51 protein-coding genes and 1 pseudogene (1 of these 52 running past the window's edge) are annotated in these 57,671 nt (G+C 66.2%); 25 read left to right on the top strand and 27 right to left on the bottom strand.

The features are described 5' to 3' along the window. Positions 1–667: 667 nt before the first annotated feature. The 11 genes from FM104_RS13020 to FM104_RS16570 form a co-directional block, all read right to left on the bottom strand. Positions 668–1,108 (bottom strand): hypothetical protein, encoded by a 441-nt coding sequence (locus FM104_RS13020; RefSeq protein ID WP_087132672.1) that lies wholly within the window; start codon positions 1,106–1,108, stop codon positions 668–670. Positions 1,109–1,149: 41 nt separating this feature from the next. Continuing rightward, positions 1,150–1,353: an HNH endonuclease gene (locus FM104_RS16790; protein ID WP_256971657.1), complete on the bottom strand. Its 204-nt coding sequence runs from the start codon at positions 1,351–1,353 to the stop codon at positions 1,150–1,152. Between the two features lie 52 nt (positions 1,354–1,405). Then, the gene (locus FM104_RS16785) at positions 1,406–1,660 is read right to left on the bottom strand and encodes a hypothetical protein (RefSeq protein WP_256971656.1); all 255 of its coding nucleotides are present in this window, start codon (positions 1,658–1,660) and stop codon (positions 1,406–1,408) included. Positions 1,661–1,882: 222 nt separating this feature from the next. After that, positions 1,883–2,983 carry a hypothetical protein gene (locus FM104_RS13010; protein ID WP_218778581.1) on the bottom strand — a complete coding sequence of 367 codons (1,101 nt, stop codon included), beginning with the start codon at positions 2,981–2,983 and terminating at the stop codon, positions 1,883–1,885. Then, positions 2,976–4,610, bottom strand: a complete 1,635-nt coding sequence (locus tag FM104_RS13005) for an N-6 DNA methylase (protein WP_256971655.1) — start codon at positions 4,608–4,610, stop codon at positions 2,976–2,978. Before FM104_RS13005 ends, FM104_RS13010 begins: the two co-directional genes overlap by 8 nt. Before the next feature lie 55 nt (positions 4,611–4,665). Then, positions 4,666–5,355 carry a caspase family protein gene (locus tag FM104_RS13000; RefSeq protein ID WP_373407853.1) on the bottom strand — a complete coding sequence of 230 codons (690 nt, stop codon included), beginning with the start codon at positions 5,353–5,355 and terminating at the stop codon, positions 4,666–4,668. 32 nt (positions 5,356–5,387) lie between these two features. Next, a complete protein-coding gene (locus FM104_RS12995) occupies positions 5,388–7,022 on the bottom strand; it encodes an AIPR family protein (protein WP_143738406.1) in 1,635 nt (544 codons plus the stop codon). 466 nt (positions 7,023–7,488) lie between these two features. Further along, on the bottom strand, positions 7,489–7,836 hold the full coding sequence (locus FM104_RS12985; RefSeq protein WP_087132667.1) for a hypothetical protein: 348 nt from the start codon (positions 7,834–7,836) through the stop codon (positions 7,489–7,491). 389 nt (positions 7,837–8,225) lie between these two features. Continuing rightward, on the bottom strand, positions 8,226–8,573 hold the full coding sequence (locus FM104_RS12980) for a hypothetical protein (RefSeq protein WP_143738404.1): 348 nt from the start codon (positions 8,571–8,573) through the stop codon (positions 8,226–8,228). Between the two features lie 30 nt (positions 8,574–8,603). Then, positions 8,604–10,013 (bottom strand): hypothetical protein, encoded by a 1,410-nt coding sequence (locus tag FM104_RS12975; protein WP_087132722.1) that lies wholly within the window; start codon positions 10,011–10,013, stop codon positions 8,604–8,606. 34 nt (positions 10,014–10,047) lie between these two features. Further along, on the bottom strand, positions 10,048–10,197 hold the full coding sequence (locus tag FM104_RS16570) for a hypothetical protein (RefSeq protein ID WP_179206799.1): 150 nt from the start codon (positions 10,195–10,197) through the stop codon (positions 10,048–10,050). 442 nt (positions 10,198–10,639) lie between these two features. On the opposite strand from FM104_RS16570, the gene FM104_RS12970 reads away from it, so the two are divergent. The 14 genes from FM104_RS12970 (at position 10,640) to FM104_RS16560 (ending at position 23,054) form a co-directional block, all read left to right on the top strand. After that, positions 10,640–10,918: a hypothetical protein gene (locus tag FM104_RS12970; RefSeq protein WP_143738402.1), complete on the top strand. Its 279-nt coding sequence runs from the start codon at positions 10,640–10,642 to the stop codon at positions 10,916–10,918. Beyond that, positions 10,915–11,127: a hypothetical protein gene (locus FM104_RS12965; protein WP_021200880.1), complete on the top strand. Its 213-nt coding sequence runs from the start codon at positions 10,915–10,917 to the stop codon at positions 11,125–11,127. Before FM104_RS12970 ends, FM104_RS12965 begins: the two co-directional genes overlap by 4 nt. Further along, complete coding sequence (locus FM104_RS12960; RefSeq protein WP_087132664.1) at positions 11,124–11,465, top strand: hypothetical protein; 342 nt, start codon at positions 11,124–11,126, stop codon at positions 11,463–11,465. The genes FM104_RS12965 and FM104_RS12960 overlap by 4 nt, the downstream gene beginning before the upstream one ends. After that, positions 11,462–11,731 carry a hypothetical protein gene (locus FM104_RS12955; RefSeq protein ID WP_087132663.1) on the top strand — a complete coding sequence of 90 codons (270 nt, stop codon included), beginning with the start codon at positions 11,462–11,464 and terminating at the stop codon, positions 11,729–11,731. Before FM104_RS12960 ends, FM104_RS12955 begins: the two co-directional genes overlap by 4 nt. A gap of 17 nt (positions 11,732–11,748) precedes the next feature. Further along, a complete protein-coding gene (locus FM104_RS16565) occupies positions 11,749–11,901 on the top strand; it encodes a hypothetical protein (RefSeq protein ID WP_179206798.1) in 153 nt (50 codons plus the stop codon). 39 nt (positions 11,902–11,940) lie between these two features. Continuing rightward, positions 11,941–16,731: a helicase-related protein gene (locus tag FM104_RS12950; protein ID WP_087132721.1), complete on the top strand. Its 4,791-nt coding sequence runs from the start codon at positions 11,941–11,943 to the stop codon at positions 16,729–16,731. A 96-nt stretch (positions 16,732–16,827) separates the two neighbouring features. Next, positions 16,828–17,787, top strand: a complete 960-nt coding sequence (locus tag FM104_RS12945) for a hypothetical protein (protein WP_087132662.1) — start codon at positions 16,828–16,830, stop codon at positions 17,785–17,787. Between the two features lie 43 nt (positions 17,788–17,830). Next, positions 17,831–18,058, top strand: a complete 228-nt coding sequence (locus FM104_RS12940; RefSeq protein ID WP_087132661.1) for a hypothetical protein — start codon at positions 17,831–17,833, stop codon at positions 18,056–18,058. 30 nt (positions 18,059–18,088) lie between these two features. Continuing rightward, positions 18,089–19,405, top strand: coding sequence for a WGR domain-containing protein (locus FM104_RS12935; RefSeq protein WP_087132660.1), 1,317 nt, complete (start codon positions 18,089–18,091; stop codon positions 19,403–19,405). Between the two features lie 166 nt (positions 19,406–19,571). After that, positions 19,572–19,997 (top strand): GIY-YIG nuclease family protein, encoded by a 426-nt coding sequence (locus FM104_RS16900; protein ID WP_087132659.1) that lies wholly within the window; start codon positions 19,572–19,574, stop codon positions 19,995–19,997. 52 nt (positions 19,998–20,049) lie between these two features. Further along, entirely contained in the window at positions 20,050–22,038 is a 1,989-nt protein-coding gene (gene ligA, locus FM104_RS12925) for an NAD-dependent DNA ligase LigA (RefSeq protein WP_087132658.1), read from the top strand. A 32-nt stretch (positions 22,039–22,070) separates the two neighbouring features. Beyond that, positions 22,071–22,400 (top strand): hypothetical protein, encoded by a 330-nt coding sequence (locus FM104_RS12920; RefSeq protein WP_143738400.1) that lies wholly within the window; start codon positions 22,071–22,073, stop codon positions 22,398–22,400. 23 nt (positions 22,401–22,423) lie between these two features. Beyond that, on the top strand, positions 22,424–22,816 hold the full coding sequence (locus FM104_RS12915) for a hypothetical protein (protein ID WP_087132656.1): 393 nt from the start codon (positions 22,424–22,426) through the stop codon (positions 22,814–22,816). 61 nt (positions 22,817–22,877) lie between these two features. Then, positions 22,878–23,054 (top strand): hypothetical protein, encoded by a 177-nt coding sequence (locus tag FM104_RS16560; protein WP_179206797.1) that lies wholly within the window; start codon positions 22,878–22,880, stop codon positions 23,052–23,054. Between the two features lie 282 nt (positions 23,055–23,336). On the opposite strand, the gene FM104_RS12910 is transcribed toward FM104_RS16560, so the two are convergent. The 12 genes from FM104_RS12910 to FM104_RS12850 form a co-directional block, all read right to left on the bottom strand. Beyond that, positions 23,337–24,581, bottom strand: coding sequence for an ROK family protein (locus FM104_RS12910; protein WP_087132655.1), 1,245 nt, complete (start codon positions 24,579–24,581; stop codon positions 23,337–23,339). Further along, complete coding sequence (locus FM104_RS12905; protein WP_256971654.1) at positions 24,568–26,160, bottom strand: glycoside hydrolase family 5 protein; 1,593 nt, start codon at positions 26,158–26,160, stop codon at positions 24,568–24,570. Before FM104_RS12905 ends, FM104_RS12910 begins: the two co-directional genes overlap by 14 nt. A 28-nt stretch (positions 26,161–26,188) precedes the next feature. After that, a complete protein-coding gene (locus FM104_RS12900) occupies positions 26,189–27,100 on the bottom strand; it encodes a carbohydrate ABC transporter permease (protein ID WP_087132654.1) in 912 nt (303 codons plus the stop codon). Then, positions 27,087–27,980, bottom strand: coding sequence for a carbohydrate ABC transporter permease (locus FM104_RS12895; RefSeq protein WP_256971653.1), 894 nt, complete (start codon positions 27,978–27,980; stop codon positions 27,087–27,089). Before FM104_RS12895 ends, FM104_RS12900 begins: the two co-directional genes overlap by 14 nt. Before the next feature lie 73 nt (positions 27,981–28,053). Continuing rightward, positions 28,054–29,304 carry an extracellular solute-binding protein gene (locus FM104_RS12890; RefSeq protein ID WP_087132653.1) on the bottom strand — a complete coding sequence of 417 codons (1,251 nt, stop codon included), beginning with the start codon at positions 29,302–29,304 and terminating at the stop codon, positions 28,054–28,056. A 242-nt stretch (positions 29,305–29,546) separates the two neighbouring features. Beyond that, entirely contained in the window at positions 29,547–31,805 is a 2,259-nt protein-coding gene (locus tag FM104_RS12885; RefSeq protein WP_087132652.1) for an exo-beta-d-1,3/1,6-glucosidase, read from the bottom strand. A gap of 386 nt (positions 31,806–32,191) precedes the next feature. Further along, on the bottom strand, positions 32,192–34,108 hold the full coding sequence (locus FM104_RS12875; protein WP_179206796.1) for an RICIN domain-containing protein: 1,917 nt from the start codon (positions 34,106–34,108) through the stop codon (positions 32,192–32,194). A 38-nt stretch (positions 34,109–34,146) separates the two neighbouring features. Beyond that, positions 34,147–35,526 (bottom strand): glycoside hydrolase family 1 protein, encoded by a 1,380-nt coding sequence (locus FM104_RS12870; RefSeq protein WP_179206795.1) that lies wholly within the window; start codon positions 35,524–35,526, stop codon positions 34,147–34,149. A 57-nt stretch (positions 35,527–35,583) separates the two neighbouring features. Beyond that, positions 35,584–36,420 carry a carbohydrate ABC transporter permease gene (locus FM104_RS12865; protein WP_087132648.1) on the bottom strand — a complete coding sequence of 279 codons (837 nt, stop codon included), beginning with the start codon at positions 36,418–36,420 and terminating at the stop codon, positions 35,584–35,586. Then, positions 36,417–37,394, bottom strand: a complete 978-nt coding sequence (locus tag FM104_RS12860) for a carbohydrate ABC transporter permease (RefSeq protein ID WP_087132647.1) — start codon at positions 37,392–37,394, stop codon at positions 36,417–36,419. The genes FM104_RS12865 and FM104_RS12860 overlap by 4 nt, the downstream gene beginning before the upstream one ends. Next, positions 37,394–38,689 carry an ABC transporter substrate-binding protein gene (locus tag FM104_RS12855; protein ID WP_087132646.1) on the bottom strand — a complete coding sequence of 432 codons (1,296 nt, stop codon included), beginning with the start codon at positions 38,687–38,689 and terminating at the stop codon, positions 37,394–37,396. The genes FM104_RS12860 and FM104_RS12855 overlap by 1 nt, the downstream gene beginning before the upstream one ends. Positions 38,690–38,749: 60 nt before the next feature. Beyond that, a complete protein-coding gene (locus FM104_RS12850) occupies positions 38,750–39,901 on the bottom strand; it encodes an ROK family transcriptional regulator (protein ID WP_179206794.1) in 1,152 nt (383 codons plus the stop codon). 257 nt (positions 39,902–40,158) lie between these two features. Here FM104_RS12850 and FM104_RS12845 point away from each other — a divergent pair. The 4 genes and pseudogenes from FM104_RS12845 (at position 40,159) to FM104_RS12830 (ending at position 42,521) form a co-directional block, all read left to right on the top strand. Further along, positions 40,159–41,323 (top strand): annotated as a pseudogene (locus FM104_RS12845) (IS3 family transposase). A 39-nt stretch (positions 41,324–41,362) separates the two neighbouring features. Beyond that, positions 41,363–41,683 (top strand): hypothetical protein, encoded by a 321-nt coding sequence (locus FM104_RS12840; protein WP_143738398.1) that lies wholly within the window; start codon positions 41,363–41,365, stop codon positions 41,681–41,683. 2 nt (positions 41,684–41,685) lie between these two features. Then, a complete protein-coding gene (locus FM104_RS12835) occupies positions 41,686–42,015 on the top strand; it encodes a hypothetical protein (RefSeq protein ID WP_087132643.1) in 330 nt (109 codons plus the stop codon). Next, on the top strand, positions 42,012–42,521 hold the full coding sequence (locus tag FM104_RS12830; protein WP_087132642.1) for a hypothetical protein: 510 nt from the start codon (positions 42,012–42,014) through the stop codon (positions 42,519–42,521). The genes FM104_RS12835 and FM104_RS12830 overlap by 4 nt, the downstream gene beginning before the upstream one ends. A 19-nt stretch (positions 42,522–42,540) precedes the next feature. Here FM104_RS12830 and FM104_RS12825 read toward each other — a convergent pair whose 3' ends face one another. Continuing rightward, positions 42,541–43,149, bottom strand: a complete 609-nt coding sequence (locus FM104_RS12825; protein WP_143738396.1) for a hypothetical protein — start codon at positions 43,147–43,149, stop codon at positions 42,541–42,543. 1,076 nt (positions 43,150–44,225) lie between these two features. Between FM104_RS12825 and FM104_RS12820 the strand changes: the two genes are divergently transcribed. From FM104_RS12820 to FM104_RS12795, 6 genes are all read left to right on the top strand, one after another. Beyond that, the gene (locus FM104_RS12820) at positions 44,226–46,679 is read left to right on the top strand and encodes a hypothetical protein (protein WP_087132641.1); all 2,454 of its coding nucleotides are present in this window, start codon (positions 44,226–44,228) and stop codon (positions 46,677–46,679) included. Next, positions 46,676–48,037, top strand: coding sequence for a hypothetical protein (locus tag FM104_RS12815; protein ID WP_087132640.1), 1,362 nt, complete (start codon positions 46,676–46,678; stop codon positions 48,035–48,037). The genes FM104_RS12820 and FM104_RS12815 overlap by 4 nt, the downstream gene beginning before the upstream one ends. An 84-nt stretch (positions 48,038–48,121) precedes the next feature. Continuing rightward, the gene (locus FM104_RS12810; RefSeq protein WP_087132639.1) at positions 48,122–48,307 is read left to right on the top strand and encodes a hypothetical protein; all 186 of its coding nucleotides are present in this window, start codon (positions 48,122–48,124) and stop codon (positions 48,305–48,307) included. Further along, positions 48,304–48,900 (top strand): nuclease-related domain-containing protein, encoded by a 597-nt coding sequence (locus FM104_RS12805; protein ID WP_087132638.1) that lies wholly within the window; start codon positions 48,304–48,306, stop codon positions 48,898–48,900. The genes FM104_RS12810 and FM104_RS12805 overlap by 4 nt, the downstream gene beginning before the upstream one ends. Then, positions 48,900–52,634 carry a hypothetical protein gene (locus tag FM104_RS12800; protein ID WP_087132637.1) on the top strand — a complete coding sequence of 1,245 codons (3,735 nt, stop codon included), beginning with the start codon at positions 48,900–48,902 and terminating at the stop codon, positions 52,632–52,634. Before FM104_RS12805 ends, FM104_RS12800 begins: the two co-directional genes overlap by 1 nt. A 92-nt stretch (positions 52,635–52,726) precedes the next feature. After that, complete coding sequence (locus FM104_RS12795) at positions 52,727–53,494, top strand: metal-dependent hydrolase (protein WP_021200903.1); 768 nt, start codon at positions 52,727–52,729, stop codon at positions 53,492–53,494. Positions 53,495–53,517: 23 nt separating this feature from the next. Here FM104_RS12795 and FM104_RS16555 read toward each other — a convergent pair whose 3' ends face one another. The 3 genes from FM104_RS16555 to FM104_RS12780 form a co-directional block, all read right to left on the bottom strand. Then, the gene (locus FM104_RS16555) at positions 53,518–53,865 is read right to left on the bottom strand and encodes a hypothetical protein (protein WP_167540708.1); all 348 of its coding nucleotides are present in this window, start codon (positions 53,863–53,865) and stop codon (positions 53,518–53,520) included. A gap of 85 nt (positions 53,866–53,950) precedes the next feature. Then, on the bottom strand, positions 53,951–54,571 hold the full coding sequence (locus tag FM104_RS12785; RefSeq protein ID WP_021200905.1) for a hypothetical protein: 621 nt from the start codon (positions 54,569–54,571) through the stop codon (positions 53,951–53,953). Between the two features lie 13 nt (positions 54,572–54,584). Then, positions 54,585–56,528 (bottom strand): PD-(D/E)XK nuclease family protein, encoded by a 1,944-nt coding sequence (locus FM104_RS12780; protein ID WP_143738395.1) that lies wholly within the window; start codon positions 56,526–56,528, stop codon positions 54,585–54,587. A 670-nt stretch (positions 56,529–57,198) separates the two neighbouring features. Here FM104_RS12780 and FM104_RS12775 point away from each other — a divergent pair. Continuing rightward, positions 57,199–57,671 carry the 5' portion of a hypothetical protein gene (locus tag FM104_RS12775; protein ID WP_087132635.1) on the top strand. It continues 112 nt past the right edge of the window, so only the first 473 of its 585 coding nucleotides appear in the window; it begins with the start codon at positions 57,199–57,201; its stop codon lies off the right edge, out of view.

The raw sequence follows: 57,671 nt of genomic DNA, 5'->3' as shown, positions 1-57,671 counted from the left end.
AGACGACGAGCATTTGCGGCAGCTCCCCGCGTCCCTGCTACGGCGTCTCCCACGGTGCATGGAGGCCACGAGCTCGCCATCCTCCATGAAGTAGACGTCGTTGCAGACGTCGCACTCAAACCGCTCTCCGTCGCTGCTCCGAAGCGTCGTCGCACACACCGGGCAATCGGCGGTATCACCGCCCAACATTCGAAAAGCGAAGTCTCCAAGGAATCCCATAACTCAGACAGTATCGCCTCGAGCTCCACCAGCAGCGCCCGAAATCGACCTACAACCCGTTCGGAACGGACGCCAGGATGGCGTCGATGCCCTCCCCGGTGACGACCCACCCCGTGGAGACTTGTGCTGCCGGTTCTGCTCTCAGCTCCTCCGCGTCATCTCCGGTGATGGTGAGTTCCTGGGGGTGGACTGGATGATGCCGATGAGCATGGCTTCCAACTGGGGTTGTGAGCTCACGATGCGTCGATGCCACACAGCCGGCATCGGCGCATCGTCCCGGGGCTGTTCCATTCACACTGATCGTGGTTGCAGATCGCCTGCACGAGGTGGCAGACGCTGCACGTCACGAGCACGATAGACCCCTCGGGAAGCACGAGTTCCCGCGGGTACGGGGTGAAGCTGCCATGCGACCGATGAAGGTCGAGCGTCGGTGCCGGGTCGGACATGATCATCCACCGTCGCGGTCGCCTTCGCCGATGTAGTCGCGGATGCCTTCCGCCACCCACTCGCATGTCTCGTAGGGCTTGTCCTGGTGCTCGTCGTTGTCGTACAGCTCGACGAGCCGTCGCAGCTCGTCCGTGGCCCTGATCGGGTCTCCGTCGAAGACGCATCCGTCGTTCACGTAGATGTGGGTTCGCTCCTGCGCATCAGCTGTCGTGTCGATCTGCACGACGGTGTAGCTGATGCCCGCTGTCGTCGTGTGCTGGTAAGCGTGGAGGTCCTCGAATGGCCCTGCACGACGCGCACGGTCCGTCTCGATCGACCGTGCGAGGAGTTCACGGACCTGATCGCGTGCGAGGCTCTCGCCCTGCACGCCGACCATCACTTCATTCGCGAACTTCTCTGCCGAGCTGATGTCATCCTGTGACGTCGGTGTCGTGGTGGTCATGGCTGTCACATACCCGGTCCCGCCGGTGTGGCGGGACCGGGTCATGCCAGTCCGATGGCAGCGAGGTCGGCGCCGGTCTGAGCGATCGCCAAGATCATGGTGTCGCGGCGTGTGACTTCACGAGGCGCGAAGCGGAGCACCATGCGTGCCTCTTCGGGTGTGCGGTCGGCCTTGACGTTGTTGCATCGGCTGCACGCCGCGACCGTGTTCAGCCACTCATCCCGTACACCGCGCGACCGGGGCATGACGTGGTCTACCGTCGTCGCGTGCCGGCCGCAATAGGCGCACTCGTGGTCGTCACGGCGCAGCAGGCCTGCACGCGACCAGGGGGACGGTGCCGTACCGGTAGGGCACGCGCACCATCTCTCGGAACTGCACGACGCGAGGCATCGGGAACTCGGCCTCGGCGGATCGGACGATCCTGCTCGGGACCGCGTCGACGATCGTGGCGCGCTCACGTATCAGGAAGATCAGCGCGCGGTGCAGCGGCACGATTCCGAGCGGTTCCATGGACGCGTTCAGCACGACGACGCCGCTGGCGATCCTCACCATGGCGCTTTCCTCTCTGCTGAACGGTCCTGGAGCTGGCTCTTTCCGGTCCTCGGAGTCCACAGCGGAACACGAAGTGCGCTCGACCGGATTCGAACCGGCGACCGTCCGTTAGCAGATCGGCGAAGAACTTCGAATTTGCGCGGTGCGATCCTCTCGCGTGTTCCCGCGCATTCTCGACGGGGTCAGCGGTCCGTCGATGCCAGGAGAACCGACGAGTGCTTGTTACGCGCTTGCTCCGGAGCCGTCGTCAGCCGCCTTCTTGGTGGCGCGCTTCTTTCTCTCGGCTGGGTCTTCTCCGACAGGCCAGCCGTGGAGCACCCGGGCGTGGCGATGCATGGTGATCGGCGTTGCACGCAGCACGTGCTCAACAGTCTGCTTGAGGAACGCGGCGGCCCCGAGCGAGGCAGGCACATCGCGGTGCTCGATGACGCTCACCGACGGAAGCTCGTTGATGATCTCGTCGATGCCGTCGAGGAGGACATCCTCGACGACCTCTTCGTCGAGGATGTCCTCCTCGTCCACCTCGATCTCCGTGGTGAGCTCTGTGGCTGCGACGTCGTCCTCGTCCTCGTGTCCGCCCTCAGACCCCTCCGGAGCTGCGCCCTCGTAGTGGAGCATCAGGAGGCACACCGCGTCATAGGCATCGTCCTCTTGCGCAAGCTTGCCAAGCAGGTCGATGAGCCAGCGAGCCTTGTCGGGCTCAGACTCGAGAATCGTCGACCGGAGGCCGTAGACGAACCCGTGTGCAGCAAGAGGGTGGCGCGAACGCAGGTTCTTCGCGTCGCCGTACGCCTCTTCGATGCGGTTGGCGGCGTTCTTGCCGAAGGATGAGTCCATGCGCTTGGTCGAGATGAGGACCTCCGGTCCCGTCTCCCACGCGCTCATCACGACGTCGACCTGCTTGATGTAGTGCCGCCCGAGCACCTTCGCGTCCGTCGCGACGACGCCTTTCATGGGTGTGAGCCGGGCCATCTGCGCGCCGACCTTACCTCGCAACTCCTTCGTGGTGCTCGCGAGGTAGTTCGCGACCGGCGCCGGCATGACACGCGGATGCGCCGCGCGTGGCCAAACTGCATCGGCAGCGAACCCCGCACGCCGGAGCTCGTACGCGACCCAGACATCGAGTGCCAGCGCCGGCACCCCACTCTGAGAGTTCGCGTTCAGGTACCGAGGCACACCGAGCAGCTTCTGAAGGGTGGCGATGTCGGGGATGTATTCATCGCCGTTCCACGGCCCCATCTCGAACAGCGGGGACGCCACCGCATCCGCCACGATGCGGTCGAATAGCGGCCATGCCCGCTGCTTGAGGCTCGGTTCAGCCACTCTTACCCCTTGTTACTCGGCGTTGCATGAAGGCGGAGGCGTCCTCGCGCACCGCGTGAAGCTGGGCTTCGCTCAGGCCGCCGAGGATGACCCCGTCGACGAGCGCGACGGCGCCCAGCAGATTCTTGGCCTGAAGCAGGCGCTGTACACGCGGCTTCAGTTCGACGAGCGCGTCACGGTGCTCGGTCATCGTCGCGGCACTCGGCATCCACCAACGGTCCGCCTCGCGCGGCTCAACCTTGAGGACACCACCCCCGTAGCTGCGACCGACGAGCTCGGCGCCGAGGAGCGTGAACGAATTGAGCGACGCCACCGGGAGCAATTCACAGGCGAGGTCACGGATGTCTTCTTTGAGGTAGACGCCATGGACGCTGTTGAGGTGACGGGCACCGGCAGCGTTGGTAACCACGCGTGCGGTGTCTGCGTTCATGTAGGTCAGGAGCAAGTCGGCGGGAGCGAGCACCGGCACGCGCCACCAGGGCTTCCGGACGCGGCATTTGTACGCGGTGTCAACACCCGTCGCGTGGCCGCTCTCGATATACGCGAGGGTCTCCGGCGCAGGGTTCTTACTCGGGTAGAGGAGCCAAGTGGCTTGATCGTCCTGGCCGAGACGGGTCATCGCCGAGTCCGTCAGCGCGAGCCCGCGAAGGTGGGAGGAGCCGGGAGGAGATACGCGCAGGAGGTCGCGCTGTGGGATGCCTAGTTCTCTCACGCGCTGTGGAGACAGCGTAAAGAAGCGATTCGCACCCGTGACCATGCCGAGCGTGGTGTCACCCAGTTCCTGCAAAGGCACGAAGGCGCCCGAAGGGATGAGCTCGGTGATGGCCTCGACCGTCGCGTCCTGGATGTGAAGAGGGGTCCATCGCGCTGCGAGGTCGGTGGTCGCCCAGGTTGTTCCCTCATGAAGTGAGCCGAGCGTGGTCGCATCGCGGGTCTGCCGAAGGGTCGCGACGCTAGCGGGTTCACCGAGCCAACCGCTCGCCTTCACCAGCACTGTGTCGGCCTCGGCATCCGGGAAGATCTGAGTCTCGAATGTCACTAGCTCCACCGATTCAAAGCGCGAGAGCAGGAACTGCCTCACCGGCGCCGCATAATTGGTCGAAAGGAGCTCCGCCGGCAGGACCATCCCAAGCCGGCCACCAGGGCGCAGGTGCGCGGCGGCATGCACGACGAACGCCGCCCACGACGACGCGAGCCCGGTGAGCGCGACCCCCTGCGCCTGTGCGGCGAACCGAGCCCGGTCGCGCGCCTCACCACTGAAGTCCTGGTACCGGATGAAGGGCGGATTTCCGATCACCGCCGCGTACGTGCCGCGCGGTTCGGTGAGGAAGAAGTCGCTCACACGGATGCGCGCGATGCCTCCTGCCTCAGCAACGACCTTGCGTGCGACGCGAGCACTCGCATGGTGGAGTTCGACGCCGTGCACGACGGGTTCCCTTGCACCCAGTTCACGGAGGCGTCCAACCGCCGCCACAAGGAAAGCGGCCTCCCCTGCAGAAGGCTCGAGAACGGTGTCATCGGCGCTCTGGATCGCCCACTCGGCCAGGTGTCGCGTGACCCCTTCGGGGGTGAAGAATGCGCCGCGGGCCTTGCGTGCGGAAGCGGTGTCAGGGATTGCAGTCGACATCATGCACTATGTTATGGGCGCCTACCGACTTCGACGGTAGGCGCCCCGCGCTGCCTCAAACCATGTCCTCATTCGCCGTCGCCCTGTCAGCGGCGCGGAGGGCTGAGTGGCGCGAGCCGAACGTTCTCAGCACGGGTGTCTGCGCGGGAACCTGCTCTTTCGCCCACGAGTACACGTCGAGGATGGTGGTCCGCTTCACGTCCGCGTTCAGCCGCTCGATCACTGCGCCCGTGAAGTCACTCGGGCCCTCGGCATCTGCTCGGGACTCCTCCGTTCTCCCGGATGACGCGAGGATGGTGATGCCTTCCCGCAGGGTTGTGAAACGGTGTTGCAGGGCCTCGTTCGCTGCCCGTGCCGTGTCTCCTGCTTCCCCTGAGAAGCAGCAGTCGAGGATTACCGTGATCTCGGTGTCGGCTGGGGCGGTATTGAATCGGTGAAGGAGGACATCGAAGTAGATGCCGGAATCGAGGTTGTGTTCCTTCTCCGGGGTCACCAGTTCCAGACCGAATTGAGTGACGTGCCCATGTCCGCTGAAGTAGAACAGGAAGTGCTTGGCATCCTCTAGTTCCAGATCGATCGCACTCAAGAGGTCGCCGACTTGCCACGTCTCACTTTCGTCGACGATCATCGGACGCACCTCGAAGTTGGGTGTTCCATCGCCATGGCTTTCGAGCGCCACCGTAAGTCCCATTACGTCGTCCCGCGCACAGGAAAGAGGCTCGAAGGACGCCGACGTGCTGGTCACTCCGAGGAGCACCGCACGTCGTTCATTCAGGCTCACGAGCTCGCGCTCCGCTGTGCGTTCCGGTACTCCTTTGACGTCTCCAGCGCGAGTTCGCCGAGGGTCCTCGTCTGTTTGAAGGCGACCTTGAACTCGTCTGGCAGTTGCTTCTCCGCGAGCGTCGCCGCTCGCTTGTGAAGCACCGAGCATGCAGCTTGCACGAACGGTGCGATATCAGCCTGAGCCTGCAGGGGGTCCTTGATCGCATCGCCCGGCTCCGACAGAGCCCGCGCTGCTCGCGGGTCATCCCTCATCGCTTCAGATGTCATGTTGACCAGGGTGAGCGCGGTGAGAGCCCATGCCTTCTGGTACTCCTCTGGCACCTCCGACTTGTGATTCTCCACCTCCTCGCGAATGAGGGTCGCAAAGATGACCCGGGTGGCATCTATATCCGAGGGGAATATCTCGCTGTAGGTCGGGTTCTCGAAGAGGACCTGGCGCTTCACCGCGATGGCGGGCTTCCGCACGTATATGGAGCACAGCAACTGTGCGACATCGTCGTTCCGGATGACTTGCCCAGCAGCCGGCTGGTCGCTCGGGCGCCTGGTATAGACATAACCGAGCTTCCCGAGATCAGCTTGTAGCCGTGCCTGCACCTCGTCGAGCGCTCGAAGGTTGCGTGAGGTGACGGGGTTCTGTGTGTTGCTCCTGATGGCGATGTTCTTCGCAAGCTCACTGTCGGGGTCAGCTTTGACCAGCTTGAACAGAACCCTGAGTCCCGGTGCGAGCTTCTCGCGATTCGCGTTGATCGCGACCACGGTCTGCGCGCCATTGACTACGGAAAGGCCAGCAATTCTGATTCCAGAGTCCGTCACATCAAAGTCCGAGCAGACTGCGGTGATGCCGTTGTGGTAGGCGATGAAGTGCTCTGCTGCCTCGGTGTCCTGCAACGCCTCATCTAGCGAACGACGCACGCGATTGAGCCCCAGGCCGAAGCGAACGTTCAAGTCAAACAGGGTTCGGTCTGCGATGCCCGGCCACTCCGCCACCTGAGACGCGGGGACAGGTGCAATCAGAGCTTCGGTCCCGGGGACACCCAAGCCGAGGATCGCATCGCGGTCCACCGCGATGAGCACCTCAGGCATCGACGCCGTCGGCTTCGTGTCCGCTTCTGCAAGCGCCACAATGAAGTTCTCGTCAATGATGTCAACGTCCGCAATGCCAGAAGCAGAAGCAAGCATCTTCTTCTTCTCCGCCGCCCGCACGTTTGAGCGGCAGATGCCAAGGATGAGCCTTGAGACATCCGCCGTTATGCGACGGTCGGTAGCGGGCTCGAAGAGGGAGCGGAGCTGGGAGTTAGCCTTCGCAAGCCGTGCCTCGGGAGCCGTCTCTGCACGCAACGCATCGGCGAGAACCGCCACGCGGCGGCTGAGCTCGGAGTCATCCTCCGCAAAGAGAACGTAGACGGGTGTGATGATGTCGCGACGGGTGGTCACGAGAACGGCGTCAACTTCGGTGCCAGGGAAGAGCTCACGGTCGCTCAGGATGGAGGCGTAGCTGTCCGCGTCTCCGATTTCGTACCGCGATCGGATCAACCACAGCACGAGCTGTTCGCGGACAGTCTCGACGCCTTCGGCGTCAATGGGCGCCAGGATAGCGCGAAGCGCCGGTGCCAACGGTTCTCTTGTCACGCGTTTCAACCCTTCATGCCGCAGTCTGAGAGGAGCCTATCGGAGACGGAATACCGGCCCGGTGCGTAGCGCGGGATGATTCGAGCGCGTCCGACGTCATCGAGCACGGCCTGCCACCGGAGCGCGGCTGTCCGGTCTGCGGCGCTCCTCTCGAGCCCGGCTTCGGTCGAGAAAGATGGCTTCGCGCTCATATTTGGCTCTGTCCGAATCACCGGCCGTCTCGCACGCCGGCAGTCTCGGTGCTTGCGACCCCCGCCCGGACTCTAACCGGCGTCCTCCTCACTGAGACTTGGACGTCCTCGACCATCCAGACGAAAAGACCATCCGCTCCCCGAGGAGGAGTAGAACCTCCGGGGATCGGACGCGGGAACAGCTTCGTGTTGGGTCGTCACAGTTCGCTCGCCAGCGTTAGAACCTGGACGACCCGCTCCCGAGGTGTGCGTGCTGCAGTGGACACCATGGGCGATTACTCGGAGCCGGTCGCTTTGCGAAGCATCGCCGACCGCCGATACTGCCGCTCCCAAATTGAGCCGTCGGGATTCCTGAATCGGATGTCGACGACGCGGATGAAGTCAAAGTTGACCCCCGGTCGCGCCTCGAGCACTTCCGCTTCGACGTCCGGCCAGCCGTCATCGTCAGGAACTCCCTTGAAGAGGACCCTGTCTCCCACCGCGATGTCAGTCGCTCGAACCTCCACGGAGTCGTCGTCCGCGTCGAGCTCACCGGAGGGCTCGCTGCGTTGCCGGGCGGTGAACTGCCCACCACCTGGGCCTTTGCGCTGGTGTTCACGGCCCTGGGCGTCGAAGGTAGTCATGGGTTCTGCACGCCCGGCACGCCTGTCGTCGTGGCCCGAGCCGGATCTGGACCGACGATGCCCCGTGTATTGGTTGGCCCCTCTTCCGCTGAACCGCCGTGGCGCAGTGGCGAAGTGTTGTCGTGTCACCCGCGTGCTTACGATGGCAGGGTGAGCACTGACGAACCAGCCGACCTCGAGGATCTGCTCGTTGCCGGCGGCCAGGAACCCCGCTGCAGTCGATGTGGGGTACTGAAGCGGCCGGCATCCGCGGGATGGGTATGCCCCGAATGCGGTCATCTTGATCCGATCGACCACTGCATCGAGTGGCCTGGCGAAGGTGAGGGCATCGCCAGCGTGAACGGCGGTTAGTCGCTCCGCGGGGAAGGCATCGCTCGAACGCTCGTCTGCTACGGCACCAGAGTTTCGAGATGCTTGATGAGGTTGCAGTTCGCACAAAGCGTCTGATACCCCGGTGGCCAGCCCATCTTCTTCAGGTAGTGGTAGAACCTCCAGCCTGAGACGCTCTGTCCGCCGAGTGCCCGACGTTCCGCTGCCCCATCGTTGTTGATGTGGTCGATGCAGAGCGCGAGAGGATTGTCGTATCCGCAGTGCGCGCAGGTCGCGCCGTAGCGTTTGAGGGCTTCGTCTTTCAGAAGTTGGCGCGCTTCGCGCCCCTTCTGCCGGAGTGCGTCACGGTTGCGTTCTCGGTACTCAGCCTGCAGGCGGGCTTTCGTTTCGGGCAGATGTCTTCCCACGACGTTCCCTCTGATCATTCGATCGTCATGTCAGAGCCCGCGTGCCACCGCGGCGCCCATCGCCAGGCAAGCTCGCTGGGTCTCCGGCCGGAGTGCGTCGAACCGCAGGACGCCGTTCACGATCGCGGGATCGAACGGGATGTGGACGACCTCCCGGACCATGCCTGCGAACCCCTCCTTGATCTTCGTGATCTCTGCGGCCTTCGCGTGCGGGTCGGCCTGCGTGATGACGACGACGGCGTTCTCCGCGAGCTCCGCAGCCGCACCTCCTTGGTCCGTGAGCGCCTCCAGTAGGAGCGCTGCCGCCTCGGCGTGGTCTGCTCGCGTGGTCGTCGGGACGACGAGCTGGTCGGTGAGGTCGATCATGCGTCGCCACATCGGATCGGACTCGTCGTTGCCGCTGTCCATGATGATCATCCGGTAGTACTTCGAGAGCACCTGATGGATGTGGTCCACATCTCGCGGTTCCACGCGCTGGCGGTCGGCGAGGTCCGTGGGCTTGGACCGAAGGATGTCGTACTGGTCGTCGGGCTGATGATGGACGTAGTGGGCGAGATCGGCTGACCGCGCTTCCGTGGAGAGCAGATACGGCACCTGCGGGAGCAGGTCCAGGATCGTCGCGTCGTGCGGACCGGATGCGGTACGCCAGCCGAGGGTCCCGCGGAACTGGTTGTTGTCCCAGGCGACGATTCCAGCCCCGCCCCACTTCGCGAACACAGCGGCGAGGAGGATCGAGACTGGGGTCTTTCCAGCGCCTCCCTTGCCGTTCGCGACGGCAAGGGTGCGAGGACCCGGCCAGTGCTGCGAGACGCACTGCCGATCGACCCGCCTTGCGGTTTCCGCTTCCGATGGCTTCAGGCGGATTCCGAACCGGGCGAGGAACCCGCGCAGCCCTTCATCCGCCGGCGGCTGGACAGGGGGTGCGGCGATGAACGACTCCCGCCGTGTCCGCTGTTCACGGCGGGTCGTCGTCGCAGAGTCCACAGGTGCAGGGGCGACGGGAGCGGGCGCAGCGCGTGGGATCGGTGGGACTTGCTGACCATCGGATTCCCGGCGCCAGGTGCTTCGTGCTGGCGGCCGCTCGTGCAACGGTGCCCGGGCCGGGAGCTCGTAGATCGGAGCGATGCTCTCCGCCTGCGGCGCGGAGGTGGCCACTGCGACAGGCTCCTTCCTCGAGGGCTCAGGTGCCGTCGCGGCTTCGACGACCTCGACCGCACCGTTCGGCTGCACGACGAGCTCCCAAGTACCGTCTGGATCGGTGGACCGGAACGGAACCGGCGATCCCAGTTGGCGAGCGTGCTCGATCACGCGATCGACGATGACCTGACGCGCCGCGTCCGGATCGCCTTCACGGACCTGCGCCGGCACGCCGTCGATGACGTACCGCCCGGTGCCATCAGCCAGGATGACCGCCGTCGCTGTGCCTGCTTCGATGCTCATGTCGTCCACCCCTGCGAACAGCCCACGCGCTCGGTCACTGCCGCGGCTCGATCCTGTCGAATGTCGCAGCACCTGTAAGCGCCCAGTCCTGATGCCGGTCTTCGGCGTCAGGACCCTCGAAGACGTAGACGACCCCGTCGCTCTCGACGGGCACCTCGATCCGGTGCGTGTCCAACTCGCTCATACCCGTCCACCCCTGCGAACACGGCCGCACCTGGGGACCCCGTACAGGCATAGTCAGACACCCTCAGTCCGGCGTTTGCCCTACTCTCAACTGGTCTCCACTCCCCCGGACAGACGGTCAGACGTTTCCCGGGTGGATACATACAGACCTCGGGGCCACGATTTCTACGGCCCATCAACGAAGAGCTCTCCCCGAGAGGTAGTAGTAGCTCTCTAGACGAGTCGTTAACTCTCATCTCTCTCTGTACATTTTCGGCTCTGCCCAGTCGGGAGTAGCCCTGAACCCGGTCAGACCGACTCTGACCGGGCACCAACGGTTCACCCGTTCCGCCGGTCAGGAGTAGGCGGCGCACCGTACAGACTGGATTTCTGGGCAACTCTGTTCACTGACGGGCACGGGGACCCCCGTACCGTTACCGCGCGGGGCCGGGTATGTGGCCGTCATGAACACCACGCAGATGCCGGATCCGGTCCTGGAGACCACACTCCCCGTCGGATTCATCGAAACGTCGACGTTCGGAGACGAGCTCGCGGCGATCGCGGAGACGATCGCCGCCCGGAGCGGATACTGCAGCGATCGGGACGAACTGTTCGAGCGGATCCAGTCCGTCACCGAGTCGATCCCCGAATGGCAGGCCCCCGCGGTCCTCCGAGACGTCGTCGGCCGGCTGATCTCCGTTCACCTCGAGCTCATCGCGGAGCGAGAGGCGTCGATGCCGTGACCGACCACGCCGGCGTCCGCCTGACGAACTCGAACTGCACGCTGGCTCAGAGGCTGCACGTCCTCGACGAGCTGCGCAAGATCTGGTCGGACCCGACACAGCCGACGAACCGACGAAGGAAGGCGAAGAGCGCATGGTCCGATCTCTTCGTCGTTCCCGGGCCCGCGGTAGACCCCGCAGGGTCCCGGATCCCGCTCGACGTTCGATGAACGCTCTCGATCCTCTTCTCGTCGACTATGCCGCTGAACGCGTCGCGACGGCCCGCGAAGATATCGCCCTCGCCGGTCGCCTCCTCGCTGCCCCAGAGATGGACCTCGCTGAGGCACGCGCGATGCTGCTGAGGCTGACCGTCGAGCGCACGTTCCTCACCGCACATCTGTCGACGGTCGCCGATCAGATCGCGCGGATGCCGGCGTCCCAACAAGACGATGCCATCGCTCAGGAACTGCGGCCTCTGACGATGGCAGTGGAAGGCGCAGCACTCGCCCTGGCTCGTCTTCGGCGGGCCGTCACCGACATCGAGACAAGGATCGGAGCACTCCGATGAGCCAGGACACCGCATACGAGATCCATGCCCGGGCCGGATATGTCGCACTCCGCCTGCACGCAGGTCAGACGGAGATCAGAATCAGCCCGGCGGATGCAGCCCGGGTAGCCAAGGACATCGAGTCCCTCATCCCCCGCAACGGCGGCGCAGACATCGTCATCGCCCTGGATGAGGACCATGAGATCGTCGTCCCCGCCGCTCAGGCGCAGCGACTACGAATCGAACTGCTCGACGCCGCGGCATACACCCAAGCACGACACCGGTAACCGGGTATGTGGCGGTCATGAACGAGATCCTGAAGAGCTGCCCGAAGCGCGGATGCGGCTTCTCGACGACCGGTCGCACGGAGAAGCAGGCCCGCGCCAGGCTTCTCATGCACCTGCAGCGGGATGACCACGCCGCCCAGCTTCGGACCGCGGTCACCCGAGGCCTGTGAGCCGACGCCGGGACCACCTTGGCCGGGTATGTGCTCGGCATGGCCCACAACGACCAGATCAACGCCGTCTCCCTCGCTTGGACCCTCCCCGACGATCATGTCGTCACCGATTCTGAGCGCCGCACCTTGCAGGCGTTCACCGGATGGGGAGCTCTGGCGCCGGCGTTCGCTCAGCACCCCACGGCGGGCACCTGGGCGGACACCGCCGACCAGCTGGAGGGCGTCGTCCCAGGTGCAGCTCTTCGGGCCGCAGCAGAGCAGGTGGACACCTCGTTCTTCACGCCCCGGCCGGTCATCTCGGCCGTGTTCGCTCTGCTCTCGGCCACCGGCTTCACCGGAGGCCGCGTACTCGAGCCCGGGTGCGGAGCGGGCGCGTTCATGACAGCGACCCCCGCAGACCTCGACATCGAGTGGACCGGCGTCGAGGTCGACCCGACGTCCGCGAGAATCTGCGCCCTGCTGAACCCGAACGCCACAGTGCTGGTCGGGAAGCTCGAGAACACACCGCTGCGCGAAGGGCACTTCGACGCGGTGATCGGCAACGTGCCCTTCTCGTCCGCCCGCGTGTACGCTGCCGGGACCAGCGACGTGCTCCACAACTACTTCCTCCGACGCGCTGTCGAGGCAGTGCGACCAGGCGGATACGTCATCCTCGTCACCAGCCGGCACAGCATCGACAGCACCACAGGGTTCCTCGCCCGGATCCGGTCGGTGGAGGATGCCGCGTTCATCGGCGCCGTCCGGTTGCCGTCCGGGGCATTCGCCGAATCCGGCACTGAGGTCGTCACGGACATCGTCGTCATCCGACGGAACGACCCGACACTGATCCTGCCTGCCTACGACGGTCCCGCCGACGTCGAAGTCACACACGAGCTGGACTGGCGCGGATACCGAGTGGCGAAGGAGGTCGACCGCCGCACAGTCATCACGGAATCGGAGAGGCCAGGAGCAGACGTCGCCCAGCCCGCGGTCGTCTCCCGCTACTGGGAGGCGAACCCCGAACACGTCGCCGGCGAGATGCGCTCGACGAACTTCACCCGCAATCCCCTCGTCGTCCGTAGCGAGGATCCGGCCATCGACATCCCCCGTGCCGTTCATGCCCTCGCCACGAAGCTTCCGCCGATGTCCGCGCGAATCGACCCGACCGCCCCGGTCGACGACATCCCACTCGTCGACGCCGAGGGACGCAAAGAGGGCTCGTTCCACATGGTCGACGGGACACTGCACCGAGTGGAGAGCGGGAAGCTCTCACCCATCCGAGCGAACCGGGAGCTCAGCGCCCTCATCGAACTGCGGGACCTCGCACTGCTACTGCTGGAGCAGGAATCCGACGTGCACACTCCCGATGAGCAGATCGCACCGCTACGTCAGCGTACGCGCCAAGCGTACGAGTCGTACGTCCGCCGATTCGGGAACCTCAACAGGGGCACCCTCGTGGAGGGGAAGATCGACGAGGAGACCGGGCTGCCAGCTCTGTCCTGGCGCCGGCCCGCAATGGGCGGTTTCCGCAAGGACCCGGACGCCCCGCTCGTGATGGCACTGGAAGAGTTCGATCAGGAGACCGGCGTCGCCGGCCCCGCCCCGATCCTCCGCTATCGCGTGAACCAGGCGCCGCGCCGTGTCGAACGAACCGAAACTCCAGCGGAGGCAGTCGCGATCTCCCTGGGCGAGACCGGAAGCATTGACCTGGACCGAATCGCCGGGCTCCTCTCCCTCGACTCGGCCGATTCGGCGTTGACCGCACTGGGAGATCTGGTTCACGTTGTCGACGGCCGGGTGATCCCAGCAGCGGAGTACCTGTCCGGGAACGTTCGGCAGAAGCTCGCCGATGCTCGTCAGCGCCTGGATGCAGGCGATCAGCGGGCGGCACGCGACATCGCGGCGCTGGAGGAAGTCCTCCCCGCGGACCTCGGCCCTCTGGAGATCTCCGTGAACCTCGGTTCTCCGCTGGTCTCCACCGAAGACGTCAGCTCCTTCCTCCGCGAAGTTCTCGGAGTGCCCTGGCCCGACGTGCACCACGAGACCTCCCGCGGCGTCTGGGAGGTCTCCGAAGCGACGTCCTCCGCCGCGGCGCAGGCGCAGTATGCGACCCCGGACACCACACCGGCCTACCTCGTCGAATGCGCACTGAACGCCAGGCTCCCGGAGGTCACCGATCGCGTCTGGAATCCGGACCGGGGGCAGTACGTACAGGTCCGGAACCTGCAGAAGTCGGCTGCCGCGAACGAGAAGATGGAGCTCATCCGTGACCGGTTCTCGACCTGGGTGTGGGAGGACGAGGCGCGCTGCACCCGCATCTGTGAGGACTACAACCGACGGTTCAACAGCCACGTCCGTCGCACGCACACCGGCGTCGGCCTCACCTTCCCTGGCCTCAGCGGCGACGTCACCCCCTGGCCCCATCAGCGTGCGATCGTCGAGCGAGCTGTCAGCAGCGCCCGCATCATGATCGGCCACCCTGTCGGGTTCGGGAAGACGAAGTCGGCGGTCATGATCGCCCGGACGCTTCGGCAGTTCGGGCTTGCACGCAAGCCCGTGATCGTCGTCCCCAACCACCTCCTGGATCAGATCTCAAGGGAGGCGCAGCAGACGTTCCCGACAGGACGGTTCCTGATCGCGTCGAAGGATGATCTCGCCCGAGACAGCCGGCGCCTGTTCGCGGCACGATGCGCGACCGGCGAGTGGGACGCGGTGATCATGACCCACTCGTCCTTCACGATGATCCCGGTGCACCCGGACGCTGAGAAGTCGTGGCTCGATGACCAGAAGCTCGCCCTTGAATGGGCGATGCAAACGGCTCAGGGTGGGCGGAAGGACAAGGGCCCCAAGGCCATCGCCCGCGCGATTCGAGCCCTTGACGGTCGCGTTGCGAAGCTTCGAGACGGGATCTCGGACCGGGACGCGATCTGGTTCGACCAGCTCGGCATCGACTACATCATCTACGACGAGGCTCACCTTGCCCGACGGCTGGACACCGGTTCGACCGTCCGCGACAACGGGATGCCGTCCGGCTCCTCGAAGCGAGCGACCGACCTGCTCGTGAAGATCGAGACACTGGCTGACCGCCGCCCGGTCGGCGCACCGGTCTGCGCTCTCATGACCGGCACGCCATGGTCGAACACGCTCGCCGAGACGTGGGTGTGGCAGCGGTTCCTGCAGCCCGACCTCCTCGAAGAACTCGACGTCCGCGCGTTCGACGCCTGGGTCTCCCAGTTCGTGAAGTACGACACATCCATCGAAGTCGCACCCGATGGCGGCGGATTCCGGATGCAGCGCCGGCCGGTCGGGATCGTGAACGCCCCTGAGCTGAAGAGGCTGCTGGGCCAGGTCGCTGACATCCTCGACCCGGACGATCTCGACGTCGTACGCCCAGACCGCGTCTCGCAGACCATCGTGGTCCCGCCCACTCCCCTGCAGCGGGAGTACGTCCGTGACCTCGCCGAACGCGCGGACGCGATCCGCTCCAAGACCGCGGCAAAGCGCGCCGGAGCGAACGGCGGGGAAGTCGATGACTCGATGCTCCTCGTCTGCAACGACGGCCGGAAGGTCGCCCTCGACCCCCGGCTCGTCGGCATCGCCGAGCGATCCTCGAAGCTGGACCGGCTGGCGGAGCTGATCGCGGAAGCCCATCACGACAACGCGGACCGAACCTTCGGCGGTCACCCGACGCCCGGTGCTCTGCAGCTCGTCTTCCTGGACCTGGGCACACCGAAGCCCGATGACTCCGCCGCATACGGAAGACTCCGCCGAGCACTCGTCGACCGGGGTGTCCCCGCCGAGCGGGTGCGGTTCGTGCACGACGCCCGGACGGACAAGGCCCGCGCTGCGTTGTTCGCGTCGTGCCGGGATGGCTCCGTGTCGGTTCTCGTCGGGTCCACCTCCAAGGTCGGCATGGGCACGAACGTCCAGACCCGGCTCACGCACCTGTGGCACGCGGATGCTCCCTGGCTGCCGTCGGACGTGGTGCAACGAGACGGGCGCGCGATCCGCCCCGGCAACCTCTCGGGCACCGTCACCGTCACTCGCGTTGTCACCGAGGGGACATTCGACGCATTCATCTGGCAGGCACTGGAGCGAAAGAGCCGCTCCTTCGACGCGCTCACGGCATCCGGTTCGACCGCCCGTGAGATTGAGGACGTCTCCGCCGCCACGGTCGACTACGGCGCCATCAAGGCCCTCGCCTCCGGAAACCCGCTGCTCCTGGACCAGGGGAAGGCACGCGCCGAGGTGAAGCGGCTACAGCTCATGCGCTCCGTGCACTTCCAGTCGGCGCGGAAGGCCGAGCAGGCAGCAAAGCAGCTTGATGAGAGGGCGGGGCTCCTCCGTCGCCGAGCAGAGTCCGCGACCCTCGCACTCCCCCAGGTCTCGCCTTCGGCGTCAGACACAGACCGCCAGATGCTCGAGAACGCCGCGCGCGATTGGCTGGACAAGGACAAGCCGGCATGGTCACGACGTGCCACGGCCCCGTTCCGAGGCATCGAGATCACCGCCAGGTTCGAGGGTTCGCAGTTCCACTCGGTCGACATCGACTACCGGTACCGCACGCTGTTCTCGATCCCGGTGTCAGGCAAGCTCATCCGGCGCGGAGCCGTTGCCCTGTCCGCTGCCATTGCTCGAGAGGCGGACACGCTCATCGACAGCATCGAGCAGCGCATCGCCGATTGGGAGCGCAACGCCGACGAGCTCACCCGCGCGGCAGAGGAGTCACGAGCCGTCGCCGCAGCGGACGTCTTCCCGGACGAGGCGCGACTGCAGCAGGCAATCGCGCGCCTCGCCGAGATCGACGTGCTGATCGACGCTGCCGCACAGCCAGAGGCCGCGGCCGCCTGACGACACGCCCCCAGCTCGGGTCGTCGGGACGCTCCCGCGCCCGGGCTGGGATGGAGATCTCGCCAGCATCGGAGCCGCGCCGTGCGTATACAGGTCATGAGCATCACCATCGACGAACAGGGAAACCACCACCGCGGCAAGGGGGCCGGCGGCGGCCAGTTCGCTGCACACGGCCGCACCGACCCTGAGGGCTCCCTCGCAACCCCCGGGGCGGACCTGTCGGACGCGGATCCCGTCGACGTAGATACAGCACTCGCTGGCATCTTCGAGCGCGCGTGGAAGCAGGGATCGAAGGTCGAGATGATCGACGCCCAGATCACCAAGATCCTGCAGCGTCAGCGTGCGGGCCGCAGCTACCACGATGACACCGAGCGACTCGCGATGCTCCGGACCCAGCTCGACATTGAGCAGGCCACATTGGACGCCATCCACAGCGAGGCTGCCCCATTCGAGATCGAGTTCCAGGCCCGCGGCGGCTGGCCCCGCGCGTTCCTCGTGACCGGTGGTCACCTTCACCGCTCGATGGACTGCTCCACATGCAACCGCGACGGCAAGCGCACCCGGTTCCACTGGCTGCCTGAGTACTCCGGTCAGGACGAGGGAGAGATCGTCGCCGCCGCCGGGTCGCGCGTCTGCACGGTCTGCTACCCGTCGGCACCGGTCGACGTGCTCCGCCGGCCGAGCTCGATGCTGACCCCGGACGAGAAAGCCGAGCAGGGAGCTCGTGAGCGACGGGCACGCGAGAAGGCTCAGCGGGACGCTGCCCGAATCGAGAAGGCGCTGCTCCCAGACGGAGGTGAGCTGCGCGAGCCCGATGGGTACCGCGTTGTGAAGACGCTGGTGTCGGCTCGCCGGGAACTGACGGATGCGATCATCGACAGCCACGTGGCTGTCCCCGACGAGCAGTTCGCCGCGGGCAAGCAGCGATGGCGGGACATGCTCATCGACGCGATCGCCGCGAAGACATCTCAGCCGGCGGATGACGTGCGCGCCGAAGCCTACGAGAAGGCACGGGCGAAGATGAAGCGCGAGTACGGACAGGTCCCGACATGGTGAACTCGGACCGCCCGGCACCCGCGGCACCGGGTATGTGGCGCACATGGACACCACTTCTCCCGCCCCCCAGGTCGCCGTCACCACACCGCCGTGCATGAACTGCGGTTCCCGATCAACCGTGATCGTCGACGCTGACCGGCTCGCGTCCTGGCAGGCTGGCGCGCTGACGCAGCTCGCCTTCGACAACCTCGATGCAGCGACGCGGGAGCTGCTGATCTCGGGCATCCACCCCGATTGCTGGCAGCAGATGCTCGGCAACTCCGAGGAGTGAGTGGGGCCAGCCGCAGGGTATGTGGCGGGCATGGGCACCAAGATCGCTGAGACCTACCTCATCAACGTCGACTCGGGCGCGAACGCCAACAAGTTCTACCGCGCGGAACTTCACGACGACGGCACGGTCGTGAAGAACTGGGGGCGGGTCGGGGCCACCGGGCAGACGAAGGTCGAGAAGGGCGGGCGCTACGCCTACGAAGACGTCGTCGCGCGGAAGAAGCGTCGTGGGTACACCGTCGTCGACGTCATCGGCGCCACGGCATCCACCAAGGCTGCTCCATCGGCCACGCTCAAGCGCGCGGCTACCGCACAGCTGACCGGCGGCCGCGCCGACCCTGTTCTCGCTGACCTCATCGACCGGCTTGTGTCCGTGAACAAGCATCAGTTGCTGGAAGCTTCCGGCGGCCTGATCTCCGTTAACCTGGCCGGTCAGGTCACCACGCCGCTCGGCGCGATCAGCGCCCGTTCGATCCGGGATGCCCGAGCGCTCCTCGACAAGATGAGCGGCATGACTCGCGGCGCTGACCGTGGGCGTCTCACGGAACAGTACCTGCGACTGATCCCTCAGGCGGTGCCGGTCTCCGCTGGACGTGGCTGGTCGGAAGGATGGCTCGACGCTCACACGAGCGCGCGCAGACAGTCGGAGCTTCTGGACTCCCTCGAGGCGTCCGTCCGGTACGCGGACGCCTCGCAGGCCACCGCTGATGAGAGCGGGCGCGTGCCCGCTGACCTTTTCCGCTATCGGGTCCGTGTCCTCGATCCCACGGATGTCGACTTCCGGGCGGTGATCGATCGATACAACGACACGAAGCAGGACGCGCACGCCTGGTCGAAGACCCTCAAGCCCGTCCGCATGTACGCCCTCGAGGATGGTCGTCATGGCGACGAGATCGCCCAGACCGCGAGGCGTGTGCGGAACGTGCGCCGCCTCTGGCACGGCACGGGCGCGGCCAACGTTCTCTCCATCCTCGCCAAGGGCCTGTTCATCCCGCCGACTACCGGGTCTGGCATTCACATCGCCGGACGCATGTTCGGGGACGGCATCTACCTCTCCCGGTCCGCCAGCAAGAGCGCCGGGTACTCGGTCGGCTACTGGGGCGGAGGGAAGTCTCAGTCCGTGTTCATGTTCCTCACCGAGACAGCGATGGGATCGGAGTACCGGCCCACCGGTTCCGCGTACGACTCCTCGATCCCGCGGCGAGCCAGGACCGAGAAGAACAAGAGCGGCAGACCCTACGACTCGATCAACGTCAACCCGGGAATGGGCGGCGTCCGCAACCACGAGGCGGTCGTCTGGGACCCGATGCAGGTGAACCTCCGCTGGCTCGTGGAGTTCGAGGCGTGATCCATGAGCACACGGCTCGACCGAGCATGTGGCGGCCATGAGTAGGCGCACCCGCACGATAGCTGGGGTGAGTAAGGCAATATCGGTCGCTCTGGGCGGTGATGCGCGGGCGGGGGCGGGCCATCATCTGAGGTGCCGCTCACGAGCTGGCCGCTAGATTGTCGAGATGAGCGAAGCGCTGACGAGCGACGACTGGAAGACAGTCCTGTCACAGAGCCGCCACCTGGCGGGGTCCCTTGTCCCCGCCCAGATTCCCCGCGGTCCGGGTGTCTATGCCTGGTTCCGCGAAGGGGGCTGCGTGTACCTCGGGAAGGCATCGAACCTGCGGTCTCGACTCTCCACGCATCTCGCAACGTCGCTTGATCTCAGCCGAAGCACCCTACGCTCGTGGGTCGCCGTGCGGGAACTCGGACTTGAGCGCGCGTACACCCGACGGCGCCCGTCAGCCATGACGCCAGATCAGGTGAGAGTCGTGACAGCGTGGATCCACAGCTGCGAGCTCGCATGGGTGGAAACCGAGTCCGCAGCCAGTGCGGCCGCACTCGAATCCGCGCTGCTCAACCACTGGCGCCCACCCATCAACGCGAAGTGAGTGCGTTCACGGTCTGAGCTGCGCGCGGCCCCGGGCTGGGTATGTGGGCACTATGGAAACCATGACCTTCGACTATCCCGCCGCCATCGCCCGCGCTCAGGAGGCCGCGCTCGCCTACTACAACGGCGACGAGCCGACGATGACCGACGCCGAGTACGACCAGCTCCTGGCCGAGATCATGCAGCACGAGGTCGACTACCCCAACGAGAAGGTCGACCATGGCCTGTTCACCGCGGTTGCTGCGGGCTCCGCCGTCGCTGCCGACGTGCCTCACCCGTCGCCGATGCTGTCGCTCGACAAGGTGACCGACGAGAGCGACATCCTGAAGTTCCTCGCCCGCATCGCCGAGGCAGCACCGGATGCCGCCGACTCTCGTGTATCCGTCCAGCCGAAGCTCGACGGGATGGCGATCCGCGCCCGGTACGAGGACGCCAAGCTCGTCCAGGTCGTCACGCGTGGTGACGGTCGCTCTGGCGAGGACGTCACCGCCCGGGTGCTCCGCGACAACATCGAGATCGCGCATCTTCCGCGTTACCTGCCGACCAGCGCACCAGTCTCCTTCGAGGTCCGCGGTGAGCTGCTTATGAGCCACGATGACTTCCTTGCCAGCAACGCCAACCGCGTCGCTGCTGGCAAGGCTTCCTTCGCGAACCCGCGGAATGCGACCGCCGGGACCGTCCGCGCCGACAAGCTCGAATACGACGTGCAGCTCACGTTCGTCACCTACGAGCATGACGGAATCCCTGCCGACGCCGAGAGCCAGTTCCTGTTCGCTGACGATCTTCTGAACTACGGAGGTGGCGCGCACGCGACCGGCACTGCGGCGCCCGCGCTGGTTCTCGAAGCCATCGACCTGTTCGGCTCAGACAGAGCCACCTTCGACTACCCGACCGACGGCGTGGTCCTGAAGGCGACGTCACCGCGGGTGCGAAACGTGCTCGGCGAGACGTCCCGTGCGCCTCGTTGGGCCGTGGCCTACAAGTACGAAGCGCAGACCGGGGAGACCACCATCCGCGACATCCTCGTGGAGGTCGGCCGGACTGGGAACCTCTCCTTCACTGCGGTGTTCGATCCCGTTCTCGTCGACGGCTCCACGATCAGTCGCGCGTCGCTGCACAACGTCGATCTGATCGCCGACAAGGACATCCGGATCGGCTCGAAGGCGATCGTCTACAAGGCGAACGACATCATCCCGCAGGTGCTGTCCGTGACGAACGGTCCTGACACAACCCCGTGGGTTCCGCCGACGGAGGACGCGGACGGATTCCCGTACGAGTACGCCGGGAAGTTCCTCCGCTCGACCAACCCGGCAGATTCCGTCGCGGCCCTCATCACCTATGCGGCTTCCCGTGACGTGCTCGACATCGACACGCTCGGTCGGTCGGTTGCGGATGCGATGGTCGAGTCCGGCCTCGTGTCCGACCTCGCTGACCTGTTCGAGGTGTCCTTCAACCAGCTCGAGTCGCTGCCGTTCGGCGACGGGGTGTTCGGGGAGACCCGGGCGTCGAAGCTCTACTGGAACATCGCGGCCGCCAAGGAGCAGCCCCTGAACCGGGTCATCACTGCCCTCGGCATCCGCAAGACGGGGCGCACGTTCGGGCGACGACTCGCTGCGCACTTCCGCTCCCTCGACGCGCTGCTGGAGGCCATGCCGGAAGACCTCCAGCAGGTCGAAGGCATCGCCGCCGGACGCGCCGAGGTGATCTACTCCGGCGTGCAGCACAACCGCCAGGTCATCCGCCGGCTGATCGAGCTCGGAGTCACCTCCACGGCTGATGAGGCCGTGTCCGCGGGCGCACCGCTCGCTGGGATGACGGTCGTCGTCACCGGCTCGACCAAGGGCACGAAGCTGGAGGCGTACGGGCGGAACGAGATGAATGAGCTCATCGAGAAGAACGGCGGGAAGTCCTCCGGCTCCGTGTCGAAGAACACATCCCTTCTCGTCGCGGGAGAAGGCGCCGGCTCGAAGCTCACGAAGGCCGAACAGCTCGGCGTCGAGACGATCAGCCCCGACGAGTTCGCGGAGCGCCTCGGACTCTGACCGAACACAACGGCGCCGGGTATGTGGTCAGCATGACCGACAAGATGACCGCATACCTGATCGCCGGCGCACGCCTCACCGGATGCAAGGTGTCCCGCAACCTCTGGGGCGGCTACACCGTGTCCGTCGGAAGCGTCGACTACATGACCTCGAAGGACGATACGCGTGACAACCCCGTCATCCGAAACGAGTGGTCGACGGAACGGCTCGGACCGAAGCGCACTCGCCCGGAGATCGAGGGCATGACCCTCGACGACGTCCTCCGCCGCAACCAGCCGGATCTCACGTCGAGCGCCAGCGTGCAGCACTACATCGACACCGGCTGCTACCTCCCCGTCGTCCGCGACGGGGTCCCAGCGTAAGAGCCCGAACGGAGACCAGGAGAATGCCCGAGCTGCCTGACCTGGCGCCGTTGTACGCCAGACATGACGAATCAGATCGCGCATGGCGCGAAGAGCGCCGCCTGTCTGACCCTTCGATCTCGTGGGAGCTGATCGCGGCGGAGCGGGAGCACTACCTCGCCCAGGAACCCGTGGAGTTCTCCGGCGACTCACGACCGGCGCCAGGCAACATCGTCCTGGACCGCGACGGCGACGGATGGGAGTTCGGGAGAACGCGCTGGACACAGCTCAGCGGCAACGACGCGAAGTACCTCCGAGCCCCCGGACTCATGCCCCCGCGAAAGCATGGACCCTACCGGCTCATCGGGCCATCTCACACCGGTGATCGTGCCACCGAATGGACCTACCGCACCATCCGACCCCGCCAGCATCGCTGAACGCCCGGAGGATGACGAAGCGGCCGAGAGGGTCTCTCTGAGCGCAGGGTATGTGGTACCCATGGACATCCCGCAGACCGCCGCATACGCCGCACGGACAACTCGCCTCCGCGCACCACGCGACATCGCCTCCGACGTCGCCGCCGAGCAAGGTCTCGGCGGCGGATCTGCCGACACCTTCCGTCTGATGCAGCTCGCCATCGAGGCGGACCGGGCAGATCTTCTAACGCAACAGTAGAGAGGAACCTCCCACCGAGCAAGGGAAGCCCGCCACCAATCGAAAGAACGTCGTGCCCCGCTCCCGCTTTGGACGTGACATCTGCTGCGGTAAAGCCCGCTTAGCCTCGATCTGCAAGACGTGTGGCGGCTCGCCGGTGAAGGATCACTCTTCAGCCGAGACGCTCGGGGCTCCTGCGTGATCAGCCTGGCGGGAAACCCATCCGGTCCGCGACTGTTCAGACGACGAGAGGCTCGACTGAGGATCTGCGAGGAAAGAGCTAGCACTGCGGGGGCTGCCAACTCAGCCGACCCGGGCGGCGCGCGAGACCGTCTCCTCGATAGGGGCGGCGATCAGCGATTCCAGCGGCATGATCGCCGCACCCAGTGCGACGGCGTCACCGCCGTAGGTGCAGCTGCGCAGTTCGAACTGGCCGGCGGGCCTGGCCAGCGCCGCATGATGGATCGCCTCGTCGATTCGCGATGAGAACCGCTCCATCAGCCGCATGCCCACCCAGCCGCCGATGATCACGCGCTGCGGGTTGAACAGGTTCACCAGGCCGCCCAGGGCGCTGCCGAGCACGTCGATCGTCTCATCGAGCAGCGCGCTCGCGATCGGGTCTCCGGCCTCGGTCGCGTCGAGCAGCTCGCCCATCGCGTTCCAGCCGCTTCCCTCGAAGCGGCCGCCCGCGGACGCCCATCGGTCCAGGATCCCCTGGGCGCCGAGGAACGCCTCCACGCAGCCGCGCCGGCCGCATCGGCACACCGGGCCGCTGCGGTCGAGGCAGACGTGCCCCCATTCGGTGGCCGCGCTGGCCGATCCTCTGACGAGCTCGCCGCCCGAGATCACGCCGAGGCCGACGCCGCGCCCGAGGAGGGCGACGACCGCGTGGTCCACGCCGCGGGCGGCGCCGAACCAGCGTTCCGCCTTCGCGAGGGTCTTCGCGCCGTTCTCCCCGAAGAGCGGGAGGTCGTGTCCGAGCATGGGCCGCACCGCGACCGGCTCCCAGCCGAGGCTCTCGGCATAGAGCGTCTGCCCGCCGTCGGCGTCCGTCTCGACGATGCCAGGGAGCCCCAGTCCGACTCCGACGACCCGCGACCAGCGACCACCGTTGCGCTGACGCAGCGCTTCGACGGCGTCGGTGAGATCGCGGCCGATGGCGTCCGGCGATTCCTCGGTGTCACCGCCGCGGAACTCGCGGTCGATCCTGGTCATGCTGAGGTCGAACATCTCCACGGCGACGCCGCGCTCTCCGACGTCGGCGCCGATGAAGTAGGCGCCGTCGGCGACCGGCTCGAGGACCGACGAGGGCCGTCCGCCCTGGGAGGCGAGGACGCCGGTCTCCGCGATGAGGCCCTCGGCCATCAGGTCACCGGTGATGTTGGTCGCCGAGGCGGACGACAGCCCTGCCGCGGCGGCGATCTCGGCCCTGGTCGCGCGGCCGGCGGTGATCAGATGCGTGAGCGCCGCCGAGCGGTTCTGCGCACGCAGAGAGCGGATGGTGGGCGACCGCCGTGCCGCCCAGGGACCGCTCTCATCCTTGCCCATGACCAGCCAAGGCTACCAACGGATGCCCGCTGTCCTCGCGCACGAGACCGGCCAGTGCGAGCGGGGCGACCGCCATCACCCGCAGGCCCCGTGCGGTGCGGTCGACGAGGGCGGGAACCGCGTTCCCGGCGGGGCCGATCGCGGTGTAGTCGGCGGCGACCGTCTCGTCGGACACCTCGAACTCGAGCCATTCCCCCGGTTCCAGATCCGCCACGATGAGCTCATCGGGCGCGAATGGCGTTCCCGGCCGGAACTCGAACGGGTTGGCCGGGTGCTCCCCGTCGTGCGCGAACCGCAGGGCGACGGCATCCGCCGCCCGCAGGCCGGGCACCGAGGAGGAGCCGGAAGCCTCGTACGACTCCCCTGCGCCGCGGAACCCGTATCCCCAGGCGGGGATCACGGCCGGACGGTCGGCGAGCACGGCGGTGAGCACGTCGTCGCGGCGTTCGCACCGGTCGATGGCGATCGCGTCGACGAGGTCGTCGAGGACGCGTTGCGCGACGGCGGCATCCACCAGATCGCCGTCGATGGCGGCGATGACGTCGTCCCAGCCGGCCGGCGGGACGACGGATACCGGAGACGTCCTGGTGTCGATCTTCTTCCACGGCCAGAGGTTCCAGCCGATGCCGTGCGATTCGTACAGCCGGAAGGCGGCATACAGCCACTCCGGATTGTGCTCGCCGCCCTCGCCCATGTAGATCGGCAACCGCAGCCGCTCCCGCGTCTCCAGGAACGCGGCGATGCTCGCCTCGTCGGCCGGCGACCAGTACTTGTGGAACTGCAGGGCGGAGTTCTCGTCCCAGACCTCCGTGAACAGCGCCCAGTTGGTCGCCCAGTGCGAGCCCTCGTACATGATCAGGTGGTTCTGATCGATCTCGCGGATGCTGCGCGTGAGGTCCTTGTAGAGATCGACGAGTTCGTCCTGGAAGCGGTACTGCCACTCGTTCGGGATCGGCTCGTTGAGCAGGTCGTAGCCGAGCACGACGGTCTCGTCGCGGTAGCGGCGGGCGAGTTCCTGCCAGACCTCGATGGTCCGCTCGCGGTACTCCTTGACCATGAACAGCTCGGGCTTGTTGTTCGGGGAGTCGTCGATGTTCGTGCCGGTCTGCCCGCCGGGAGCGCCGTGCAGATCCAGCAGCACCCGGAGCCGGTGTTCGCGGCACCATTCGATGAGCCGGTCGATGAGCCGGTAGCCCGCCTCGATGGGCGCTCCGCTCCTGTCCTGGATGATGCGGGCGTTGATCGGCAGGCGCACGTGGTCGAAACCGGCCGCAGCGATCTCGGCGATGTCGCGCTCGGTGATGAACTCCTCCCGGAACCGGCGCCAGAACCCGGCTGCCGCTTCCGGACCAGCTAGCCCTACGAACAGCGCCTCGATCTCGCGGGGTGATGCCGCGCCGTCGCCGAACTTCCACATGTAGCCCTCGGGCAGCATCCAGTTGCCGAGCCCGACGCCGCGCAGCAGCAGGATGCTGCCACTGCCGTCGACGAGCTCGGTGCCCTGTCGGCGGACGAAGCCGTCGAACGAGGCGGGCCTGATCGGAAAGGTCCGTCGCGGGCTGGTCTGAGCGAGAGTCACGCTGCTCCTTGTGATTGTCGAGACCAGGTCACTTGAGGCCGGACAGGGCGAAGCCCTGCACGACGTAGCGCTGGAAGATGATGAAGACGATGAGGATGGGCACGACCATCACGGATGCCGCTGCCATCTGCAGCGACGGGTTCACGGCGATCTGCTGGTTGAGCAGCGAGAGCCCGACGGAGAGCGTGTAGAGCTTCTGATCGCTGGCAATGATGAGCGGCCAGAGGAAGCTGTTCCACCCGCCGATGAAGGCGAGCACCGCCTGGACGGCCAGGATCGGCTTGGAGATCGGCAGCACGATCATCATGAAGATGCGGGCCTCGCTCGCCCCGTCGAGACGCGCCGCCTCCAGCAGCTCGGAGGGGATGGTCGACATGAACTGCCGGAACAGGAAGATGCCGAAACCGGAGACGAGCGTCGGCAGGGCGATGCCGATCAGGGTGTTCGTCAACTTCATCCCGTTGAGGATCAGGTACGTCGGGATCATGGTGACCTGGACGGGGATCATCATGGTGGCCAGCACCAGGAAGAACATCCAGCCCTTGCCGCGGAACTCGAACTTCGCGAAGGCGTAGCCGGCCATCGCCATGAACAGCAGACCGACGATCCCGATGAGCACGACGATGAGGGTGTTCGTCAGATACCGGCCGAAGTCCAGCTCGGTGAACAGGCGAACGTAGTACTCGAACGTGGGCGCCTGCGGAAGGAGCGTCGGCGGGAAGTCGATCGACTCGCGCTGTGGCTTGGTCGACGAGAGCAGCATCCACGCGAACGGGAACGCGGTGATGAGTGCGCCGACGGCGAGCACGGCGCCGATGAGGACCGTCAGGCCGGAGGTGCGACGGCTCTGCGCCTGCGGCGTCAGCGAGCGCTGCAGCGGCCGCGGCATCCGTTCTGCGGCTTCGCCCTGCACGGGCGTGCGCGTCTCAGTAATCGACATCATCTCTCCTCGAGCGCATCTGCAGGACCGTGATCAGCGCGATCACGATGAAGAGGATGACGGAACCGGCGCTGGCGTAGCCGAACTGGTTGAGCCGGAAGCCCTCCTTGTAGAGGAAGATCGACATCGACGTGGTCGCCCCGAGCGGACCGCCGTCGGTGAGCACGAACGGCTCGTCGAAGAACTGCATCCACGCGATCATGGTGGTGATCGCCACGAACAGGATCGCGAACCGCAGCAGCGGGATGACGATCGACCAGGTGGTGCGCCAGGAGCCGGCGCCATCGAGCGCGGCGGCTTCGCGATACTCCTTCGGAACGCCCTGGATCGCGGCGAGGAAGATGATGATGTTCAGGCCGGTGCCGCGCCAGATGGCGACGAAGGCGACCGAGAACTTCGCGAGGAGCGGGTCCGAGAGCCACTGCACCGGCGGCACGCCGACCACCGAGAGCAGCCAGTTGAACAGGCCGAACTGCGTGTTGTACAGATACCCCCAGACCAGGGCGATCGCGACGATGCCGGTGATCGCGGGGATGAAGTAGAAGGAACGCAGCGCGCGGAAGAAGCGGCTGTTGCTGCGCGCGAGCAGCAGGGCGACGGCGAGCGAGACGATGACGACGGCCGGTACGCCGATCGCCGCGAAGACGACGGTGTTGCCGAAGGCCTGCCAGAAGTCGGGGTCGGCGAAGAGTCGCTCGTAGTTCGCGATGCCGGCGAACTCGATGTTGCTCCGGTCGGCGAGGCCGGAGATGTCCATGTCGGTGACGCTGACCACCAGGGCGACCAGGAGCGGCAGCACGCCGAAGGCGACGAGCAGCAGCAGTGCGGGGCCGATGAACGCGTACGGTGTCGCCTTTGCAGACATCCTTGCGATGCTCATGCGACTCCTCTCGGGTATGGAATGGCGGTGGGGCCGGAGATCGGGTCCGCGGCCCCACCGCCACGCGGGTGCGTCAGTCGACGGAGATGCCCTCGGTCTGCGAGATGAGGGTCTGGATCGCCTGATCGCGGTCGGCGCCGGTCAGCACGATCGAGTTGAGCGCGGTGAGCAGGTCGGTGCCCACGCCGCCGTCCCAGTTCGGCACGAGCGGCAGGATGCGGGCGTCGGCGAGCTGCTCGGAGTAGACCTGCACGAGCGGGTTCGCAAGCAGCGTCTCGTCGGCGAGCGCGTCGACGTTCGCCGGCAGTTCTCCGTTGATGTCGAACCACTCCAGCTGCGTCGCGGGCTCGGACAGGTACTCGACGAGGTCGAGGGACTGCTCGACCTGGTCGGTGTTGTGCCAGACGGCGAGGTTGGATCCGGCGAACACCGAGGTGGCGGAATCGGAGCCGGCGGGCACGGCCGACACGGTCCACTGCCCCTCGAGCTCGGGCGCGGAGCCGGCGATCGTCGCCGCGAGGTACGGGCCGCTGATCAGCATCGGGGCGACGCCGGAGATGAAGCCCTGCGCCTGGTCGAAGTCGGCGTTCGTCGGGACGCTGCCGTCCGCGTACAGCCCGGTGTAGGTGTCGACGGCGGCCGCGAACTCGGGGGTGTCGAAGTCGACGTTGCCGTCGGCGTCGATGATGTCGCCGCCGTTCGACCACGTCATGAAGACGGGCAGCGGGCTGTCCCACTGCGGGATGTAGTAGCCGTACTGGCCGTCGCCGCGGCCGGCGAGCGTTTTGGCGTCGGCGCGCAGGTCCTCCCAGGTGGTGGGCGGCGAGTCGATGCCGTTCTCGGCGAGGATGTCGGTGCGGGTGAACAGCACGCGGGTGTCGCTCACCCACGGGATGCTGACGGTCTCGCCGCCGACTGCGGATGCGTCGCCGGCGATGCCGTCGGGGAAGTTCTCGGGCGCGAGACCGGGGTGGTCCTCCAGGTGGTCGTCAAGCGGCATCAGCGCGCCGGCGTCGGCGAAGGTGCGGAGCTTGGACAGGCCGACCTGGAGCACGTCGGGGCCGGAGCCGGATGCGACGGCGGTGGTGAGGCGCTCATCGATGCCGTCCCACGGGACCGCGACGACCTCGACCTCGGTGCCGGACTCCTCGGCCCACGGGGCGACGAGCTCTTCGAAGTTCGCGCCGGAGTCGCCCATGATCCAGACCGTCAGGGGACCTTCGGCTTCGCCGCCTTCCGCGGGGCTGTCGGACGTGCAGCCGGCCAGTGCGCCGACAGCGATGGCTGCGGTCACGGCGACCGCGATCTTGCTGATGCTCTTCATTGAGGTGATCTTTCTCTCTGGTGAGGAAGTGTGAAGGGGGGTTTTCTTACGCTTTAGCCTAAGTCGCGATCTGCGGGTCTGGCAAGGACGAGGGCGGATTGTTTCACGTGCCTCTGGACCGGACTGCCATCTCCTCTCGAAAGCGCATCCTCACTCTCGGCGCGCTGACGGTCACGGGAGCCAGCGCACGCGAACAGCCCCTCCGACGGCAGATGCCGCGGGAGGGGCTGTGCGTGCGCGACTCAGCTCTCGACGACGAACCGGGCCGCGAGCAACACCTCGTCGCGCGAGGACGGCCCGACGAGCAGCTCGAACTCCCCCGCCTCCACGACACGGTGCCCTGCAGCATCCACGATCGTGCAGTCGGCGACCGGCAGCTCCAGCCGCACCCGCGCGGATTCGCCGGGCGCGAGCTGCACCTGCTGATAGGCCTTGAGCTCCTTGTCGGTCCAGCTCACCGAGGTCACGGCATCCCGCACGTACACCTGCACGGTCTCCCGCACCGGGCGCGCGCCCGTGTTCAAGACCGTGACGTGCGCGACGATCGTGTCGGATGCGGCGAGCGCCGTCTCCTCGATCTCGAGGTCGCCGTACTCCACGGTCGTGTAGCTGCGGCCCTCGCCGAACGCCCACGCCGGCGACTGGGTGAGGTCGGCGTAGCGGTCGCCGTGCTGGCCGCGGAGCTGGTTGTAGTACGTGGGCTGCTGCCCGACGTGCCGCGCGAACGAGATCGGCAGGCGGCCGGACGGCTCCACTGCGCCGGAGATGATCTCGGCCAGCGCGCGCCCGCCCTGCATGCCCGGGTTGGCGGCCCAGATCACCGCGGCGGCCTTGTCGACGGATGCCGGAAGCACGAGCGGCTTCGAGGCGAGCAGCACCACCACGACCGGCTTGCCGGTGGCGATCAGGGCGTCGATCAGGGCGTTCTGCCCTCCGACGAGCTCGAGGGTCGCGGTCGAACGGCCCTCGCCGACGAGTTCGATCCGGTCGCCGACGACGGCGACGACGACATCGGCCTGCTCGGCATCCGCCACAGCCGCGGCGATGAGCTGCTCGTCGGCCGCGGCGGCCACGATGACCGGCGGTCGGGGCTGCCCGTCCGGGAAGTGACTGCCCTCGGGGTTCGGCGCCTGGGTGAGGATCTCGGCACCCTGCGCGTGCGTGACCGTCCAGTCTCCGCCCGCCACCTGGCGGATGCCGTCCAGGATCGTGGTGATCATCTCGCGGGGCTGGCCGTCGAGCCAGCCGGCCTGGCCTGACCCGCCGGCCCAGTCGCCGAGCTGCGTCTGGGCGTCATCCGCGAGTGGGCCGACCACGGTGACCCTGGTCGGATGAGTCGCGGACAGCGGCAGCACTCCGTCGTTCTCCAGCAGCACGATCGAACGCCGGGCCGCCTCGAGGTTGAGTTCCGCGTGCGCGGCGGTTCCGACAAGCGTGTCGAGCTCGGCGCTCGGCAGCCGCGGGTCCTCGAACAGGCCGAGCTCGAACTTCAGGGTGAGAATCCGGGCGACAGCGGCGTCGAACGCGCCTTCGTCGAGGAGGCCGCGCTGCACGGCATCCAGCGCGCCCTCGAAGAACCCGGGCGTCGTCATCACCATGTCGTTGCCGGCCTTCACGGCCGCCGCAGCAGCATGGGTGTGGTCGGGCTGCACCTTCTGCTCCCACACCATCCTGCCGACGTTGTCCCAATCGGTGATGAGAGTGCCGGTGTAGCCCCACTCGCCGCGCAGCACCTCGCTGAGCAGCCAGTCGTTGACCGTGATCGGCACCCCGTCCATCGACTGGTAGCCGAGCATGAACGTGCGGCATCCCTCGCGCGCGACCCGCTCGAACGGCGGCAGGAACCAGGAGCGGAGCTTCCGCCGCGAGATGTCGGCCTCTGAGGCATCCCGGCCGCCCTGCGTCTCGGAGTAGCCGGCGAAGTGCTTCGCCGTCGCCAGGATCGCGGTCGGATCGGTGAGACCCTTGCCCTGATAGCCGCGCACCATCGCCGAAGCCAGCTCGCCGATGAGGAACGGATCCTCGCCGAACGTCTCGTTCACGCGCCCCCAGCGCAGGTCGCGAGCGATGCACAGCACCGGCGAGAACGTCCAGTGCACCCCGGTGGCCGACACCTCGACCGCGGTCGCCCTGGCGACACGCTCCAGCAGGTCCGCATCCCACGACGCCGCCATCCCGAGCTGCGTCGGATAGATGGTCGCGCCCTCCCAGAACGAGTGGCCGTGGATGCAGTCCTCGGCCACCAGCAGCGGGATCCGCAACCGGGTCTGCGCGGTGAGCTCGTTCGCGCGCACGATGCGCTCGGGAGCGGTGTGCAGGATGGAGCCGACGTGCTTGCCGAGCACGTGGTCGTCGAGGTCCTCCCGCGCGTCGAGCTGGAGCATCTGCCCGACCTTCTCCTCGATGGTCATCCGGCCGAGGAGGTCGGCGACCCGCTCAGGGATCGGAAGAGCGGCGTCCTGGTACGGGAGGATCTCGGTCAGCGTCTCGACGTTCGTCATTTCTCAGTTTCTGTCAGGGTGCGGACGGCATTGCCAGTCGAACAAGTATCGGACCGACGCAGGTTCCAGCAGCTCACGCTCGGCGCACCTGGAAGAGATTCAACCCGGATTCGATTCGGGGCAGGAGTGCACAGCCTCGATCTACCGGTACACCGCGAGTCCTGCCCGCCGCCTTGATCTCGACGATCGGGGTGTCCGCGAATCTGAGTTCCACATCGGCGACTGACGAGTGACGATCCCATGCCACCAGGTAAAGGACCTCATCACCCTCAGGGGAGCGATGGATCCGAGCCAGGATGCCAGAGCGCGATGCTGTCACGAGCGCTTCCAGCGATTCGAGCTCTAGGTGTGGGCGAGGTCTCGGAGACCTCGCCCACACCTCTCGACTAGTTGTACGGGATGAACCGGAACTGCTGGTTGGTGTTCCCCGAGACCGGCGTCCACTGTTGGATCGAGGCGCCGTCGGTCACCGAACCGCTCGCCACATCGACTGCATCGCCACTCGTGCGGTTCACGATCGTGTACCACCCATCGCCGACGTGCTGGATGCTCCACTGCTGGTTCCAGTTGCCGGAGCCCGAGATGCTCCACTGCTGCAGCTGCGTTCCGTCCGTCGTCGTCCCGCCCGGGACGTCCATCGCCTTGCCGCTGCCGACGTTCACGAGGTTCAGGTACCCGTTGCCGGCGTCGGCGAGGGTCCATCGCTGATCGGCGTCGCCATCGTCACTCCACTGGAAGAGACATGCACCGTCATTCGTCGCGCCTGCACAGACCCCGATCGGCTTGCCGCTAGCGCGGGACACGATGCGATAGGTCTTGCCCGCCGTCGGAGACGCGTTCAGCGGCGCTGCGGCCGGAACATCGCCGACGAAGGTGACGACGCTGCGAGAGGGCAAGGTGTAGGAGAACGAGCCGTGACGGTTCCATCTGACATTGAACGTCACAGGGTTCTCGGTCACGTTCGTCGCGACCAGAACTTCGCTCTCATCAGGGTTGGCGAACGCGGCGGTGACGATGCCGTGCGCGTCGACAGTCGAATCGATGCGCACTGCGCCAGGCTTCACGAACCGCGAGATCTGGGCAAGGCTCGACAGGTTCGGGTGAAGTTCCCAGTCGGTCACGCCCTCGTTCGTCTCCACCGTCGCCACCGGGACGCAGCCCACGCAGCCGCCATTGTGCGGGCCGCCCGTGCTGTCGAGTGCGAGGTTCCAGAGGATCGCACCCTGCGCGTAGTTCTGGAACGATTCGAGCGCCATCTCGGCCGTGCTGAACCGGATGATGTCCGTCGGCAGCGTATTCGACGAGCACTCCGTCTCGACGACGATCCGACTGGGATCCATGTTGCGCAGCTTTGTCATGAACGCCGGGTCCGCGTTGTTGTCATAGCAGTGCCATGCCAGGCCGTCCATGACCGTGCTGGTGGTACCGGCCACCATCGCCTCAGCGAACGAGGAGTACGTGAAGTTGTGGTCGAAGCCGAGGATCTTCGGATCGAGGTTCGCCTGCTGCAGCGCCGGGTAGAGGTCGTTGTTCACCCAGTCGAGCATCTGCGTCTCGGACCAGCTCATGCCCGTATAGGTTTCGGGGCAGTATTTCGGCTCGTTCTGCGGGGTGATGGCCCAGATCGGAACGCCTTCCGCCTGATACGCGTCGATCCATCGCACGAAGTAGTCGGCCCACGCGTCGTAGTAGGCCGGGAGCAGCTCGCTGTCCTGACTGTTCGTGTTGCACAGCAGTGAGTTGTTCGTCTTCATCCATGCCGGCGCTGTCCACGGGCTAGCGATGATCTTGAGGTCGGGGTTGATCGCAAGAGCATCTTGAATCACGGGGATGATGTGATCGGTGTCATGATCGGTGAGGCCGAAGTTCGCGAGCGGGTCGCCGGAGGGGCCCTGCGTATCGGCGTTCGTCCAGTGCGTCGCGGCCTCGGTGAAGTCGGATGCCCCCATCGGGACGCGCCACATGGCCATCCCTTCGCCTTCGGTCGTCGAGAAAACACGTGTCATCAGTTCGTCGTAGCGTGTAGGGTTGCTCGTCTTCAGGTCCATCAGCAGGCTCGCCGACGAGTCCGAGAACGATGCGCCGACCCCGAGGTAGGGCTGGTACTCGAGGCTGTCGTCGACTCTGACGTTGATCGCACCATCACTCACGCTCCCGAGCGTCACATCGCTCTGCGCCTGCACATCCTGCGTGCCGGACGAGTTCGACTGCCAGACATCGAGTGTGACCGGCTCGTCCGCTTGCGCTGTGCCGACACCGGCTGCGAGCCCCATGCCGGTGATGAGGGTGCCGACGACCGCCATTGATCGTATGCTCCTGCGTCTCATGGTGTTCCTCTCTTTCATGCCGCCGCACCGTTGCGGCGCACAGTTTCATCGATGCTGGTGGACCCGCGCGCGATGTGCGCGCGATAGGCTTCGGCGCTCGCCTTCGGCATGAGCGTGCCGGTCGGGTAGTCCGTGTAGAAGAGTCCGTACCGCAGCTGATAGCCGAACGGCCACTCGAAGTTGTCCATCAGCGCCCAGAAGTAGTACGCCTCGACTTTGGCGCCGCCGGCGATCGCCGTCTCCAGCGCGTCGAGATACCTCTCGATGAACGCGACGCGCTCCACATCGTCGCAGGTGCCGTCCGGACCGACGTAGTCCCAGAGCCCGATGCCGTTCTCGGTCACCCAGATGGGAAGATCGGGAGTCAGCGCAGCGACCCGCAGGAGCACGCGGGTGAAGCCGTCCGGGCGCACGGCGACACCGTTCGCACTCCGCGGTTCGGGCACCGGCAACTTCTCGATCCCCCGCACGACGAGGTCGGTGCCCAGCTCGGCGGCACGGACCACGTTGTGCTCGTAGTAGTTGATGCCGATGAAATCCATCGGCTCCGCGATACGGGCGACGTCGATGCCGTCGACCGCAGCGTCGACCGCATCCGCACCGAAATAGTCGACCGTCCCGTCCGGGAGCCGCCCCTGCAGCAGGGTGTGCAGGAAGAGCCGGTTCTCGACCAGGTCCGCACGGTCCGCCGCCGCGATGTCTGCGGGCGAATCCGATGCCGGCTCGAGGTCTGAGAGGTTCATCGCGAGACCGACACGGAACCCGGCATCCACGGCACGCAGAGCGCGCACGGCCTCGCCATGCGCGTGCAGCTGCATGAGCGCGGCGCGCAGAGCTGTTGCCTCGTCGCGGATACCTGGCGCGTGCAGACCGCTCAGATGCCCATGGAACGCGGCGCAGAACGGCTCGTTCACGGTGATCCAGTCGTCGACGAGGTCACCGAGCTCCGCGGCGGCGACCCTGACGAAGTGCACGAAGGCGTCTGCGGTCGCAAGACTCGCCCAGCCGCCGCGCTCCTGAAGCCATTGCGGGAGATCCCAGTGATAGAGGGTCACGACCGGCGCGACGCCACGGTCGCGGAGTTCCTGAAGGATCCTCCGGTAGTAGGCGACCCCTTCCGGATTCACCTCTCCGCCCGGGCCCGTGATGATTCGGCTCCAGGCGACTGAGAAGCGGTACGTCTCGAGCCCCAGCCATTCGATCGCCTCGAGCATGGCCTCGGGCTTCTCGTAGGCCTGGCACGCGATCGCGCCGGTGTCACCCCGGGTCGTGTTGCCGGGCACTGCGGTGAAGACGTCCCAGATCGTGGGGACCCGTCCACCGAGGTCGACCGCTCCTTCGATCTGGTAGGCCGCCGTGGCGCTGCCCCAGCGGACTCCATCGAGATTGCTCATCATTCTTGTCTTTCTTTGTCCGGGCGCGTCGATGCGCGCGAGTCGTGAGGCCACGGGTCAGAACCCGCTGCGCAGTCCGCGGAGCAGATAGCGCTGCAGGGCGAAGCAGAGGACGACGGCGGGCAGCGTGAGCACGATCCCGCCCGCCATCAGTTCGCCCCAGTAGATCTTGTAGCCGGTCTGCATCTGCAGCAGGCTCGAGGTCAGCGGCATGATCTCCGTGTCGGTGATGAAAGTCATCGGGAAGAGCAGATCCGTCCATCCGGCGAGGAAGCTGTAGAGCACGGCCGTCATGATTCCGGGGAGCGCGAGCGGGATCACGATGCGGAAGAAGACCGCGAACGGTGACAAGCCGTCGAGCTCTGCGGCTTCCTCCACCTCCTTGGGAACCGTCTCGAAGAACGGCTTCAGTATCCAGACGACGAACGGAAGATTCAGGACCGTGACGCCGACGATGACGCCGCTGACGGAGTTCAGCAGTCCGACCGACTGCATGATGACGTACAGCGGGACGACGAGCGCGGCCGGGGTGACCATCCGCGCGACCATAAGGAACGCGAGCGCGACTCCGCTGCCCCGCCAGGGGTAGCGCGCGAATCCGTAGGCGGCGAGCCCGCCGATACCGACGCTGAGCACGACGGTCGCCACCGCGATCAGCGTCGAGTTGAGAAAGGAGGAGCCGAAGTGGAACCGCGTGAAGAGGTTGTCGTAGTGCTCAAGGGTGAACGCTTCGGGGATGCGCAGCGGCGTCGTGGTGAAGATGTCGGCGTCGAGCTTGAACGACGTGAACGCCATCCAGGCCATCGGCACGAGCATGAGCACGGCGACGACCGTGAGCACAGCACCGGATGCCGTGACACCGAGTCGCTTGCGGGCATGATACGAGATCGTCATCGGGCGTTCCTCCGCTGGGAGACGAGCAGCGCGATGCCGAAGACAAGCGAGATCGCGAGAGCTGCGAGCGCCTGCGCGGATGCGGCGCCGAAATCGAGGTGGGTGAATGCGGTGCGCCAGATCAGGAGTGGAAAGACTCGCGTGTCATCGCCGGGTCCGCCGCCTGTCGTCGCAAAAACCGTGTCGAAGACCTTCGTGAACGCGTCGACCGCGCGGAAAGCGGCGGTGATCACCATGATCGGGAGGATCGAGGGCAGCGTGATGGTGAGCAGCTGACGGAGTGCGCCGGCCCCGTCGAGGGCGGCCGCCTCGTACTGCGTCGGTTCGATGGACATGACCGCTGCGAGCATCACGAAGATGACGAACGGCATCATCTTCCACGCGTCGATGACGATGATGGCCAGGAGCGGATGCTCCACGAGCCACGGCGTGCTGGTTCCGAGCGCAGCGTTCACCGGCCCGAACTGGGCGTCCAACAGCATCCGCCAGGCGTATGCGCCGGCGATCGCCGGCACCGCGAACGGGATGATGTATGCCGAGCCGAGCAGCCGGGAGTACAGCCTGCCCCCGCGGCTGCGGGACCCGAGCATCACGGTGGCGAGCAGGACGGCGCAGAGCGTACCGATGACGACTTCGAGCAGGACCGACGCGACGGTGAACTGCAGTGTCACCGCCAGGGAGTTCGCGACCGCGGAATCGGTGAACAGGGCGATGAAGTTCGACAGCCCGGCCGGCGTCACCTCCGCGGACCTCAGCGGGCGATAAGTGTGGAACGCCAGGAAGACGAGATAGAAGAGCGGATACGCCATCACGATGCCGACGAACACGAGGGACGGGACGGTGAAGGCGAGCCCGATCCGGCGACGACGCCGCAACGGGTCACGCGGCGTCATCGGCGGTGGCGGAGCGACGGTGCGGTCCCGCCGCGAGGAAGGCGCGAAGCCTTCCTCGCGGCGGGCGGTGGCGATGCTCATCACTCGATGGCCTTGCGCCCGGCGAACTTCTCGTTCTGCAGCCAGCTCGCGGCTTCCTCGGCCGTCATCTCGCCGGCGTTGACCTTCGCGATCGCCTCCGAGACGCCGGAGCCGAGCTCTCCCGACCAGGTCGAGTGCAGGTAGGTGAGCCGACCGGCGACCGACTTGAGCAACTCGAGTTCCGGGAGCGCCGCGGCGAACTCGTCCGAGTCCTGCTGCGTCTGAAGAACCGGGAGGTTGCCGGTCTGCTCGGTCTGCGCCAACTGGAAGTCGTCGGAGAGCATCCACTTGATGAACTCACCGGCTCCGTCCGGGTTCGGCGCCGCCTCCGGAATAGTCGCCAGCATGGCACCGAGGTGGGTCTGCTCACCGGCGGGCGGTGCGATGCCGAGTTTGTCGCCCATATCGCCGCCGACGGCGTTCCATGCGTACAGCCAGTTCTGGTAGAGAGCGACCGAACCTGCCTTCATCTGGTTGTCGCAGTCGAAGAAGCTCAGCGACTCCCAGCCGGGGGCGCTCAGCGCGGTGAGCTGCTTGATGTAGTTCAGCGAGGCCACCTGCTCAGGGGTGTCGAGCGTGAGCTCGCCGGTCTCGAGGTCGCCGAAGTTTGCACCCTGCCCGTAGGTGAAGTAGGTGTCATCGAGGAAGACCGACCAGTCGACGCCGCCGAGGCAGGTTCCATAGAGGCCTTCATCGGGCCGGTTGAAGAACGTCGCGATCTCGATGAACTCGTCGAAGGTCGTCGGCGCCGCGAGTTCGCGACCGTACTCGGCCTTGAAGGCCGCCTGCTCCTTCGGGTCCTCGAAGAGGTCCGCCCGGTAGAGCGTCACTGGGAAGTTGTAGTACTGCGGGGCTCCGACAAACGCGCCGTCCTCGGTGGTGAAGAGTTCGTGGTTCACCACATCGGCGAGCGCGTCCTCGCCGATGTACGGCGTCAGATCCTGCACGTGCGCGTGCTTCAGCATCCAGACGGCATCGTCACCGCCCCCGAGGAACACGACGTCGTAGGTGCCGGCATCCTGCGTGAGCTCGGCGACCTTGCGCTGACCCCAGATGTCACGGGCTACCTTATCGATCTTCACGTCGATGCCGGATTCGCTGCTGAACGTCGCGGCTTCTGCTTCGAGCGCGTCGGTCTCAGGGCCCTCGACGGCGAGGATGCGGATCGATCCCGCAGCGGCCTCGCCGCCGGATTCACCGGGCTCGTCGGCAGCGCAGCCGACGAGCAGCCCAGCGGATACCACGGCGATGAGTGCCCCAGACATGACGGTGCGGGTGGTTAGGTGGCGCTTCATTGCATCTCCTTCAGTAGTTCTCGGATTCGGGTTGACGTGATGGTAGTGAGCGTTCAGATGTCAGACGTGCGAGTGCACCAACCCGGTTTCGATGAACCGGTCGATGGGCAGGGTGGCTGCTCCCAGAGAGACGGCATCCACGCCGAGCTGGGATCGCTCGACAGTGACCTGCTCCCCGGGCTGCTTGAGCGAGAAGCGACGCACTGCGGCGCGCAGCTCTTCGAGATGGTCACGGATGATCAAGTCGCCAAACCAGCCGCCGACGATGATCTTCTCGGGGTTGTACAGGTTGACGAGATTCGAGAGTGCCAGGCCTAGGTGCTCGATCAGGTCCTTCATCACAACCACAGCATCGACGTCGCCGGTCCGACTTGCGATGAGAAGTGCATTCACACCCTGCGTCTCACGGCCGGCGAACTCGTCCCCGCCGGTCCAGGCGCGAAGCACGGCCGACGCGCCGACGATAGATTCCACGCAGCCGACGGATCCACAGCGGCAAAGTGGTCCGTCGAGGCTGATCTTGGTGTGGCCCCATTCGCCGGCACTGCTGCTCGCGCCGCGGTACAGTCGCCCATTCGTGATGATGCCAGCACCGGCGCCATCTCCGAGCAGGGCAACGACTGCATGCTGCGTGTCGCGCGCGGATCCGTACCATGCCTCGGCCTGAGTCGTGGTCTTCGCCCCGTTGTCGATGAGGAGAGGGAAACCAAGCTCTGCCTCCAGCCAATCGAACGTCGCACTCTCCCAACCGATGACCTCGGCGTGGACGACCGCGTCGAGAGCGATCGGATGTTCGACGACACCGGGAACGCCGAGGCCGAGTCCGATGACGCGGCTTCTCGGCGTTCCGGTCTCGGCGAGCAGCTCTTCGACATGCCGGGCGATGACCTGCCCCACTTCTGCGGGTTCGATCCGACGACCCGAAAATTCCGTCGTACGCGTGGCGAGCCGCTCCAGGGTGAGCCCGAAGATCGCCGTCGTGATGTAAGCCTCACCCACGTCAGCACCGAAGACGAACGCGGAATGCGGATCCGCGTGGAGCAGCACCCTCCGCCGCCCTCCGGATGAATCGAGGAAACCCGTCTCCTGGATCGTCCCGTCCTCGATGAGTTCGGAGACCAGGTTGGTGACGGTCGCTGGCGACAGGCCGCTGGCAGCACCAAGCTCACTCCGCGAGGTTTCCCCGTCGCGCAGGAGCTGTCGGAGAAGCAAAGCTCGATTGTTACGTCTCACGTCGCGCACGGATGCCTTCTGTCCCACATCAACTCCTTTGTTTCGTTATCAATTTATATTGAAAATTAAGATACATGTCAAGCGCTCATCGCGAAGCACGTGCACGTCGGTCGAAGTCCGAGGTGGCAATTTCGAACCGCCGCGTTCGAGCCCTGATGGGCGGAGTCGGGTCTGCTGCACGTGTAGGTGACATCTGAGTTGGCTTGCCCGGGAGGGTGGGCTGGAAGGATGTCATTGTGCCGAAGCCCTATCCCCGAGAGTTCCGTGACGACGTTGTGCGTGTTGCGATGAGTCGTGAACCAGGTGTGACGATCGAGCAGATTGCGAAAGATTTCGGCGTTCACCCGATGACCCTGCAGAAATGGTTGCAGCGCGCCGCGGTGGAGGACGGTGACCGGCCAGGGCAGACCCGAGCCGAGGGGGTTGAGTTGCGGGAGGCGCGCAAGCGCATTCGGCTTTGGAGCAGGAGAACGAGGTGCTGCGGCGGGCGGCGGCGTATCTGTCGCAGGCGAACCTGCCGGGAAAAGGCTCTACCCGCTCGTGACTGAGCTCGCCGCTGACGGGGTTCCCGTCGCGGTGACGTGTCGGGTGCTCAAGCTCGCTCGCCAGCCCTACTACCGGTGGTTGGCGAACCCCGTCACCAACACCGAGGTGGTCGAGGCGTATCGCGCGAACGCGCTGTTCGATGCGCACCGGGACGACCCCGAGTTCGGGCACCGGCTCCTGGCCGACGAGGCGCGCGACGTCGGGGAGTCGATGGCGGACCGGACCGCATGGCGGATCGCCTCCGACAACGGCTGGTGGTCCGCGTTCGGGAAGAAGCGGGGCAAGAACGGCAAGAAGGTCGGCCCGCCGGTCCATGACGATCTCGTGGGCCGCGAGTTCACCTCCGACGCTCCGAACCGGCTGTGGCTGACGGATATCACCGAGCATCGAACCGCGGAGGGCAAGCTTTACCTCTGCGCGATCAAAGACGTGTTCTCGAACAAGATCGTCGGGTACTCCATCGACTCGCGGATGAAGTCGAGCCTGGCCGTCCGGGCGCTTGAGAACGCCGTCGCGATGCGCGGCGATGTCGCCGGCTGCGTGATCCATTCGGATCGCGGATCGCAATTTCGAAGCAGGAAATTCCTGCGCGCAATCACCCGTCACCGCATGGTCGGATCGATGGGCAAAGTCGGCGCTGCCGGCGATAACGCGGCCATGGAATCGTTCTTCAGCCTGCTCCAGAAGAACGTCCTCGACCGCCGCACTTGGACCCGCCGAGAAGAGCTGCGCAGCGCGATCGTGATCTGGATCGAACGGACCTGCCATCGGCGCCGTCGCCAACCCCGCCTCGGACGTTTGACCCCGATCGAGTTCGAGGCCATCATGAACACGCCAGCCGCACTGGCTGCGTGACTAGAACCTGTCACCTATCCGTGCAGCAGACCCATGCGCATGAGCACCACAGTCTTCGCGGACATCATCACCCGCCACCTGGACGCGTTCAAATTCGTCACCGCCGACGAAAGAGCGCTCGTGCATCGGGCGTTCGAACTCGCACCGTCCGAACCCCTTCCTGGGGAGGCCTTCGCTGCGTACCTCGGCACTGCTGCCGCCGCAGCATGGGAGGCGATCCGCTATCTCCCGCTCAGCGAACCGAACCGTCGCGGATACACGCTCACTCTCGACGAGCTCGCGGGCGGTGAGTGCGCACCGACGCAACGAGAGCTGCTCGTCGTGCTCGGCCGTGCCGCCGACATCATGGAAGGCATCTGACCATGGCTGACGCTTCTTTCTCGCGAGAGCGCACGTGGGTTGCGTTCCACTCCGACGGCGGACAGTGCGCGCTGGCGACGACCACGCACGATTGCCCGCACTCGCACCGATACGAGCAAGCCACGCACGAGGATGCCACCGAGGTCACGATGAGCACCCCCACCGAAGCGGGCCAGGCAGTGCGCGACCCTCGCGGACGCATCGGAATCACGACCGATGCACCTCGCGCCAAGAGTTCGCGCATCGGCGTCATGTTCATTGACGCCAACTACTCCGTGCTCGCACAGGTCGACGAGCTCACCGTCATCCAGATCGTGGATGCAACATCATGACTCTGTTCAGCAGCCGACCGCCGTTCAACAACGACCCGCAGCCGTGGCGAGCACAGGACTTCACCGGTCGCACATACGACCATCGCGTCGCCGACGAGAACGGAGCCCCGGCATCCGCGGCGAGGCTGCGCATGGGATACATTCACGACCCGCGCCCGGAGTACGCGCGCACGCAGCACAACCCGTCGAACCCGATCCTCGTGCAGACCCGCTCTGACATCTCGCTCGCACCTGGAGCCGCGCACGAGATCATCGCCGCCCAGCTTGACCTGCTGAACGCCGGCGACGACTACTGGAACCTCGACGTCGTCACCGGCGAGCACATCGAGCACGCGCGCCGGGTGCTGATCCGACTCATCACCGACGACGACCCGGACGACGCCTGCCGCGAATGCGGTGAGGAGATCGACTACCTCGACATGCACGCCGGCTACGGCATGTGCGGTTCCTGCGTGCACAACGCCGTCCGGTCAGGTTGGGACCCCAGCGAACCGGAAGCCGCCTGACCGCGGACGCTCGAATCGGTCAGACCAGACTGATCCGGTAGGTCATCATCATCGAGCCGTCACCACGTGCGCCACGCTCACGCTGCGCACGCTCCGCGAGCTCGTTCGCAAGATCCGCCGCGGCCTCCGCAGCATCCGCGATCGGGAACCATCGGGACGCGCTCTCCCAGCTCATCGTGCGCCCCGTCTCATCCGACACGGAGACCGGTTCGAACACCCGCTCCCCCGGGACCTCCGGCGCCGCCTTCCTGCGTTCGACATCCATCCACGCACTCGGCAGCTCCGGCACGGACAGCACCGAATAGAGCGCGTCGCGGACATCGTCATCCGACACCCACAGACCGGCGTTCACCTGCTCGACCACATGATCCGTCACCGCCGCCCATGCCGGCTCGTCAACCTGCACTCGGAGGAGTACGGGACCGGGCCCGCGCAGCATCCCGGGCACGCGCTCCGCCTCCGGAACCTCGCCCGGATCGACGCCCTCCAGTACCTCCGGGTACATCAACCGCAACGCGCTCTCATCAACAGGCCGTGGCAATAGCGCTGTCAGCGTCGCAAGCTTCGATGGTGGGATCTCGACGGCACCACCCTCATCGTCCTCAAGGCCGACAACACCGCAAGACATGTGACTACGAGTCCACGCAACAAGAATCACCGAGGCGGTCGGCGCATCCATCCGTACCGCTGCTCGTAGATCATCAAACGCAGATATCGCCAGACGCGTCGTCAACGTCACAGGAGACCTCCCAATCGCACCGGCCAAGCGTACCGAGGTCGCTCGGGTGCGACTAGGTGGGAACCGCCGATGATGCTCGTACCAGCATGCGTCATCGGATCACGCGGAATCCACCCGCTTTACGAACACGACAAACCGTGCAAGCACATCTCGGCCCAGGATGTGCGAGAGGCGATAGCCGAGCACGGATCGCGCGAGGCAGACCGAGCGCCGGCAGGCGATAGCCCGACACAGCCGACCAGCGCAGAACCCATCCGATCCCCCGCATACATAAGAGCTCGCGGCCTCCTTCGTCGGCCGCTCGCGCGTGGCGCGGCTTGCCGCTGCCGTTCTGTTGCCGTGGTGTCGCGTGGGGCGTTCCGCCGTCGTGGTGCTGTCGTGTTGGTGACGTTGCGCTGGGTCGTTTCGCTGCCGTTGTTGCGGGCTGTTCGTGCGTTTCGGGGTGCCGGGTTCGTGGTGCTGCGCACGCTGTGCCTGGGTGCGGTTCCCTGTCGTCCTTTCCGTCGTGTGGTGTCGCGTCCTGTGCCGTCTCGTGCGTTCCGTTTCGTTCCGTGTCGTTCCGTCGACGTGACGCTGCCCGGCTGTGCCGGTGCTGACCTTGTCAAGGCGACCATGACGCCCGAAGGGCACAAATTGTCTGCGCTGCGCGCGCCCTCCCGGACAAGGCAGGTCCACCCTCGTGAGCATGCCGGGCGTGTACCCGGTGAAGCAGCAGCAGAGCGCACCAGCGGTGCGCAGCGGATCGTCGTCGATCCGCCCGGATGGTGCAGAGGCAGAAGCCAGCTTCAGACACCCAACCATCCCGCGCGAAGCGCAGACGCGAAGCGTCTCCGTCGAGCCTTCAATGGTGAGACAAGACCCCGCCCCGGCGGCACGTCCCTGTGCCCAGGGAACTGCGGGGTCGAGCGGCGGGGGCCGTGTATGTGGTGGCGCTGGGCGAATTACGTCGCCACATACACGGCGAGATGTCGATTTCCCGGCCGTATTTCTCCCAGGGCTCGGGGTCGCTGTTCGCAGGGGTGGACGATATGACGTCTCGACACTCAGCGCGCGCGTTCCGCTTCACGAAGGCCGGCGCGATGCACACCTCCGCCACCGATCTCGGCAACGTCGCCTCCAGCGCGATCGTCGCCCTCCCTGCTGGTGCGACGTTCCTCACGACGCGCACTGACACCGGCCTGGAGCATGTGCTCGTCACCCCTGATTTCTCTGACGCCGAGTCCGTCGCATTCGCGATCGCGCGGAGCATGAACGCCCGCAGTGACGAGGTCGATGAGGTCCCGGATCTGACCCGCACTGCACACGTCGCCCGGCTACGCCTCGACCGCGGATCGACCCCACGCCCGGACACGCAAGCGGGCGCAGACTTCACGGTGCTGTCGCGCGTCATCGGAGACATGTTGAAGCCTGGCGAGTGGGTGGCGATGGCGGTTCGTAAGCCGTCCAAGTCGGAGAGCCGGCACAACAAGATCTGGCTCGAGCACTTCGGTGTTCGCACCCACCATTCACTCGCTCCGAACGCGGTCGTGATGCAACTGCTCGCCGGCGGGACGGACGCCCGGCGCGCGATGGACCTGACCGTGCGAACCGCCAGCGCGATCCCCGGGTTCGGTCTCAACGTGACCGGCGAGAAGGTGTCCCCCGCGAAGCTGGTGACGTCGTTCATCGTGCTCGCCGTGCTCCTGGCCGGCGCCGGGATCGCATCCATGCTGATCCCGCAGATCGCGTGGCCGTGGTGGTGGACTTCGATCCCGGCGGCTGTGGCATCCGCTGCCGTCGCGGTGCTCTTTGGCCGCCAGGTTCTTCCGTCATTCGCTCGGACGGTGCGGCGCCTTCTGCCGTGGGGGCAAGTGCCGGTCCCGTCTCGCCGGTTCGGCCGCTGGCAACCGCCGAAGCCCGCACGCACAGTGCAGAACAAGGAGACCGGTGCGCTCACCGAAGTACCCGCGCAAGACGGCGACTACCCGCTTCAGGAGAACGCGTTCCTCGTCGGCCCGCACCTTCCTCTGGCGTTCGTCTCCCCGCACACTGGCGCCGGGTCCGGTTCCGCATCCACGGCGACACGTTCCGTCCCCGGCGAGCTTCGCGCGAAGGTCGGACCGCGCGCAGGTGTCGTCGACGACAGCCCCGTCCATCTGTCGTACGCCGACATGTGGGAGGGCCTCGCCGCCATCGGACAGCCGGGCTCCGGAAAGACAGCGCTGCTCGAACATCTGTGGGGTTCGCTCGCGTGCGATCGGAAGCACCCCGGCGCCGCGTTCGGACTGCCCGCACGCAACGCGATGGTCGCGTTCGACACGAAGGGAGATGGGAAAGCCACCGAGCAGTACGCGAAGTGGATGGAGTTCGCCGGCGACGAGACAGATGTCTTCCACGTGGCCGACCCGACCGCGCTCGAAGGGATCGAGCTGTTCCCGGATCTGCCGGGTCAGACGGCCCACGAATGGGCACGCGACGTCGTCAGCGCCATGCAGTACATCTGGGGTGAGGAGTCGATCGGTGCGCGCTCGTTCGACACGCTCACCAACGTCATGCAGGCGTCGAAGCTAATCGCCCGTCACGGCATCGCGCAGCGGGTGGTACTGCGCACGCTCCCCACCGATGCGTCGCCATGGTTCTATGCGAATCTGCTCCTCACCAACGAGGGAGATGAGATCGGCTCCGAGCTGTTCGCCGCCCTCGCCGATGCCGCCGTTCAGCCGGACGCACCGGAGGAGATGGCGCAGGCCGTCGCGACGCTGTCGCCGATCTACGGGACCGGGGTGACGCAGGCACAACGACGTCAGCTGGTGGAAGCGCCGCGCACAAAGATCTCCGCGCTCGTGTCCGCTGAGCACTGGTGGTCGCGACCGTCCACACGCACATGGGATGAGCTGCTCGACCAGGACCGAGCGGTCGTCATCAACACCGGCATCAGCCCGTGGGGACACGTGCTCGATGAGAAGCTCCGGACGGACCTGTCGAGCCTGATGCTGTTCACCTTGCGAAGCGCGATTCGTCGGACGTGCGTCGGCTGGTTCGAGAGCGGTCGCGCCGTCTGGGTGTTCGCCGATGAGGTGAAGCACATCGCGAACGTCTCCGCCGAAGTGATCTCCTGGATGCGCAACGACGCGCGAGCGTACGGACTCCGCTGCATGTTCGCCACGCAGACACCGGACACGCTGATCCCCGAGCTGCGGCGCATCCTCCTCGGATTCGGGACGCTTGCGCTCTTCAAGCAGAAGGAAGGCACGACGGTCCGGGAGATCGTCGCCACGCTCACGCTCTCCGGAACCACGTGGGACACACCCGACCTGGTGAACCTTCGGCGGTACGAAGCGATCATCTCGACGATCTACGACGGCAGCGAGCTCGAACCGTTCAACGCGGTCATGCCGGACTACCGAGGCGAGCGAGACGCCGGCACCTGGGCGGCATGATGCGGTTCGATCAGATTCCCTCCGCGACACCGGATGCATCCAACCGGACCGCTCTTCGGCTGGACCCATACTGGGACGGTCTGTGGCAGTTCGGGTCCGCCGGACAGTGGGTCAAGCGCGAGCACGCCCAGCGGCTTCGCGCCGCGGGAGTGATCGGTCAGCTGCCGGGCCGGCTGCGCACAGACCCCGCCGAAGCTCTCGCCCGAATCGATGCTGACTGGGAACGCAAGCTCGACATCCTCGGCGCCCTCGCCGGGTGGCGAACACTCACCGCAGAGCAGCAGGCCGCGTTCGCCGGCACGGTCGCCGCGGGCACACGTGACCGCGTCATCGGCGACCTCTTCGCGCTCGGGCTGATCGACTCCGGCACCATCTGGGCCCCCACCTCCGAGACGGCCGGCGCTGACCGTGCAGCCCTGTGGCGGCCCGCAACCACGGAGGTCTTCGACAAGCTCCTCGCCCCGCTGCTGACGTACGCCGAGACCGTGTCCGTCACCGGCGGGGAGTCGTGGACAAGCGGCAGCCAGTTCGACCGGCACAACATCCTCACCGCGGAGCTGTGCCTCCGGCTCGCAGAATTCGCTCGGATCGGCACGGTCCTCGGCGAGCGGCTCTCGCGTGTGCGCGCTCTCGCGTACTCCGGCGCCGGCGCACCAGAGCCGCCGGGCGTCAGCAATCAGACCGCCGACGCCGTCATCGTCCGACGCGATGGGCTGCGCATCGCCATCGAGACGACAGCGCATACCGGCGGGATGCACCGGTTCGTGAAGAAGGTGAAGAGTTGGTGCGACGTATTCGCCCGCCGACCTCTGGAGACCAACGGCTTGGTCGTCTGCTTCGTCGGCGTCGACCGCGTCGATGTGCGCGCCGAGAAGTCTGTCCACTATGCAGCCCGGAAGGCGATTGCTCGAGCCACACGTGATGTGCCCGGCATCGCCAGCAATCGCACCGCGGACCGCATCTTCTACGCCGACTGGACGGACCTGTTCCCCGCGCCCCGGGAGGCATCCGCGGACCTGTTCACGTTCCGCGCGCAACGACCGAACGGACCATCGGGAGGATGGGTCGACGCTCACCTCCTCGATGAGGAATCCGTGCCCTTCGATCCGTCCCGGATGCCAATCGAGCCCACGGCAGTGATCGCGAACGCATCCGGCATTCGCGCCACACCGCACTGGCTGCGCGACCCCGTCGACGCCCGGCCGCAGCTGCACATGCTTTCGCTCCGCGAAGCCGGCCTGGACCCGATACCGCACCCGGCACGCAACCGCCGCACCGGCATCCGACTCCAAGACCTCGAGAGCAAGAACAGGGAGATCGGCGGAGCGATTCAACCGCCCGCGCGCCTGCGCTTCTAGTGCACGACCGGTGCTCGTGTTCGCAGGGCTGGACGACATACGGCAACACGACGACATACGGCAACACATGGAGGCAGAGCAATCATGGGCAGGATCAAGGACCTCACCATTCGGTTCACGGAGCGTGTCAACGAGGACGCTGACGACATCGGGGCATACTTCCACTCCCGCAAGGGAATGTGGTTCAGCATCGTCGCCGTCGTCGGCATCAGTGGCGCCATGCTCTTCGCCCTCGGTGTCAACATCGTCGGGATGGTGCAGGGATCATGACCGGCATTCCAGGTACGGTCATCGGCCGCCCCGGCGGCTCCCTCGTCGACGCTGGCTGGGCGAAGAACGCCGCAGTCGCCGACATCGGACGCGCCGGCGAGCAGCGCACCGCCGCGGTACTCAACGACCTCGCCCGTCTGCCCAGCGGGCCGACGGTCCTGCACGACCTTCGCATCCCGATCCCCGGGTTCACCGCGAACATCGACCACGTCGTCGTCGCCGGGTCCCGGGTCACGATCATCGACTCGAAGGTCTGGCGCCACGGCATCTACTGGACCGCCGCCGGGCGGACCCGCCGAGGCTTGGAGAAGATCGACTTCGCGGACAAGAAAACGCTACCGACGGCGCAAGCAGCGCTGCGGCGTCACCTCGACTCTCGCATGACCCGAGACACAGTGTTCGGGCCGAACATCCTTGCCGTCTGGCCTGCGGGCGACGGCGCACTCCTGACCTTCGCCTACCGCCCCCAGGATGCTGTCGTGGTTCACGGTAGGACCCTGCGCCGGCGACTTCCCCGGCTCACCGGCGCGGCTCCCGCGGACCCGGTGATCGTGCAGATCCTGTCACAACTCGTCAACGGGACTGACGCATGATGGCGGCACCACGAAGCGTCGCCCCGCAGCCGAACCTCGCACCGCTTGTCGGCGCGAGTGCTGTCGTCCTGTGCGTCGCAGCGTCGATCTTCCGCCTGCCGGGTTTCGTCATCCTCCTGCTCGGCCTCATCGTCGCCGGCATGATGAGCTCGTCCCCGCCGCTGACGGGCAAGAAGGACGCTGCTGGGTACCCGACGATCGGCAACCCCGGAGAGCATGCCGCGGTCCTCCGCCATCGCCGGTGGTCAGCGCTCCGCTGGCGTCTGCTCGTGCCGAACCGCGACTGGCTGCTCAACGACCCGTCGGAGGTGAAGCCGCACATCGAGCGCGCGAACCAGTTCGCGAAGGGGCCGCTCAAGAACATCGCACGAGTCCTGCAAGCGGCGATCGTCATCTTCTGGCTGGTCGTGCCGATGTCGTTCACGTCGATCGGGGCGCTCGGACTCTCCGCTACTGTCTTCACCTTCCCTGTCGACGCGATGGCGCTGTGGGGGTGGATGCCTGACTCGGGCGCCTGGCTTATGTGGCCGAACACCATCTGCGCATACATCACCACCGTCGAGTTCTTCGCGACCCGCCGTCGATACGCCGCAATGGAGGACCCCGCTCCGCCCGTCACGATCGGTGATCTCCTCTCGAAGTTCCTCGAGGCGTCCCGCGTGAAACTCCTCGCCGCTCTGCTTCTCCCCGCGGCGGCCGGGACCGCGGCAGCGATCGGCGTATGGTTCCTCACTGCACACCTCGGCGTGACCTGGCTGTTCGTCCCGTTCCCCCTGCTGCTGGCCGGAATCGCGACCGTGTTCGCCGCAGTGCTCTGGCGAGTTCTCACACTTCCGGACGCCCTGAGCGACTGGCGGAACACCGTCCAGACGCGCGAGGTCTGGCAGCAACGCTGGGAGCCGTTGAAGATGGACCCCCGCCCGTACCTCATCTCACACTCCCGGCACGGTGATCCCGCAGCGCCTCTGATCCTTGACACGTTCGATGCGCCGCCGACTCAGGGGGCATCCGGGATGCTGGGCATGGGCTCGAGGATCCACCCGCTCATCGGAGCTGGTCAGGCAATCGCCGTACTCAACGAGCCTGACGTCGACAGCTCGGGCCAGCCGATCCCAGGCAGCCGGCACCCTTCCCGTTTCAGCGTGGCCACATGGCCTGTCGACCAGCCCATCGATGTCTCAGATCCGACCGTCGACCGCGGTCTCCTGCGCGAGCGCGTCCGCTCAGCCCTGGCGATCGCCGGCAGCAGCTATCCGCAGTTGATGGTGTCCGCCCTCGACCCGATGTGGGACACCGCCGACACGGACAGCACCGCGGCGTGGTCTGTGCAGTGCGAAGCCACGGATGCCCCGGTCGCCAGCATCCTCCCTGCCATCGCCGCAGAAGTGGGAGCTGCCCTTCGAACCGATGGGGTCTACGACAAGAAGACCGGGCTGCTATACGTCGGCGCCCTGACTGCGGACAGTACGCACTATGTCGACGAACGCCAGGCCCACCGATTCGTGGAGCTCGCACGCGAGGCGCGCTGGAACCAGCGATGGAGCGACGTGCTGAAGATGGGCGAAGCACGACCCCGCACCGAATCCGACGTGTACAAGACAGCGCAGCTTCCGACTGGCCAGACGATCGAGTGCCAGCCTTTCATGACCCCGCAGGGCATCAACGGCTCGTATTTCCTGACGCAGCAGAAGGAGAAAGCGCTGGCGAACGCGTTGGGCAACGCCCCGTGGGTGTCTGTTATCGGGTGGGAAGGCCGCGGCGACAAAGCCGGCGAACGGCACCCCGGCGCGTTCCGTGTCCTCTGGTCGGCGCAGCCCATCCCGCTCGACCCGGCACGCCTGGAGCCTCCGGGCCGCGGCAGGCCGGGCGATGCACTCCGGTGGGCCATCTCCGCCGCCGTCAACAGCGGATTCGATGCGGCCAAGCTCGCCCGTCCCGAAGTCGTCGCGGTCACCTCCCTCACCACAGCTGACTCCCGTGGGCACATTTGGGATGTCCGTCTGCGTCTCTACGACGGCGTCGTCCTCTCCGAGGTCAAGCAGAAGGCCGAGAAGATTCGCGGCGGTATGGGCGGCACCCCTTGGCTGAGGGTGACCGACAGCGGCGAGCACGTCCGTGTCGTCGTCGGCGCCGTGCCGGAATCCCGAGGTGTCGAATTCGCCCGCCCCGAGGCGAAGAAGCTCACCCTGGCTTTGGATTGGGAGCAGCGCTTCACGGACGCCAACCTCGCCTCGCCGGTCGACGGCGTCGCCCCGCGGCTCATTGCTGCTGAGCCCCTGGAGACCAACGAGCAGGTGGACGTCCTCGAGTTCACCCTCCCCCGCTCCCTGGCGATCACCGACTTCCAGGAGCAGAAGACGGTCGACAAGCTCCGCGCAGCATCCGGGAAGACGTTCATCAACGTCCGGCACAACGCCGACCCCTCCCGTTTCACGATGCTGGTCTGCGACGTCGATCCGATGCCGAGCCCGGCACCGTTCATGTGGGACCGAATGGGGGTGGTCGCACCCCGGTCGACGACCTTCGGCACGCGCGTGGAAGGCGCGCCGGTCACCTGGCACCTCGACAACGACAGCCACCTCATGGTTCTCGGTCAGAACGGCTCCGGCAAGGGCATCGGCATGTCCGCGATGGCTGCGGACAACATCATGTCGTTCTGGGACGTGTACGCGGCCGACCCGATCAAGGGGTTCAACGACTTCCTCTTCGCGGATCCGTGGCTGCGCGCTCGGGCGACCACCTGGACCCAGACCGTCGCGGTCGTCCGCCACCTGTTGCGCCTCCTCGACGAGCACAAGAAGCTGAACGAGCACTACGGCGTCTCGAACATCCGCGATCTCCCTGACGATGTCCGCCCTCGGCTGTCCTGTCTGTACCTCGACGAGTTCACATCACTGGTGATCCCTGATGCCTTAGTGAAGCTCCGCGACAACGCCGATGAAGCGGAGCGGAAGGAGTACGCCGCCACCGTCGCGATCAACAACTACAAGCTCCTCATCGGCTCCGCGATCGGGCGCATCCTCCGTGAAGGACGAGCCCTGGGCCTCGTGCTCGTGCTCGCCGGTCAGAAACTCACCCGCGAGGAGCTGAAGTACATCCCCGGTGGGGCGACCATCAAGTCGCAGATGTCCCGCCTTGCGATGGGCAAGATGAGCTTCGGTGACATGATGAGCGCGTTCGCCGACGCCAGCAGCGCCCTAGGGCTGCTCGGCCCGTCCGTCCCCCGCGGCCGCGGAGTCTTCGAGTCCACGTCGGAATCCGCCTTCGCGGTGCAGACCTGGTGGGCCGGTGGATCACAGGCTGACCACTTCCGCATCCTCGCGGAGAAGATCGCCGAGATCCGCCCGCCGCTGACCGCCGGCGAGAAGCTTGACCTGTCGATCTCCGATTCGCAGGCAGATCAGAGCGTGGAGGTGTTCGGCGAAGAGATCACCTCATCGAACGACACGCTCGATGAGGCGCATGAGGAGATCGTCGACGTCGTGCTCAACCTCGACGACGATCTTGAGTTCACATTCGAACCGGACCCGGATCCGGTCCCCGACTTGCCACCGGATGCTTCTGTCGCCGATGCCCCCGGCGAGTTCTCCGCTCCGCCGACGTCGGACGCCGATGAGATGATCCCGGATGAGCTGTTCGATGACGCACCCCGGACAGCACCTGCGGACGACCTCTTCGATGACGTCTCCTCGCCCTCACCCGCACCACCCCAGGTCGAGGACCTGTTCACCTGACTACCGAGCTGCTGACCACCCACGGGCCGCAGCGGAGAGGACGATCCTGTGTCCACGAATGAAGAGACAATCCGCATCCGGGCGGGTCAGCCATGATGGGTGTCAACCACGCGGCAACGGGTGCGGCCGCCTGGGTGGCCGTGACGTCCACCGCGATCCCGGCGTTCGGATGGTATCCGCTCCCCGCGGAGGCAGTCCTCCTCGGGGCTGCAGTCGCTGGGGGTGCGGCGCTGCTCCCTGACGCCGACCATCACAACGCCACGATCGCTCATTCAGTGCCCGTCCTCGGAGGCGTTGCCGCGGGAGCTGTGGGACTCGTGACCGGCGGACACCGAAAGGGCATGCACTCCCTCCTCGCCATCGCCGGTGTCGTGGTCGGCACGTACTTCCTCGGGCAGCTCCAGTGGCAGCCGCAGGGATGGCAGTTCCCGATCCAGATCGGCTCGGCGGCTGCCGTCGCCGCCACGACTGCCTTCGCGTTCAAAGTCCTTGGCGGGAGGCGCTGGCTGACCGCATGGGTGCTCGGCGCTCTTCTCGCTGGGCTGGTGGCCCTGCTGATGCCGTCACAGTTTGCCTGGCTGCCCGTCTGCATCGGCATCGGCTACGCCGCTCATATCGCCGGCGACCTGCTCACCTTCGGCGGAGTCCCTCTCCTTTGGCCGCTCCAACCCGCGCCGCCCGGACCGATCCGACAGGCATTCCTTTTGAAGTCGATGTGGAAGCCGTCGGGGCGCTTCGCGGTCCCTCTTCTCGGCTCGACCGGGAAGGACCCGCAGGAGCACGTTCTCGGCACGCTGGCCGGTCTGTACGCCGCGTGGGGAGCCATCGGGGCGGTGATTGTCCTATGGCCATGGAAGTGACACCGGAGCAACTACGTGCAGGCCTACGCGCCTGGGCGCACGGTTCCCGCACCACCGAGGCTGCGGTCGAGCTGCTCATCCGGCATCAGCGAGCAATCCACGCCCGCGCCCCGTGGCTCAACGTCACGGAAGACGGGGTGTGCTCCATCGACGTGGATGCCCTGCGGTGGCATTCCGGAGCCTGGTCCGGGGGCGAACAGCGGGTCGTGCGCATCGCCTGTTCGCTTCTCGGCGGCGATCCCGTACGGCTCGACGACGACATCAGTGCTCTGGGCCGTCCCGAGATGGACCTTGTACTCGCTGCGCTGTCCCATGCAGCCGGCGCCGACCAGAGCGTCGATATCCGTCTGGACGAGGACGGTCGCCCCCATCTGCACGTCCTCGATCTCGGCCCTCTGCATCCGTGGCCGGAACATACCGAAGGCCAGTCGTAACGACCGGCCTTCGGTAGAGGTGTCAGGCGACGTTGTGCAACTGAGGCAGCCGCTTCAGTCGCGGCACAATGGACACCCGATCCGGGGTCTTGCGCGAGTTCCAGTCGATCATCGACGCGCCCTGCTGAAGGGTGAAATCCGCGGGGAAGTCCGGGTCGGGTCCGCGGTCCTCGAGGGCCACGAGCACACGCTGGCTCTCCCCTCCGACCTTCTCACCACGCTTGGTGACGAGGACCTTGTGGCCGATCAGGCTCTCGGCCTGTCGGGTGAGCTGCTTGGCGCGCTCTCCGTCTCGGGAGTCGATGCGATCGAGGCGGATGTGCTCGATGCCGTCGGAGTAGTACTTCGAGACGCCCGTCCGGATGAACACGATGGGGCGGTTCGTGGGCTGCTTGCCGTCGACCCCGTTCCCTTCGAGGTCGACGTAAACGATCGTGCCGACGAAGTGACCCACCCCAGTCGAGTTCTCGGCCTTCTTCTCGGCGTGGTCGAAGATGCGCAGCTGCGGTGAACCGTCCGAGAGCATGTCGACGATGCGGCTGATCTGACCGTTGACCTGATCGTCGGTCGCCCCGGGGCCGGCAGACGTCACTGCGGAGAGCAGGATCTGCGCCTTCAGGGAGTCGGTGATTTCGATGGACATGTCGTTCCTTCCGTCACGGCTGCGCGGCGGCAGCGAAGTAGTTGTGGGAGTCGTTCTGCAGCAGGTCGCGGCCGTGAAGGTCGATCAGTTCCGTCATGCCGACGATGAGGAACTTCTCCGTGTCCGCCATCCACTTCTCGATCTCTCCGACGGGACGCCCGAACGGGAACGGGCGTCGCTCCAGACGTGCGGCGAGAAGGCCCCGAATCCGCGTCTGAGCGCCCGCCTGCCAGGTGGCCTGGCCGGTCAGCTGAGCCTGCGCCCGGAGCACGATGCCGCCGAGGACGTTGTTGAAATGCGCCCATGCCTCACGGCTGACCGGGATGTTCTGCTCGTCCATGTGCTTGAACGACTGGGAGACGATGCCGGCGAGAGCGATCGCGGACCACGAGTTGAGGTTCAGATCGAAACCGATCAGTTCCTGCTGCGGTGCGGCCTCTGCTCGCACTCGAATGTTCTGCTCGGTCACGCTTCCTCCTTGGTTCGGTTCCCGTGCTGTCTCAGCACACATACCCGGCGCGGGCGGCACCTCGTCGCCCGGTGCGCTCACGACCGGCATGACAGCATCCGGTGTCGCCGCCGTCGCGGACGAGCCCCCGAGGGTGATCGGGAACAGGTCATCGCCCTGTGCCGGGATCGGTTCGGTCAGTTGTTCGGGGGCCGACGTCTCAGCGGTGGCAGTCGCGGATTCGGGCTCGGCGGCGTTGGCAAAGACCATCGGAGTGTCGACGTCGACGCTGGGCTCTCGCTGAGGCGCGCTCGTTCGCGCTTCGGCGGCCGCGGCACCTGGACGAAGAGTTGGGATGCCCAGCTCCACGGCGCCGTACTGCCGACGGGCCGTGAGCTGAAAGCGGTCCATCCGCTCCTCCGGTGTGCCCGGAGCGGCCCTGGTTGCCGGGTGCGCTGACGGGCAGGAGTTCACCAGCTCACACCATGCGCAGACCTTCGACGGACGTGTCTCGAACTTCGCTCGATCCGCGGAGTCATTCATGAGCTTCCACGCGCCGCTGTAGCCGAGCAGCATCTTGTCCATCTCCGGTGCGGAAAGGTTGATGTCGCGAACCTTCCCGAGGGCAGGGAAATAGAGCGTGGCCATGGCTGGGCGAATCCCCGTATATGCCTCAACCCCGAATGCATATAGGCGCTGCTGATCCCCGTAGTCGTCGGAGTACATCGGATTGGGGGTCTTCAGCTTCTTCGCGTCGTTCGACTTCTTGTAGTCGCGGATCGCGATCTTGCCCGAGTGCTCGCCGGACGCCTCGACGGCCGCGATCGTCTTTTCGAACCAGTCCCTCCGGTCCTCCAGGTTCCTCTTTGCCTTCCAGGCCTCCTTGTCGCCGTCCGCGACCTCGGGGAGATCGTCGATCTCGGTGACGAGGAGGGAATGCTGGCTGCGCAGCTGCTCGATGGTGACGGCCCCGACGGCATCCGGGGCGCACGGCACCCAGTCGATCCGGTCGATCTTGCAGATGGAGGGGATGTCGCGAACCGTGACGAACAGCGTCGCCTCGATGCCGATGACGATCACAGAACGAGGATCCTCGATCTCGAAGATGCCATGGCAGAGGGCGGAGATCTGCTCGATCCAGTTCCGTCGGTTCGCGTCGTTCGCTCTGAGCGCGTCCTTCGTCTGCTTTTCCAGCTTCTCGAGGGCCCATTTCTGCGACGCCGCGGCGTTGACGAGCTCATCGATCTTCTCGTGGGTGCGCTCCGGTGCTGGCAGCGCGTACAGGTCTTCGAAGACGGCGTGCATCGCAGTGCCGATCTCTGCGTCCGAGAACGGGTCCTCGTTCCGAGGGAGCAGGCGTGATGCGGCCATCGCCGCTGGGCACTTCAGCGTGCTGGCAGCCACCGAGGCTGAGAGGACCTTTCGGCGCACCTTGTCGACCGCTTCCGGGTCGCCGAGGAGCAGATGGCCTCCGGACCAGGCGGTATCGGGCAGCAGAGTCTGGGTCATGGGCTGCACATACCCGGTCTGCAGATTGGAGCTTCGCGTCGGGCGCACCAATCACCCCTTCGGAGTTCTTCGTCTCAGAAGAATCCACGGGCGGGCTGTTTGCCGCTCCTGGTCACCTGCTGCGGTCGGATCGCGGTCGTCTGGCCCTCGCCTCGGAAGGGGTGTCGCGCCTGCCAGGCTATGCCCGAAGGCCGGTAATTCAGTTCGCCGAGAACCAATCACGGCGTGTTGTCCAGGGTGGCCAGATCCTCCGCCTGGCCACCGTGTTCCTTTGAGCCAGCTGGCATCGGACCGAGCCAAAGCGAGACCCGGACAGAGCCTGTCTGTCCGGGTCTCGCCCTACTCCCTTCTGGTCAGTGCCGGACCCGACCAGAGAGAGAAGAGAGTTAACGACTCGTCTAGAGAACTACTACTACTACTTCCCGACTCCTGTCCCTCACTCTCTCATCTCATGTGTGGCCTCGGGGTCTCTGTATGTATCCGTCCGCAGATGTCTGTCCGTCTGACCAGCGCTGCCGTTCCCAGTCGGGAGTAGGGAATGGCCCGGTCTCGCCCGCTCTGACCGCATCTGGCCGGACAGAGCAAACGTGCTCATCAGCAAATCGGCGGATCCGCTTGTCGCTGTTCGCAGGGGTGGACGGATGTAGGGATTCACACGGCAGGAGGACCCATGTCCGGATTCGCAATCGACGAGCACTCGACCGACACCGTCAGCGACGACATCGACGTCATCGAGCAGGACGGGGAGGACGAGACCGAAGAGGTCGACGTTCCCCGGGGCGAGGCAGGCGGTCCGAAGCGCAGTAGCGCGCGGAACGCTCGCACGGGTTCGCGAGCCCGTCAACCCATCACACGGGCAGGTGCCGCACGTGCCATCGCCAAGTACGTCCAGCTCACCGAGGCCCGCGAGGACCTGGTCGCGATCCTCGCGGTCAGCCTCGGGGCACCTGAATACGATCTCGCTTCGCTCGCGGCCACCGTCGTCGCAGGCAAGGGCACACCAGCGATCTCCTTGGTGACGGATCTTGCCGATGCCGCCGGGCGCTCCCCCCACGAGGCGACTGTTCATGCCATGCAGCTCAGCCGGGAGGACGCGAAGCAGGCGTGGGCGTTGCTCGTCGCGGCAGGAGTCGTCACGGGGCC

This window comes from Microbacterium esteraromaticum, assembly GCF_900163815.1.
GTDB lineage: Bacteria > Actinomycetota > Actinomycetes > Actinomycetales > Microbacteriaceae > Microbacterium > Microbacterium esteraromaticum_B.
The sequence above is the reverse complement of the archived record's forward strand: the minus strand, read 5'-3'. Positions and strand labels throughout refer to the sequence as shown.

What these genes read in the sequence shown, in the direction of transcription:
- FM104_RS12840 (WP_143738398.1), top strand. Translation starts at nt 41,363, where the DNA reads ATGAGCACCACAGTCTTCGCGGACATCATCACCCGCCACCTGGACGCG.
- FM104_RS12940 (WP_087132661.1), top strand. Translation starts at nt 17,831, where the DNA reads ATGGACACCACTTCTCCCGCCCCCCAGGTCGCCGTCACCACACCGCCG.
- FM104_RS12825 (WP_143738396.1), bottom strand. Translation starts at nt 43,149, where the DNA reads ATGTCTTGCGGTGTTGTCGGCCTTGAGGACGATGAGGGTGGTGCCGTC.
- FM104_RS12815 (WP_087132640.1), top strand. Translation starts at nt 46,676, where the DNA reads ATGATGCGGTTCGATCAGATTCCCTCCGCGACACCGGATGCATCCAAC.
- FM104_RS12875 (WP_179206796.1), bottom strand. Translation starts at nt 34,108, where the DNA reads ATGGCGGTCGTCGGCACCCTCATCACCGGCATGGGGCTCGCAGCCGGT.
- FM104_RS12780 (WP_143738395.1), bottom strand. Translation starts at nt 56,528, where the DNA reads ATGACCCAGACTCTGCTGCCCGATACCGCCTGGTCCGGAGGCCATCTG.
- FM104_RS12795 (WP_021200903.1), top strand. Translation starts at nt 52,727, where the DNA reads ATGATGGGTGTCAACCACGCGGCAACGGGTGCGGCCGCCTGGGTGGCC.
- FM104_RS13020 (WP_087132672.1), bottom strand. Translation starts at nt 1,108, where the DNA reads ATGACCACCACGACACCGACGTCACAGGATGACATCAGCTCGGCAGAG.
- FM104_RS12830 (WP_087132642.1), top strand. Translation starts at nt 42,012, where the DNA reads ATGACTCTGTTCAGCAGCCGACCGCCGTTCAACAACGACCCGCAGCCG.
- FM104_RS12955 (WP_087132663.1), top strand. Translation starts at nt 11,462, where the DNA reads ATGAGCCAGGACACCGCATACGAGATCCATGCCCGGGCCGGATATGTC.
- FM104_RS12915 (WP_087132656.1), top strand. Translation starts at nt 22,424, where the DNA reads ATGCCCGAGCTGCCTGACCTGGCGCCGTTGTACGCCAGACATGACGAA.
- FM104_RS12835 (WP_087132643.1), top strand. Translation starts at nt 41,686, where the DNA reads ATGGCTGACGCTTCTTTCTCGCGAGAGCGCACGTGGGTTGCGTTCCAC.
- FM104_RS16555 (WP_167540708.1), bottom strand. Translation starts at nt 53,865, where the DNA reads ATGGGGGCGACCGTCCTCGTCCAGACGGATATCGACGCTCTGGTCGGC.
- FM104_RS12950 (WP_087132721.1), top strand. Translation starts at nt 11,941, where the DNA reads ATGGCCCACAACGACCAGATCAACGCCGTCTCCCTCGCTTGGACCCTC.
- FM104_RS12785 (WP_021200905.1), bottom strand. Translation starts at nt 54,571, where the DNA reads ATGTCCATCGAAATCACCGACTCCCTGAAGGCGCAGATCCTGCTCTCC.
- FM104_RS12960 (WP_087132664.1), top strand. Translation starts at nt 11,124, where the DNA reads ATGAACGCTCTCGATCCTCTTCTCGTCGACTATGCCGCTGAACGCGTC.
- FM104_RS12945 (WP_087132662.1), top strand. Translation starts at nt 16,828, where the DNA reads ATGAGCATCACCATCGACGAACAGGGAAACCACCACCGCGGCAAGGGG.
- FM104_RS13005 (WP_256971655.1), bottom strand. Translation starts at nt 4,610, where the DNA reads ATGTCGACTGCAATCCCTGACACCGCTTCCGCACGCAAGGCCCGCGGC.
- FM104_RS12870 (WP_179206795.1), bottom strand. Translation starts at nt 35,526, where the DNA reads ATGAGCAATCTCGATGGAGTCCGCTGGGGCAGCGCCACGGCGGCCTAC.
- FM104_RS12865 (WP_087132648.1), bottom strand. Translation starts at nt 36,420, where the DNA reads ATGACGATCTCGTATCATGCCCGCAAGCGACTCGGTGTCACGGCATCC.
- FM104_RS12920 (WP_143738400.1), top strand. Translation starts at nt 22,071, where the DNA reads ATGACCGACAAGATGACCGCATACCTGATCGCCGGCGCACGCCTCACC.
- FM104_RS12800 (WP_087132637.1), top strand. Translation starts at nt 48,900, where the DNA reads ATGGCGGCACCACGAAGCGTCGCCCCGCAGCCGAACCTCGCACCGCTT.
- FM104_RS12985 (WP_087132667.1), bottom strand. Translation starts at nt 7,836, where the DNA reads ATGACTACCTTCGACGCCCAGGGCCGTGAACACCAGCGCAAAGGCCCA.
- FM104_RS12805 (WP_087132638.1), top strand. Translation starts at nt 48,304, where the DNA reads ATGACCGGCATTCCAGGTACGGTCATCGGCCGCCCCGGCGGCTCCCTC.
- FM104_RS12855 (WP_087132646.1), bottom strand. Translation starts at nt 38,689, where the DNA reads ATGAAGCGCCACCTAACCACCCGCACCGTCATGTCTGGGGCACTCATC.
- FM104_RS12935 (WP_087132660.1), top strand. Translation starts at nt 18,089, where the DNA reads ATGGGCACCAAGATCGCTGAGACCTACCTCATCAACGTCGACTCGGGC.
- FM104_RS12810 (WP_087132639.1), top strand. Translation starts at nt 48,122, where the DNA reads ATGGGCAGGATCAAGGACCTCACCATTCGGTTCACGGAGCGTGTCAAC.
- FM104_RS16565 (WP_179206798.1), top strand. Translation starts at nt 11,749, where the DNA reads ATGAACGAGATCCTGAAGAGCTGCCCGAAGCGCGGATGCGGCTTCTCG.
- FM104_RS16570 (WP_179206799.1), bottom strand. Translation starts at nt 10,197, where the DNA reads ATGAGCGAGTTGGACACGCACCGGATCGAGGTGCCCGTCGAGAGCGAC.
- FM104_RS12900 (WP_087132654.1), bottom strand. Translation starts at nt 27,100, where the DNA reads ATGTCGATTACTGAGACGCGCACGCCCGTGCAGGGCGAAGCCGCAGAA.
- FM104_RS12975 (WP_087132722.1), bottom strand. Translation starts at nt 10,013, where the DNA reads ATGAGCATCGAAGCAGGCACAGCGACGGCGGTCATCCTGGCTGATGGC.
- FM104_RS12860 (WP_087132647.1), bottom strand. Translation starts at nt 37,394, where the DNA reads ATGAGCATCGCCACCGCCCGCCGCGAGGAAGGCTTCGCGCCTTCCTCG.
- FM104_RS12890 (WP_087132653.1), bottom strand. Translation starts at nt 29,304, where the DNA reads ATGAAGAGCATCAGCAAGATCGCGGTCGCCGTGACCGCAGCCATCGCT.
- FM104_RS12885 (WP_087132652.1), bottom strand. Translation starts at nt 31,805, where the DNA reads ATGACGAACGTCGAGACGCTGACCGAGATCCTCCCGTACCAGGACGCC.
- FM104_RS16560 (WP_179206797.1), top strand. Translation starts at nt 22,878, where the DNA reads ATGGACATCCCGCAGACCGCCGCATACGCCGCACGGACAACTCGCCTC.
- FM104_RS16790 (WP_256971657.1), bottom strand. Translation starts at nt 1,353, where the DNA reads ATGCCCCGGTCGCGCGGTGTACGGGATGAGTGGCTGAACACGGTCGCG.
- FM104_RS12910 (WP_087132655.1), bottom strand. Translation starts at nt 24,581, where the DNA reads ATGGGCAAGGATGAGAGCGGTCCCTGGGCGGCACGGCGGTCGCCCACC.
- FM104_RS12895 (WP_256971653.1), bottom strand. Translation starts at nt 27,980, where the DNA reads ATGAGCATCGCAAGGATGTCTGCAAAGGCGACACCGTACGCGTTCATC.
- ligA (WP_087132658.1), top strand. Translation starts at nt 20,050, where the DNA reads ATGGAAACCATGACCTTCGACTATCCCGCCGCCATCGCCCGCGCTCAG.
- FM104_RS16785 (WP_256971656.1), bottom strand. Translation starts at nt 1,660, where the DNA reads ATGGTGAGGATCGCCAGCGGCGTCGTCGTGCTGAACGCGTCCATGGAA.
- FM104_RS12970 (WP_143738402.1), top strand. Translation starts at nt 10,640, where the DNA reads ATGAACACCACGCAGATGCCGGATCCGGTCCTGGAGACCACACTCCCC.
- FM104_RS16900 (WP_087132659.1), top strand. Translation starts at nt 19,572, where the DNA reads ATGAGCGAAGCGCTGACGAGCGACGACTGGAAGACAGTCCTGTCACAG.
- FM104_RS12820 (WP_087132641.1), top strand. Translation starts at nt 44,226, where the DNA reads ATGTCGATTTCCCGGCCGTATTTCTCCCAGGGCTCGGGGTCGCTGTTC.